Below are 57671 nucleotides of genomic sequence, written 5' to 3'. Positions count from 1 at the left end.
CCATGGACGCCGCGCTGATGCTGTCCGTGATGGCCGGACCCGACCCCAACGATCCCCGCACGCTGGGCCTGCCGGGCATCCCCGACCTGGTGAAGGCGGCCACCCCGGTCCGCTCCCGGCGCGGCACCGTCCAGCTCCGCCACGCCACCCGCATCGGCGTCCCCGCCAACTTCCTGAGCGGCACCGCCACCGCCGTGCGCTCCGCGCTGCTCGACACCCTCGACGCGATCCCCGGTGTCACCCTGGTCGACATCACCTACCCCGACGACTGGTCCCTCCTCACCACCACCTTCAACGCGGCCCGGCTCTCCGAGCGCACCGAGCCGTTCCGGCACTGGCTGCGCGAGGACCCCACCAAGTTCGGGGTGTCCCTGCTGAGCTGGCTCCAGGGGCTGATGATCTCCGGCGACGAGTGGATCACCGCCCAGCGCGCCAAGAACCATCTGCTGCGCGAGGTCCTCGACGGCATCCTCGACGACTGCGATGTCGTCCTCCAGACCGACGTGGTCCCCTTCGACCTGCTCGGACTGCCCCTGATCGGCTTCCCCGCCGGATTCGTCTCCGGCCTCCCCGCCGGGGTACTGCTGGGCGGCCAGCCCTACGAGGAGGACCGGCTGCTGGAGGTCGTCGCCGCGTACCAGGCCGTCACGGACTGGCACACCCGGCGTCCCGCCGACCCGGCGGCGGCCCCGACGGCCCTGCGCTCGGCGGGCGGGGCGGCGACGACGGCGACGGCGGCCGAGGCGCCCCGGCTCTCGGCGGAGGAGGCGGCGGAACTCTCCGCCTGACGTCTCCGCCTGACCTCGCCACCACCTCACGGTCCGGTTGGGTCACTCCGTCGCGGGCGCTCTCACGGTGCGTTCAGGTCACTCCCTCGTGGGCGCCTGCGCCGGGGATGTGCGCGGGGCGTCTCCGCCGGGGACGCCCCGCCGTCGTCGGCGTCTCCGCCGGGGATGCCTGCGTCATGGGCACCCTGCCGGGGGCGCTGCCGCCGATCCCGTAGCCGCCTGCACGGCCTTGCGCTCGGCGGGCGGGGCGGCGACGACGACGGCGGCGGCCGAGGCGCCCCGGCTCTCGGCGGAGGCGGCGGCGCAACGCTCCCCGTGATCCGCCGGGACCCCTCCGGTCCCGACCACCCCGTCCGGAGCGGCCAGCTCCGGGCACCTCACCCGCCGCCCCGCCCGAGACCCCCGGATCCCCCGCAACTGTGGCTGTCCACGACGCGGGGCGCCGGGCGCCGGGCCCCGGTGGACGGCCCGGAGACGGCGGCGACCGCCCGCACCCAGGACAGCCCCGGACCGCCTGCCGCCCCTCTAGCGCTTGCCGCCCCCTTAGCCCTTCCGCCCCTCCACCCCTTCCGCACCCTCAACCCCTCCACCCCCGACACCTCCCCCTCCCCCTACCCCTTCCGCCCCTCCACCCCCGAAACATCCCCCCACTCCACCACCCCATCGCACCACCGCTCCAGCAGCACCCGGTCATGGCCCACCGCCAAGAGGCCCGCCCCGGTGTCCGACCGGTAGTGCTCCACCGCGCCGACCAGCGCCGCCGTGGTGGACGCGTCCAGCATCGCGGTCATCTCGTCGCAGATCAGCCAGCGCGGCCGGAGGACCAGCGCGCGGGCCAGGCAGGCGCGCTGGAGCTGGCCGTCGCTGACCTCGTGCGGGCGGCGGCCCAGCAGATCGGGCGTGAGGCCCACCGCCGGGGCGAGTTCGGCGAGCCGGGCGCCGATCTCCTCCCGGCGTCCGGTGGCCCGCAGCGGCTCGGCGATCAGGTCGGTCAGCCGCAGCCGGGGATCGGCGGAGAGCCGGGGCTGCTGGAAGACGACCCCGATCGCGGTGCGCTGGGCGCGGGGCGCCCGGTGCCGCCAGCCGCCGACCGGCTCGCCGTCCAGGACGACCGTCCCGGCGTCGGGGCGGTGCAGCAGGGCCGCGACCCGGGCCAGCGTGGACTTGCCGCAGCCGCTGGGGCCGAGCAGACCGACCGCCCGCCCGGGGTGGACGGTGAGCGAGGCGTCCCGGACGACCGGGTCGCGGCGGCCGTATCCGGCGGTGATGGCGCGCAGCTCAAGCACGCTGGCCCTCCCGGAGGTGCGGATGGTGGCAGGCGGTGCCGTCGGTCACCGGGGGCGGGGCGGCGCAGACGGCGTCGGCCCGGGGGCAGCGCGGGGCGAAGGCGCAGCCGGGCGGCAGATCGCTCAGCTCGGGCGGCAGCCCGGGGATCGGGGTGAACCCCCGGTCGGGCAGGGCCCCGAGCAGACCGCGGCTGTAGGGATGGCGGGGACCGGGATCGCCGAAGAACGTCTTCGCGTCCGTGAGTTCCACGATCCGGCCCGCGTACATCACCGCCACCCGGTCCGCGATCCGCTCGGCGGCGGCGAGGTCATGGGTGATGACGAGCAGGGCCCGGCCGTCGCCGCTGTCGACGTGGCCGCGCAGTTCGTCGACGGTGTGGTCGACGAGGTCGCGGTCGAGGCCGGTGGTGGGTTCGTCGGCGAGCAGCAGGGGCGCGTCGCCGACCAGCGCGAGCGCGGTGGCGGCCCGCTGGGCGAGGCCGCCGGACAGTTCGTGCGGATGCCGGTCCAGATGACCGGCGGGGAACGCGGCCCGCCCGGCGGCCCGTTCGGCGGCGTCCCGTACGGCGGTCCGCCCGCGCACCCCGCTGAGCGCGGCGACCGTCTCCTCCAGCTGGGACCGCACCCGGCGCACCGGGGTGAGATGCGCGGCCGGGCTCTGCGGGATCAGCCCGACGAGCCGCCCCCGGACCCGCCGGGCGAGGGTGCGTTCACCGGCGGTGAGCAGGTCCAGGTCGCCGAGCAGGGCGGCGCCCGCGGTCTGGGCGTTGCCGGGTAGCAGCCCCAGCAGCGCGGAGGCGAGCACGGACTTGCCGCAGCCGCTCTCGCCGATCAGCGCGAGGCACTCCCCGGCGGCCACGTCGAAGGAGGCGTCGGTGACGGCGGCGACCCGGGCCCCGCCGGGCAGCAGAAACCGCACGGACAGCCCGCGCACCGACAGCACGGGGGCGCCGAATGTCCCCTGGTCACTCACAGCATCAGCTCCGATCGGCGCCGGGGATTGATCCGTTCCCGCCAGGCCCCGGCCAGTCCCGCGATGGCGAGGGTCGGCACGATGAGGAACAGTCCGGGGAAGAGGGTGGGCCACCAGTCCCCGGCGAGCAGGGAGCTGCGGGCCCCCTGGATGAGGGTGCCGAGGCTCGCGGTGTGGGTGGGCAGGCCGAGCCCCAGGAACGACAGCGCCGACTCGTGCCACATGGCGTGCGGCACCATCAGGACGGCCGCCAGCCCCGCCTGCGGCAGCACGGCCGGCAGCAGATGCCGTACGGTCACCCGCCACCGCGACGCGCCCCCGGACACGGCCGCGTCGATGTACGGCCGGGACCGCAGCGAGAGCACCTCGGCGCGCACGATCCGGGCGGTGGACAGCCAGTGGGTGAGCGCGACCGACACGACCACCGGCCACACCCCCGGCCGGAACATCGCCACGATGAACACACCCAGCAGCAGATGCGGTACGGAGGCGAGGGTGTCGACCACCCGCATCACCAGCCGGTCCACCCAGCCGCCGAGCGACCCCGCCAGCGCCCCCACGGCCGTCCCGATGACGGTGGCGGTGAGCGCGGCGGCGAGCCCGACGAGCAGCGACACCCGCAGCCCGTACACGCACCGCAGCAGCAGATCCCGCCCCACGTCATCGGTCCCGAACGGATGGGCCCAGCTCGGCGGCCGGAGCTTCAGCGCCAGATCGACGGCCTGCTGGTCGAGCCGGACCAGCGGCGGGACGAGGAGCACGGCGAGCACGGTCGCCCCGACCAGGACGGCCGACACCCGCACCCGGACGGTACGGGTGGAGCGGCGCTTGGTGCCGTGGGACCGCCAGTCGGTCCCCGTGACCGGAGCCGCCGGGGTGGCCGGGTTGGCCGGGCCTGCCGGGGTTTCACATGTCACGGAATGTCACCCTCGGATCGAAGAGGCCGTACAGCAGATCCGCGAGCAGATTGCCGAGCAGTACGGCGGCGGTGGCCAGCGTGGTGAGCGCGGCGAGCAGCGGGAAGTCCACGGCGGTGGCCGACTCCACGGTGGCCGCCGCGATCCCGGGCCAGCTGAAGACGGTCTCCACCAGCAGGGCGCCGGTGATGAGTTCGGGCACCCGGGAGCCGATCAGGGTGAGCACCGGCAGCAGCCCGGACCGCAGGGCGTGCCCGAGCAGCACGGTCCGCTCGCTCAGCCCGCGCGCCCGAGCGCCCCGCACCGGGTCCTCGGCGAGCGCGTCGCCGACGCCCTGGCGGACGTACAGCGTGAACCAGGGGAGCTGGGACAGCGCGAGCACCCCGGCGGGCAGAATGACATGGCCGGCGACCTGCCCCGGGGTGACGGTCTCGCTGGCGGTGTCGGTGAGACCGCCCGCCGGGAGCAGATCGAGCTGGAGCGCGAACAGCCAGACCGCGAGCAGGGCGATCCAGAAGACGGGGGCCGCCTCCAGGGTGTAGGCGAGGGAGGTGACGGCCCGGTCCAGCCATGACCCGGGGCGGCGGGCGGCGAGCACCCCGAGGACGGTGCCGGTGAGGACGGCCAGCGCGAACGCGAGGGTGCACAGCAGCGCCGACCACACCAGCCGTTCGCCGATGACCTCGGTGACGGGCTGGCGCAGCACGCTGGAGTAGCCGAGGTCGCCGCCGAGCGCGGAGGTCAGCCAGTTCCACCAGCGGGAGGTGAACGGCTGGTCCACGCCGAGGTTCTCGCGCAGCCGGGCCAGGGTCTCCGCGTCGGCGCCGAGCGCGGCGGTACCGGCGTACGCCTTGACCGGGTCGAACGGGGAGGCGGCGGCCACCGCGAACACCCCGAAGGTGACGACCAGCAGCACGGGCGCGGCGAACACCAGCCGCCGCGCCGCGAGCCGCCCCATGTCGGCCCAGGGAAGCCGGCGGATGCTGGGGATCACGCCGCGGGCTTCCAGCTCTCCAGGTTCCACCAGGGCCCGCTGGCGAACCCGTGCTCGTGCGGCTCGATCTGGGTGTTCAGCCCGTCCCACCGGTCGGCGAGCACATACACATGGTTGACATGCGTCAGGAAGGTGTAGCCGGGATTCTCCACCAGCTCCCGCTGCACGGTGTCGTAGGCGCCTTCCCGGACGGCCTGATCGGCACTGCGCCGCCCCTGGTCGAGAGCATCGTCCACGGCGGGGTTGGTGTACCCGGCCATATTGTTGAAGCCGTCTCCGGCGAGGGTGGAGTGGAGGAGGGTGTAGAGACCGAAGTCGGGATCGCCGACGCTGCCGAACCCGGCGAGCACGGCGTCGTCCTTCATCCGGGGCTCGATGACCTCCCAGGTGGCGCTCTCCACCTTCACCTCGATACCGGCCTTCTTGGCGTCGGAGGCGTAGGCGAGGGCGTGGTCCTGGCGGACCTTGTCGCCGGAGGGGTAGAGCAGGGTGAACGAGGCCCGCTGCCCACCCTTGGCCCGCACACCGCCCTCGGCGCTCCGCCACCCGGCCGCGTCGAGAATCCGCCCGGCCTCGGCGAGATCCTGCTCGCGCTCGATCCCATCGGCGAACCAGGTGTCCCCGACGGGCAGCGGCCCGTAGGCGGGCGTCCCGGCCCCGTCCAGGATGCTGTCGACCATGGCCTGCCGGTCCACGGCGAGATCGAGCGCCCGCCGGATGGCGGTGTCCCCGCTGACCTCTCCGGCCTGCGGCAGCGTCACGGCCCGAAAGTCATACGTCTTGGCCTCGTACGTCTTCTTCCCCTCCTCCCCCTCGAAGGTGGCGGCGAGGTTGGGCGGCAGCACGGCCCCGTCGAGATCCCCGGACCGCAACCGCGTGGCCCGCACGTCATCGTCCTCAATGATCGCCATGGTGACGGTCTTGACCGCGGGCTCCCCGTTCCAGTAGTTGGGGTTGGCCTTGAAGGTCAGCTTCTCGCCCTTGCTCCACGACGACAGCGTGTACGGCCCCGTCCCGACCGGCTCGGTGTTGAACTCCCCGGTGTTGGGGTCCTGCCCACCCGCGATGTGCTCGGGCACGATCGGCAGCACGGTACGCGCGGCGAACCCGGCGTAGGGGTACTTGAGGGTGAAGACGACCGAGCCGTCCCCCTCCGCGCGCACCTCCTCGATGGCGTCCAGCTCGCTGCGGGCCGTGTTGTTGGTCTTCTCGTCCAGGACGGTCTCGTAGGTGAACACCACGTCCGCGGCGGTCAGCGGCTCCCCGTCACTGAACTGCACGCCCTCGCGCAGCGCGTAGGTGTACGTCAGCCCGTCCCCGGAGACCTCGGGGAGGTGCTTGGCCAGCGCCGGGCGCAGCGAGAGATCGGCCTCGCGGGCGAGGAGCCCGTCGAAGATCTTGGAGTTCCCGTCCTTGCCGTACCCGAGGAGCGGGCTGAGCGTGTCGGGCTCGGAGGCGACGCCGACGACGACGGAATCGGCGGCCCCACTCTCGCCGTCACTCCCGCCCCCGGGCGCCGAACAGGCGCCGACGCCCGTGAGTATCGCGCCCGCGAACGCGGCCGTCCGTATCCCTCGTCGCTTCGACATGCTCTCCCACCCTTAATGCCCTGCTGATGCTGTTGCATATTAAGTGCAGTTAAGAGGAGATCAAGCCCCTGTCCCGGCCCGTGGTACGCCGCGACGGAGATCTTCACCACGTGGCGCGGGCACCGGTGCCCCCGTACGATCCGCCGTTGTGCGACACGCCTTGTGGACCATCGGTACGGCGGCAGCGCTGAGCGGCTGCACGCTCTTCGGCCAGACCGCGCCCTGCACGCTGATGGGCGCCGACTCATCGGTCGCCGCGGTGTGGCGTCCGGCGGACTTCGGCGCCTCGGACGCGGTGACGATCCGGCTGTGCGCGGCGGAGCGGTGCGCGGAGCGGCTGTCGGGGGACGCGGCCGACCCCTACGCCCGCCTGGACGTACGGCTAGCGGACGACATCGGCGCGGTCACCGTGCCGGTGCGGCTGACGGTGACGGCGGCGGCCGGAGGGCGGGTGGTGGTGACGGACACGCGGGACACCCGGCTGACGGAGGAACGGCCGAACGGCTCGGGCTGTGCGCCGACGGTCTGGACGGCGACGTATCGGGCTACGCCGGAGGGGTTGGGGGCGGCGGAGGGGGTGTCGTTGCGGTGACCGGGCTGTCACTGTGGGTCGGTGGCGGGCGTCGTATCTGCCCCGCCAGGGCACTGTTTTCGAGGTGGCCGTTCAGTCAGTCCGAAGCCGCAGGCTTCAGGCGCCGCAGCATCACGGCGAACACGGGGGAGTCGTCGTAGGGCTTTGACTCGTCCACCTTCGCGTAGCCCCAGGACTCGTAGAGTGCGACGACCTTGGGATGCGCGAGGTCGACGAACAGGGTCACCGCCTCTTCGCTCCTGCTGGCGAGGAGGGCCTCGTGGAGTGTCACCGAGGCGCCCGTCTTTCGCCATCGCGGCAACACCATCAGCTCTGACAACGCGAAGGCCCGCTCTGTGACGGCCAATGACTCGGGCCGCTCGGACCCTCGCCACCAGCCGCCGGGGCTGAATGGGGCGCCGTACAGATAGCCCACCGGCTCATCCCCGTCGAATCCGATCAGGCAGACCCAGCCGTCCCGTTTGCTCCATCCGTCCACGAACTCCGCGAAGCGCTCCCGGGAATCGAAGGAAGCCGTCGAGCCTTCATAGGCCGCGTCGTGAATATCCAGGAGCATCGTGCGGATGGTCTTCGCGTCCTGCTGCCCATAACGCTTCACTTCCATGGCTGCGACCTTTCGATCCAAGAAGTCACCTCCGGTGCCGTCGATCCGGTGGCGGCAACTGTGTGCCGCACGACCCAGATCAGCCATTGCTGACATCGTGCCTTTCAGGGCGTTGTTCCTCGTCGGGTGAGAGGCGAAGGAGCAGGAGATCGAATTCGGGGCCGTCGGGTGAGTTCCGGTACGGACCCGCGTACCGGTATCCGAGCCGGGTGTAGAGATTGCGGCCCTGGTGGTTGGAGGGCAGGGCGAGGAGCGACGACCACCGTGGCGCGACGGCCCTGAGGAGTTCGGCGTGCAGTCGGGTGCCGATGCCCCGGGACTGCCAGGGCGGGCGGACGGCCAGCTCGCACAGCCCCATCAGCCGCTGGGTGCGTGCGCCTTCCGGCACCTGGTCCATGAGGCCGGGGCCGAACCAGTACTCGGCGGAACAAGGGAAGCTGTAACCGAAGCCGACCGGGGTGCCTTCGGCGTAGGCCACGGCCAGGACGAAGCCGGAGTGTCTGAGGTGTCCGGTGATCTGGCGATGGAGTGCGGGCACGGACAGTCCGGCGGTGTCGGCGCCCGGGTTGTCGACCAGCTCCGGGTGGGCGTCGGCCCAGATGTCAGCGAGCAGGTCGAGCAGTGGCGCGACTTCGCCGGGCCCGTAGTTCCTGATCACCATATCTGCGGGGGTGCTTGAGGCCACCGTTCCCTCTCCTCCTCAGCTGTTGCCGATCGCCGTGCGGTAATGCTCAAGCCAGTCGGCGACCGCTGGGACGGTCGCGTGGCGTTGCATTGCGCTTTCCACATTGTGGAGTTGTTGAAGCAGCCGATCCGACCGAACCTCAGGGAGGTACGTCAGGACGGATCTCGCGGCTTCGGCCGCCGCTTCTGGCTCGGCTCGATCCCTCAAGGCATGCTGAATGGCCACATCGGCCTGGTAGAGGGAGCGGTTTCGCGTAAATTGATCGCCGTGGAGCAGCACGGCCTGTTCAGCTCCGGCTGCCGCGCGATCGTGCTGCCCGAGATTCGCGCGCGCCAGCGCTTCCAGGCCCGCCAGTTCGGCGGGCGTGTAGAACTCCAACCAGTCCGGGTCTGCCTCGGCAGGACCCTTCGCATAGAGCCGGTGGGCACGGACGACGGCATCGTCAGCAGCGCTGCGGTCGCCGAGCAACGCCCATCCCCCTGCTTCGCGCATTGCGAAAAGACTGAGCATTCGCGCGGACCCAGTGGTGCGTGCTGCACTCTGGGCGCCCTGCGCGGAGGCAATTGCCTCCCGGGGTCTACCACTGGCTTTGGCGAGCAGCGAAAGACACCCGAATGCATGGGCCTCCAGACCGCGATCATCAGCGATGCGAGCGGCGGCCAAGGCTTCCCCGTAGAGGCTTCGGGCATCCGCTGCACGGCCTGAGTCGTACGACAGCCAACCGGCGGCGATGCTCAGATGACCCGTTGCCGAGCGGAGGCGCTGGCCTGTTCCGTCGGTGTAGGTTCCGCCTTGGAGCCACTGATAGGCGATCAGCAGAGCAGTGGATGCCTCATGGCGAAGAGACGCGGACCCGTGGTCGTGGTCGTGCCCGTAGATCGCTGCGACCGCTTGATCGACCACTCGAACATCGCTCTCGCCAATTCTTCCATTCTCACCCCGCAGTGGGGCGAGAGAGAATGCAGTGGTAGCCGCAGTGCCTTCCAGGAGAAATTCGCGGCGGTCAGGTATAGGCGAGGGTTGGCGCAGCTGAGCCTCAGAGACGACCCGGAAGCCGAGCTGCTCCATTGTTCTGCCGGTAAGTCGAGTGAGCACCCTTCTGTACGCCCAGCGAGGGCAGGAGACGTCCCCGTCTTCCCAGGCCGCGACCAGCCGGGCAGTGCATCCGACCGGCTCCCCCAGCTCAGCACCGGTCTTGACGATGATCGCTGCGAACTCGTGTCGACTCATCTGAAATTCAGAGACTCGTACACCGCGAAGCATCGCGTTGGGCTTGCGGCCATCAGCCATGAGGGCTCCGTACGGTTGCGGGACGGAGGGGTGCGGCGACCGTAGCGCTCCCGGACCCGGTCATGCCCTGGAACCCGACTCGGATCACCCGGTGGGCCGGAATTGCATCGTTCTTGCATCGGCCTGGCGTCGATCCTGCCTGCTCTCCACTGGTTCATTGGCATCAGGCAGCCACCAGAACAGAGGGAGCGGTTTGTGCCGTGACGACAACACCCATCAGCAGGGGCGCCAACCCCCACAAGGAAGAGGAATCGGAACCCCCACTCCTCAGCGACCGCCTCACCACCTGGGCCCGCACCCGCCACCGCGGTGAACTGGCCGCCGTGACCGCCCTCCTCCAGGAAGGCGACCTCATCGCCCGCGACGACCTCCGCGCCCTCAGCCTAGGCGACCACATGACCGGCATCTTCCCCCACAGCCCACGCGACGCCGTCGAACTGCTCCCCCTCCCACCCATCGACACCCTCACCGCCGACCAGATCCGCGGCGCGGTCTGCCTCTGGGACCCCACCGAAGACCCCCTGACACCGGACACGGCCGTCGATCTCCATGCCCGGCAGGCCCGCATCCGCTGGTTCCCGCGCGCATGCTCCCGGCACACCGGTCGGCAGGCGTACCGTCTGCTCCTCGATCACGCACCCCGGTGCGACCGCTGCATCCGCGACGCCGGGATCTGCGGCACCGGCATCGCCCGCCGTCGGCTCATCCGCGAGGGCCGCCGCCCCGACGGCGGATCGGAGCCCCCGGCATGACCACCCCCGGCCACCCCCACCCCCTCGACCTGGCCACCATGCGCGAAGCCGTCCGGCGTCTCCTCGGCGACAACACCCCGGCACCCGGCGAGGAGGAACTCGACGCGCTGCTACTGAGGCTGCGCGGACACCTCATGCTCACCATCCCCGAGATCCAGCAGACGGCAGCCGGCTTCCCCGAGGACGACATCCCCCGGGCCTGCGCCCTCACCGCCGTGGCCGAGGCCCGCGCACGGCTCGGTGTCAGGCCGCGTCCGTCACTCCCCGCCCGCCTCGCACACGCCCGCCTGCTCGCCCGGTCCGTCGGCGCCCTCTGCGACCACTACGAGAATCTCAGCTCACCTCAGCCGAGCCCGAGCCTCCTCACGGGGACCCACCCCCGAACACCCCCAAAATCCGCTCCGCCGCCACCGTAGCCGTCACCTCCCCCTCCCGCACCGCCCGCTCCAACCCCGGCGCCACCTCCCGCACCCCCGGATCCGCGTGCAACCGGCCCAGCAACTCGTCCCGCACCATGCTCCACACCCAATCCACCTGCTGCTCCCGCCGCTTCGCGGCCAACCGCCCCGTGCCGTCCAGCAGCGTCCGGTGCTGTTCCAGCCGCTCCCACACCACATCGAGCCCCAGCGACTCCCGCGCGCTACAGCTCAGCACCGGCGGCGTCCAGGCCGCGTCCTTGCCGTGCATCAGCCGCAGCGCGCCCGCCAGCTCCCGCGCCGCCGCCTTCGCGTCCCGCTCGTGCGGGCCGTCCGCCTTGTTCACGGCGATGACGTCCGCCAGCTCCAGGACGCCCTTCTTGATGCCCTGGAGCTGGTCCCCGGTCCGGGCGAGGGTAAGCAGCAGAAAAGAATCGACCATGTTGGCGACCGCCGTCTCCGACTGGCCCACCCCCACCGTCTCCACCAGCACCACGTCGTACCCCGCCGCCTCCATCACCACGATCGACTCCCGCGTCGCCTTGGCGACCCCGCCCAGCGTCCCGGCCGTGGGGGAGGGGCGGACGAACGCCGCCGGATCCACCGCCAGCCGCTCCATCCGCGTCTTGTCGCCGAGGATCGAGCCGCCGGTGCGGCTGGAGGAGGGGTCCACGGCGAGGACGGCGACCCGATGCCCCAGCTCCGTCAGCATCGTGCCGAACGCGTCGATGAACGTCGACTTCCCCACCCCCGGCACCCCGCTCACCCCGATCCGCCGCGCCCGCCCGCTGTGCGGCAGCAACTCCGTGAGTAGGCGCTGCGCCAGCACCCGGTGCTGCGGGCGGGTGGACTCGACCAGGGTGATCGCACGGGCGACCAGCGCGCGCTTCCCGTCCAGCACGCCCTTCACATACGTATCGATGTCGATCACACGGGCCATGGCCGCCTCAGAGGTCGTGGCCGAGGTCGGACGCCAGCCGCCGCACCAGGTCGTGCGCCGCGTCCGGGATCACCGTCCCCGGCGGGAAGACCGCCGCCGCGCCCATCTCCAGCAGCGTCGGCACGTCCTGCGGGGGGATCACCCCGCCGACCACGATCATGATGTCCTCCCGGCCCTCCGCCGCCAGCTCCTCCTTCAGCGCCGGTACGAGGGTGAGATGACCGGCGGCCAGGGAGGAGACGCCGACGATATGGACGTCCGCCTCCACCGCCTGCCGCGCCACCTCCCCCGGCGTCTGGAAGAGCGGGCCGACATCGACATCGAAGCCCAGGTCGGCGAAGGCCGTCGCGATCACCTTCTGGCCCCGGTCATGGCCGTCCTGCCCCATCTTGGCGACCAGGATCCGCGGCCGACGCCCCTCGGCCTCCTCGAACGCGTCCACCAGCACCCGCGTACGGTCCACGGACGGGGACTCACCTGCCTCGTTGCGGTACACCCCGGAAATCGTACGGATCTGGCTCGCGTGCCGCCCGTACACCTTCTCCAGCGCGTCCGAGATCTCGCCGACCGTCGCCTTCGCGCGCGCCGCGTTCACCGCCAGCTCCAGCAGATTGCCCTCGCCCCCGGCCGCCCGCGTCAGCGCGTCGAGCGCGTCCCGGCACACCGTCTCGTCCCGCTCCTCCCTCAGCCGCCGCAGCTTCTCGATCTGCTGGGTGCGGACCGAGGAGTTGTCGACCTTGAGGACGTCGATCTGCTCGTCGCTGTCCACCCGGTACTTGTTCACCCCGATCACCGGCTGACGGCCCGAGTCGATCCGCGCCTGGGTCCGCGCCGCCGCCTCCTCCACCCGCAGCTTGGGGATCCCGGCGTCGATGGCCTGCGCCATACCGCCCGCCTGCTCCACCTCCTGGATGTGCTGCCAGGCCCGCCGCGCCAGGTCGTACGTCAGCTTCTCCACATACGCGCTGCCGCCCCACGGGTCGATGACCCGGGTCGTGCCCGACTCCTGCTGGATGAGGAGCTGGGTGTTGCGGGCGATACGGGCCGAGAAGTCGGTGGGCAGGGCGAGGGCCTCGTCCAGCGCGTTGGTGTGCAGGGACTGGGTGTGGCCCTGGGTCGCCGCCATCGCCTCGACACAGGTCCGCGTCACGTTGTTGAAGACATCCTGCGCGGTCAGCGACCAGCCCGAGGTCTGGGAGTGGGTGCGCAGGGAGAGCGACTTGGTGTTCTGCGGGTCGAACTGCTTCACCAGTTTCGCCCACAGCAGCCGCGCCGCCCGCAGCTTGGCGACCTCCATGAAGAAGTTCATGCCGATCGCCCAGAAGAAGGAGAGCCGGGGCGCGAACGCGTCCACGTCCAGACCCGCCTCCCGGCCCGCCCGGATGTACTCCACCCCGTCCGCGAGGGTGTACGCCAGCTCCAGATCGGCCGTCGCCCCGGCCTCCTGGATGTGATACCCGGAGATGGAGATGGAGTTGTAGCGCGGCATCCGCTGGGAGGTGAAGGCGAAGATGTCGGAGATGATCCGCATCGAGGGTTTGGGCGGGTAGATGTATGTGTTGCGGACCATGAACTCCTTGAGGATGTCGTTCTGGATGGTCCCGGCCAGCTTCTCCGGCGGCACCCCCTGCTCCTCCGCCGCCACGATGTACAGCGCCAGGACCGGCAGCACCGCCCCGTTCATCGTCATCGAGACGGTCATCCTGTCCAGCGGGATGCCGTCGAAGAGCTGGCGCATGTCGTAGATCGAGTCGATCGCCACGCCCGCCATACCGACATCGCCGGTCACTCGGGGATGGTCGCTGTCGTAGCCCCGGTGCGTCGGCAGGTCGAAGGCGACGGACAGGCCCTTCTGACCGGCCGCCAGATTCCGCCGGTAGAAGGCGTTGGACTCCTCGGCCGTGGAGAAACCCGCGTACTGGCGGATCGTCCAGGGCTGATTGACGTACATCGTGGGGTACGGGCCGCGCAGATACGGGGCGATGCCCGGGTAGGTGCCCAGGAAGTCCAGGCCCTCCAGATCCTGCCCGGTGTAGAGCGGCTCGACGGTGATGCCCTCCGGGGTCTCCCAGAGCAGATCGTCACCGTCACCGGCCTTCTTCACCGCCGTACGCCACTCGTCGGGACCGCCCTCCACGGTGGGGGTGCCCAGGTCGATCCCGGTGAAGTCGGGGACGGACGGCGACGACGGCGACGACATCAGGACACTCCCATGCGGTCGAGGGTGGCGGAGAGGACGGCGACGGCGTCGCAGCCGGCGAAGACATAGGTGTCCACACCCGGGTACTGCCCCGGGCGGCCCGCGAGGAACACCTGGGTGGCCCCGGCGGCCCGCAGCCCGGCGGCCTCCGCCCCGGCCCGCTCCTCGTAGAGCGCGTCACTGGAGCACAGGCAGACCTCGCGCGCCCCGCTGTCCGCGAAGGCGCCCTCGGTGACCGGCTCGATGCCGCCCGCCTGGAAGAGGTTGGCGGCGAAGGTCAGCCGGGCGGTGTGCGCGGCGGCCGGGCCCAGCGCGGCCAGGAACACCCGGGGGCGGGCCCCGGTCGCGGCGAGATGGGCGTCGGAGCGGGCCCGCAGCGCCTCGTAGTCCTCGTCGCGCCGCACGCGGGGCAGCCGTCCGCCGGACGGCGGCTCGGGTGCCGGTTCGGGTGCCGGCTCGGGTGCCGGTCCGGGCGCCGGTTCGCGCACCACCGGCTTCTCCGCGAGGAACGGGAACTCGCTCACCCCGGTGATCGGCTCCCGCCGCTTCGCCAGCTTCGCCTTGCGCACCGACCAGGTCGCCGCGATCCGGTCCCGTACGAACCCCGACCGCAGCGCGGTGGCCTGACCGCCCGCCCGCTCGATCTCCTGGAAGAACTCCCAGCCCGCGTGGGCGAGTTCATCGGTGAGCCGCTCGACGTACCAGGAGCCGCCGGCCGGGTCGATCACCCGGGCGAGATGCGACTCCTCGATCAGGATGGTGGAGGTGTTGCGGGCGATCCGCCGGGCGAACGCGTCCGGGCGGCCCAGCGCGTGATCGAACGGCAGGACGCTCACCGCGTCCGCGCCGCCCACCCCGGCGGCCAGCGTGGCGACCGTGGCGCGCAGCATGTTCACCCAGGGGTCGCGGGACGTGGTCATCACCGAGGACGTCACCGCGTGCTGCCGCTGCGGGCTGGGCGCCCCGCACACCTCGGTGACCCGCGCCCACAGCCGGCGCGCGGCGCGCAGCTTGGCGATGGTCAGGAACTGGTCGGCGGTCGCCGCGTACCGGAAGTCGAGGCGGGCCGCCGCCTCGGCCGCGCCGAGCCCGGCCCCGGTCAGCTCGCGCAGATAGGCCACCCCGGTCGCCAGGGAGGCGCCCAGCTCCTGCCCGGCCGACCCCCCGGCCTCGTGGTACGGCAGGGCGTCGACGGTCACCGGCCGCAGCCCGCTCCCGTCGGTCAGCGGGAGGAGGGCGGCGATCTCCGCGAGGTCGCCCGGCTCACCGGTGCGCGCCTGGTGGCCCAGCGGGTCGGCGCCGAGGTTGCCGCGCAGCGCCGCCGGGAGGACCTGCCGCTCGGCCGCGATTCGCAGCAACTCCCGTGCGGCGGGGACGACTTCGGGTCCGGCGTCCAGCGCGACCGGCGCCAGATCCAGATACACACCCTCCAGCACACCGGCCAGCGCGGAGACCGGGATCCCAAGGTCACCGGCCACCAGCCACAGCGAGGTGACCCCGTTCTCCAGATCGGCGAGCACGGCCGCGTTGTCCGCCGCCGCGTGCCGCTGCCGTACGTCCCACCCGCCGGATGTGCCACCGGCGGGCGTACCGCCCCGTATGAACGGGGCGAAACCGGGCAGCCCGGGGTCGGGCGCGCTGTCGCGCGCGGTGTAGAGGGGACGAGTGCAGAGCCCGTCCTCCAGCAGCGTGGACAGGGCGTCCTCCGCCGCGGCTCCCGAGACTTCCTTGCCCGACTTGCGCAGGACACCCGCCACCAGGCGCTGCCACTGCTCATGCGTCGCTTCCGGGAACTCGGCGGCCAGGGAGAGCCCGTCGTCAGGCAGGACCGTCATGGCTCGGATGCTAGGCCAGAACGCCGAACGAGCAGCAGTGGGCGCGGCTGTGACCTTCTTCTCCTAGGGGGTGTGACGAGGCGCTCTAGGGGTGCGACGGGGTGTTTCAAGGGGTGCGGCGGGGGTGTTCTGAGGGGCGCGGCGGGGGTGTTCCAAGGGGTGCGGCGGGGTGTTCTGAGGGGTGCGGCGAGGCGCTCCAAGAGGTGCGGCGAGGCGCGCTTCAGGGGGTGCGATGAGGCGTTCCGGGGGTGGCACGACTGACTGTCTTCGGGTGGCGTCACGGCCGCCGGTCCCTCCGCCGTCCCGGCCGCCGGTTCCTCTGCCTTCACCGTCGCCAGTTACTGCGCCGCCACCGCCGCTGGTCCCTCTGCCGTCGCCCCCGCCGGTCCCTCTGCCGTCAGCCCCGCCGGTTCCTCTGCTGGTCGCCCCGGCCGGGCCGGGCGGGGTGCGGCCCGGCCGGGGCACGGCGACCGCCGTCACCTCCGCCAGTCCCTCCGCCGCCCCCCGCCAGTCCCTCCGCCATCACCCCCGCCAATTACTCCGCCCCCACCCCCGCCACCGCCGCCAGCTCCTCCGCCGTCAGTGGCCCCCGTTCCCCCTCGCCCAGCAGGCCCCTGGCCCGCAGCAGCCGGGTCGCCGCCACTCCCCAGGGCAGGCGCAGTCCGGCCGCCGTCAGCAGGTCCGTCCGGGTGAGGGCGGTCGCCGCCGGGCCGGTGTGGACCCCGTCGGGGGTGAGGAGCGCCGCGTCGTCCGCCCAGCGCAGGGCGAGATCGACATCGTGCGTCGCCATGACCACCGTCGTGCCTCCGCCCCGCAGCCCGGCCAGGGTCTCCAGCAGGCGTTCCTGCCCGTCCGGGTCGAGCCCGGCGGTCGGCTCGTCCAGGATCAGCACCCGGGGCCGCATCGCGACCGCGCCCGCGATGGCGGTCCGTTTGCGCTGGCCGTAGGAGAGCAGATGGGTCGGCCGGTCGGCCAGCGCGGCGATGTCCAGCGCCGCCAGCGCCTCCGCGACCCGGGCCCGCACCTCCCCGTCCGGCAGCCCGAGGTTCAGCGGCCCGAACGACACGTCCTGCCCGACCGACGCCGCGAACAGCTGGTCGTCCGGATCCTGCACCACCAGTTGCACGGTGGTCCGCAGCCGGGTCAGCCCCGCCCGGTCGTACGACACCGCCCGCCCCTCGACCGTGAGCGTCCCGGACGCCGGTCGCAGCCCGCCGCTCAGCAGCCGCATCAGCGTGGTCTTGCCGCTGCCGTTGCGCCCGAGCAGCGCCAGCGCCCGTCCCTCGGCGACGGCGAAGTCCAACCCGCTGAGCACCGGGGGCCCGTCCTCGTAGGCGAAACCGGCCCCCCGCAGGGCGACCAAAGGCACGGAAGGCGAAGGTGCCGGGGAGTCCGTGGGCTCCGGCCGGTCCGGCGGGGGTGGGGGCACGTTCATCTCAGGGCCCTTTCGAGAACGAGGGTCAGCGCGGCCAGCGCCACCAGCAGCGCCGCGCTCACCGCGGTGAAACGGACGGACACCCGGGTCTCTGGGACCAGGACCCGCAGGGTGCCGTCGTAGCCGCGCCCGGCCAGCCCGGCCTGGAGACGGGCCGCCCGGTCGAAGGCCCGGACGAACGCGGTCGCCCCCAGCCCGGCCAGCGACCGCCACCGCGCCGCCCGGGTGGTGTGCCCGAGCCGCGCGCCCTGCGCGTCCCGGATCCGCCGCACCGAGTCCAGCAGCAGAAAACTCATCCGGTACGTCACCAGCGCCACATCCACCACCGGCGCCGGTACCCCGGCCCGCACCAGCCGGGGCAGCAGATCCGACATCGGCGTGGTGAACGCGAACAGCAGCACCCCCAGCGAGGCCGCCGAGGTCCGCAGCAGCAGTTCGGCGGCGCGCACCGGCCCGCCCTCGGCGAGCCCGACGAACCCGCCGGTTCCTTCGGACCCGCCCACCCGCACCAGCAGCGGCAGCGCGCCCGTGACGCAGAACCCCAGCGGCACCCGGTAGGCCCGCCACAGCCGGCGCCCCGGCACCCCGGCCGGGCCCAGCAGCACCACCAGCGCGGTGAGCAGCACCAGCACGGCACCGGGCCACGGCGGCAGCGAGATCGCCAGCGCGGTCAGCCCGAAACCGAGCACGGCCTTGTCGACGGGATGACGGCGGCGCCAGCGACTGCCGTGCGCCGCCGCGTCGATCGGCAGCACCCGCCCTCAGCCCCGCGCGGCGGGATCACCCGAAGGGGCGGCCGGCGTCGGCGCCGCCGCCCGCTCCTCCCCCTGCCGCCGTCCGCGCCGCAGCCCGAAGTAGTACGCGAGCACCCCCGCGCCGATCGCGGCCTGCACCGCGAACAGCGCCGACTCGATCTCCCCGGACGGCGGTTCGTACAGCGGCGAGAACCAGGGCTCGTAGTCCGGCTCGATCTCGGTGATCGCCGTCTCGGCCTCGGCGTCCGCCCCGGCGAACGGCTCCTCCTTGTGGTCGCCGAGCCCGAGCGCCAGCGGCAGCACGGCGAGCGCGGCCACCGCGAGCAGCAACAGCAGATTGATCCTCGTGTTCCGCTTCACCGCGCCACCGCCTGTGCCTTGGAGGTACGGGCGACCAGCACACCCAGCCGGGTCAGCTCACCGCTGCTGGACTGCACCAGCAGCCGCATCACCAGCACCGTGAGCAGTCCCTCGCTCACCGCGAGGGGGATCTGGGTGACGGCGAAGATGGACCCGAACGTGCCGAGCGCGCCCAGGAATCCGCTGCCCGGGTCGGGGAAGGCCAGCGCGAGCTGCACGCTGGTCACGCAGTAGGTGGACAGATCGGCGACGAACGCGCCGCAGAACACCGCGGCCATCAGCGGTGCCCCGGAGCGGCGGAGCAGCCGGTAGACGGCGTATCCGGCCCAGGGTCCGACGATCGCCATGGAGAAGACGTTGGCGCCCAGCGTGGTGAGCCCGCCATGGGCCAGCAGCAGCGCCTGGAACAGCAGGGTGATGGTGCCCAGCACCGCCATGACCGGCGGCCGGAACAGGATGGCGCCGAGACCGGTGCCGGTCGGATGGGAGCAGCTCCCGGTGACCGACGGCAGTTTCAGCGCGGACAGGACGAAGGTGAAGGCCCCGGACGCCCCGAGCAGCAGGGTGCTCTCGGGATGCTCCTTGACCTCACGGGTGAGTGATCTCACTCCGTGGATGACGAACGGCGCCGACGCGACACTCCAGGCGATCGCGTGCGCCGGGGGCAGAAAACCCTCGGCTATGTGCATGGCTCAGCAGACCCTCTCCAGCACCTCGTGGATGGACGACGCGCCTTGGCCGGTCTCCTGGCTGACGGGTACCACCGCCCGTGCTCCGCCTTCCCGGGTCCCGAGGGACCCAGTGGCTGCCCGTGAGGGCCGGAGCAGGACTTCCCGATCACAGTGGCGAGGGCCGCACCGGTTCCGCACCGGATTTCCCGTTCACCAAGGCGAGGTGACAGTAGTGCGCGGACCCGACCATGACAAGCGGGTCCGGAACGGGTCGTGAGCGGGCCCGGAGCGAGGGTTTGGGGGCCCGGAACGCGGGGTTCGCGGGTCAGCCCACCTGGCCGCCCCCCGTCGCCGCCGAAGGACTGGGTGCCGGGTTCGCGGTGTTGATCCCGAGATCGGGGCGCGGTGTGAGAACCACCACGGGCGCCCCGGGCTGCGGGGGCGGCGGGGTCAGCTGGTCCTTGGGCAGCTTGGGCGGGACGGTCTGCTGGAAGTTGACCTGGTCGTGGTTGACCAGCCCGGTCTTCTCCAGCACGGTGATGTGGTCCAGGACGGTGTCGTTGGCGAGGTCGGCGAGCTGGCGGACCAGGGTGTTGCGGGTGTTGGCCCGGGTCTTGGCGACGACGGGGAAGATCTGGCCATGGGTGACCCGCATGATCTGCACGGCCGTGGAGTCGAAGGACCTGCCCTGCTCGGCGGCGACTGTCGCCACGAACTGCTGCTGCTGCGGGCTCGCCTGGTTGGGCAGGGTGATGTTCAGCTCGGGGGCGATCCGGCGGCACAGCTCGTCCAGCCCCGCGTGCCCCACGATCAGATGCTTGCCCGCCTCCTTCATCTCCGCCGTCGTCCCCCGCTCCATGGCCAGTTCGCCCAGCGGGTACTCCCACAGCCCGGCCGCCCTGACCTTCACCACGAAGTCCCGGTCCGCCTCGGTGAGCGGCCCCCACCGGGTGTTGGCGATGATCCGGTTCTGGTCCTCGGCGGTGGTCTCCACCCCCAGCATGGCCGGATAGGCGAGCGCGGTGAGGGTCAGACCCATGGCACCGACGACGAAGACGCTTCCCACCTTGGAGCGGGAGAAGGGCATGCGGCCTCCTGACACGAACGAACTCGTACGACTGCGTACCGACGGGCACGACCGCGTACCGACGGGCACGGCGGTGTACGACGCGCACGGCTGCCGCGTACCGACGAGAACGGCTGCGTACGACGCGTACGACAGGAGATACGGACGCGTGCCCGGAAAGCGTCACCGCGCCCGGAGATTTCCCGCCCGGACCCTATGCGGTACGTCACACCTTTGTACGAGTCGGTCGCACACCGTGTCGTTGGTGGGCCGAACGGGTGACTTGGCGTAAGAATGGCTGGTGCAGGCCATGACGAAGCACGACACGGCACGACGAGACGGATCGGGGGAGCCGGTGAACGGACGCGATGTCACCGATGAACAGTGGGAGGGGCTCGCCCAGGTCGTCCCGCTCCGCGGCCGGGACGCCTGGCCGTCCGCCGTGGGGCACCGGGCGCTGCCGGGCGCGGAGACCGAGGCCCGCCGCCGTTTCGTGGTGCTGCGGGTCAATGTCTTCGCCGACGCCCGCGAGGTCGCCGAGACCCTGATGTCCGGCATCCCGGTGCTGCTCGATCTCACCGGCGCCGAACCCGATGTCGCCAAACGCGTCCTGGACTTCAGCACCGGCGTGGTCTTCGGTCTGGGCAGCGGGATGCACCGGGTGGACCGCAATGTGTTCCTGCTCACCCCGCCGGGCACGGAAGTGCAGGGCCTGATGGCGGGCATGGGCGCCCCGGGCCACTGACGGCCCCGGGCACGCCCCCGTCCTCCCCCGTCCCTCGTTCGTAGGAAGCCCGGCCCGGAGCAACGTTTCGCCGGAATATGACGGTCCTACCTTCACCCGCATGGCCAGGACCGTCGCACCACCCCACCCCGGCACCCCCGCTCCCGCCCCCGCCCGCCCCCACCTCACCGAACTGCGCCTGTCCGCCTTCGCCGCCCTGCGCCGCGCCACCGTCCCGCTCACCCCCGTCACCCTGCTCACCGGCCCCAGCGGCAGCGGCAAGACCACCGCCCTGACGGCGTACGAGGCCCTCGCCCGCCTCGCCGCCGGAGCCGCCCTGCGCGAGGTGTTCCCCGACCCCGCCGCCTGCGTCCCCGACCGCGCCCGCCCCGACGCCCAGCACCGCCGCGGCTTCCGTATCGGCTGCACGGCCGACGGACCGGACGGAGCGGTCCGGCTGGACCTCGCCGTCCAGGCCGAGCCCGACCTCCGGATCGTCGGCGAACGCCTCTCCGCCGACGGCCGGGTCCTGCTGGAGACCGCCCTGCGCGACCCCGGCCGCCGTACCGTCCAGGCCGCCTGGCACACCGCCGGCTCCGCCCGGGTCACCCGCGCCCCGCTCCCCGACGACCGGCTCGGCACCGCGCTGCTGCCGCTGCGGGTGGCCGGCCGGACCGACGGCCAGCGCCAGGTGCTGGCCGCCGCCGCGCAGATGGTGGTGGCCCTGCGCTCGGTCTTCCCGGTCGACCCGTGCCCCGCCCGGATGCGCGACCCGGTGCCCGCGGGCTCCGCCCGGCTGCTCGGCGGCTGCGACAACCTCGCCGGGGTGCTGTGGCGCACCCGCGCCGAGTGCGCCCACCGCCACACCCGCTTCGTCGACGCCGTCCGGGCCGGCTGCCGGGGCCCGGTCGAGGATGTGTACGCCGAGCCCTGCGCCCCGGCGACCGTCCGCGCCCTGGTCGACCGGGGCGCCGGTCCGCGCACCGACTTCGCCCGGCTCGGCGACGGCGAACTGCGCTACGCCGCCCTCGCCCTCGTCCTGCTCACCGGCCCCGGGGTCCTGGCGACCGACCCGCCCGGCGAGGTGCCCGCGGCCCTGCGCTCGCTCACCGTGCTCGCCGACGGCTTCGACCGCGCCCTCGATCCGGTCCAGCGCGGCGCACTGCTGAGGCTGGCCACCGCCGCCGCCGGGGACGGCCACCTCCGGTGCCTGGCCGCGGTGAGCGACGCGTCCTGGGCCGCCGGGGTGTCCGGGGTGACGGTGGTACACCTTGATCCGTGAGTTCCGTGAGCGACAGTTCCATGAGTGACAGTTCCATGAGCGACGGTGACAGCGACATCCCTGAGGACCGGACGGGAGACCGTGGACGCCCCGGACAGCCCGACCTGGCCGCGCTCCAGCGCCGCCTCGCCGATTTCGCGGCGGCCCGCGCCTGGCAGCGGTTCCACACGCCCAAGAACCTGGTCGCCGCGCTCAGTGTGGAGGCGTCCGAACTGGTCGAGATCTTCCAGTGGCTGACACCGGAGGAGTCGGCGCGGGTGATGGACGATCCGGACACCGCGCACCGGGTGCGGGACGAGGTCGCCGATGTGCTGGCGTATCTCCTCCAGTTGTGCGAGGTGCTCGGGGTGGATCCGCTCGCCGCGCTGGACGCGAAGATCGACCGCAACGAGCAACGCTTCCCGGCGCCCTGAGAACCACCGCCTCGCGCGGGCCGCTGTGCCGTGAGTGACGGGCGCGGCGGCCCGCGTAAAGCCAGACGAGTCCGGACAACTCGGGGACTCGATCACTCCGTTACTACGCTCCGTAGTCAATTTGTGGGGCGAATCTGAATTAGTGTCCGCAGATTTCCGTCTTCCTCTGGCTTTTCGTCTCACTCACCCTCACTCTGGGTAGTGGACAGCGGAGTTCGGGCGGACAGACGGGGCAGCCCATGGACGCGGTGCGGCTCATCGTGACGAGCAGGCGGGCGCTGGCGGTGGACGGCGGCATATCGGAGACGTTGGCAGAGGTGTGGCAGGCGCAGTGTCTGGCACAGGCGATCGGCAGCAGACTCGCGGTGTTCGGACCACCCGAGCTGCGGGGTGAGGCCCTCGGTCTCACGGAACTGGCGGGCCGGGGCTGCGGGGTGCTGGACGAGCCGAAGCTCGCCCCGGGCGAACTGCGCGCGGCCCAGCTCACGGAGCTGGGCGACGCCCGGCAGGCCCTGATGTACCTCGGCGGACTGCTCGGCGAGGTGGGGATCGCCCTGGTCGGCGTCGCCAGCTCGGCGGCCGACGAGGGGACGTACTGGCAGTGCATGGAGGCGATCGACGCGGCGGACGAGTCCCGGGACCGGATCCGGGACATGCTCCGCAAACTGGCGGACCGCGAGGCAGCGGCCCTCGCCCAACGCGAGGCGGGCTAGACGGGGAGGGAGGGGGCGAGGGCGGTCGGTCGGTCGGCCGGTCGCCTGGTCAGTCGGCCGGTCAGTCGGTCAGCCAGCCGGTCAGCCGGTCGGCGGGTAGGCCAGTCAGCTGATCGGCCGGTCGGTCCTTTGGCCAGCCCACGAGCCCACGAGCCCACCTGCTCATCAGCCCGTCGGGCAGCCGACGGTCGGTAGGTCAGCCGGTCAGCGGTTTGACCGTCGGCCACTCGGCCACTCGGCCACTCGGCCGGTCAGCTGGACATGCGACCCGCCCGACGCTCGCCGGGACTCACCCGCCCGCTGCTGACCGCGCCCACTCGCCCGCCCCTGACCGCGCTCACCCCACCGACGCCGGCCGAGGCTCACCCACCCGGCACGGCCCGCCGCTCACCCACCCCCCGCGCCGACCCCCCGCTCCCCCCGCCCGTTGTCCCCGGCCCGCCCGTACTCCCCGGCCCCTCCGCCCTCCGTGGCCGTCGCCTGGAGGTCCGCGTCCAGGGCGTTGAGATCCGCGCTCAGCGCCGCCATCAGTTCCTCCATCTGCTGCAACAGGCCCTTCGGCTCAGCCGGTCCGCCCTGGTGCGGCACGGGTTTCCCGGATTCCTCGGACATGACGGCCTCCTCGGCCCATGGCCCCGACAGGGGCCGCTGCGAAAAGTCGCCCCGGCGCCTGGCGGCCGGGTGCGGGTGCCGGTCGCTCCGGCTCCGCCCGAGCCAACGATCACCGCGGGACCGGGTCACTGAACCCCGCATCGCCCGCCCCGGGGCACGGAAGAAGTTCACCCGACCGAGGACCGGCCCTCCGGGGTGGGCCCGCGCGGTCCGCCGGGGGGCCAGGAGGCAGGATGGACGCCATGGATCTGCGCATCTTCACCGAGCCCCAGCAGGGGGCCACGTACGACACGCTGCTCACGGTCGCCAAGGCCACCGAGGAACTCGGCTTCGACGCCTTCTTCCGCTCGGACCACTACGTCAAGATGGGCTCGGTCGACGGCCTGCCCGGCCCCACCGACGCCTGGATCACCCTGGCCGGCCTCGCCCGCGAGACCCAGCGGATCCGGCTCGGCACCCTGATGACCGCCGGGACGTTCCGGCTGCCCGGCGTCCTCGCCATCCAGGTCGCCCAGGTGGACCAGATGTCCGGCGGCCGGATCGAACTCGGCCTGGGCGCGGGCTGGTTCGCCGAGGAGCACGCGGCGTACGGCATCCCCTTCCCGAAGGAGAAGTTCGGCCGGCTGGAGGAGCAGCTCGCCATCGTCACCGGACTGTGGGAGACCCCCGTCGGCGACACCTTCGACTTCGACGGCACCTACTACCAGCTCAAGGACTCGCCCGCGCTGCCCAAGCCCGCCCAGTCCCGGGTCCCGGTGCTGATCGGCGGCCACGGCGCCACCCGCACCCCGCGGCTGGCCGCCCGCTACGCCGATGAGTTCAATATGCCGTTCGCCTCGATCGAGGACAGCGAGCGCCAGTTCGGCCGGGTGCGCGCCGCCGCCGAGGAGGCGGGCCGCAAGGGCGACGACCTCGTCTACTCCAACGCCCTCGTGGTCTGCGTGGGCAAGGACGACCAGGAGGTCGCCCGCCGCGCCGCCGTCATCGGCCGTGAGGTGGCGGAGCTGAAGACCAATGGCCTGGCCGGTTCCCCGGCCGAGGTGGTCGAGAAGATCGGCCGCTACGCCGAGGCCGGCGCGAGCCGGGTCTACCTCCAGATCCTCGACCTGGACGACCTGGACCATCTGGAGCTGATCTCGGCGCAGGTGCAGTCCCAGCTCTCCTCCTAGCATCCCCCCGCGATAACCGAAGGCGGCCGTCCGCCCGCGCGTGCGAGAGTAGGACCGTCGTCCTGCCGAGCCCCCAGGATCACCCTCCTGGGGGCTTTCGCGCGCACGGCGTCACCCCGACCACCCACCCAGCCGGAGAGGCCCTCCGCATGTTCCTGACCATCACCACCACCGGCGTACCCGGACGTCCCGCCACCGACCTCGGTTTCCTGCTGCACAAGCATCCCGACCGGGCGCAGACGTTCTCCACCTCCTACGGCACCGCGCACGTCCTCTACCCCGAGGCCGATCCCGCGCGCTGCACGGCGGCACTGCTGCTGGAGGTCGACGCCCTGGCGCTGGTACGGCGGAACAAGGCCGACAAGGGCAAGGGCCGCGGCGCCCCGGACGCGGCGCTCGCCCAGTACGTCAACGACCGCCCCTACGCCGCCTCCTCGCTGCTCGCGGTGGCGCTCAGCGCCGTCTTCTCCAGCGCCCTGCGCGGGGTGTGCCAGGCGCGGCCCGAGCGCGCCGCCGAGCCGCTGCCGCTGCGGATCGAGGTGCCCGCGCTGCCCGCCCGCGGCGGCCCCGGCCTGGTCCGCGCCCTGTTCGAGCCGCTCGGCTGGACGGTCACCGCCGACCCGGTGGCCCTGGACGAGGGGTTCCCGGAGTGGGGCGACTCGCGCTATGTCCGGCTGGTCCTGGAGTCCGAGGCACTGACCCTGTCCGCCGCGCTGCGCCATCTGTACGTCCTGCTGCCGGTGCTGGACGACGCCAAGCACTACTGGGTCGCCCCCGACGAGGTCGACAAACTGCTGCGGGCCGGTGAGGGCTGGCTGCACCAGCACCCGGAGCAGCAGCTGATCACCAGCCGCTACCTCGCCCGCCGCTGGTCCCTGACCCGCGAGGCCCGCGAGCGGCTGGAGCTGGTCCGGCTGGCCGAGACCGACGACAGCGAGGTCGAGGAGATCGACAACGCGGTCCCGGAGGAGACCGGGGAGCCCGAGGACACCGGGGAGACCGAGGAGACGGAGACGCAGGTCCCGCTGGCCGTGCGGCGCCGCGAGGCCCTGCTCGCCGCGCTCCGCGCCTCCGGTGCCGCGCGCGTCCTGGACCTGGGCTGCGGACAGGGCCAGCTGGTGCAGGCGCTGCTGAAGGACGTCCGGTTCACCGAGATCGTCGGTGTGGATGTGTCGATGCGGGCGCTGACCGTCGCCGCCCGGCGGCTCAAGCTGGACCGCATGGGCGAACGGCAGGCGTCCCGCGTGCGGCTCCTCCAGGGCTCGCTGTCCTACACGGACCGGCGGCTGACGGGCTATGACGCGGCCGTGCTCAGCGAGGTGATCGAGCATCTGGACCTGCCGAGGCTCCCCGCCCTGGAGTACGCGGTCTTCGGCGCCGCGCGCCCCCGCACGGTCCTGGTGACCACGCCCAACGTCGAGTACAACGTCCGCTGGGAGTCCCTCCCGGCCGGGCATGTCCGGCACGGCGACCACCGCTTCGAATGGACCCGCGCCGAGTTCCGCGCCTGGGCCGAGCGGGTCGCCGCCCGCCATGGCTACACCGTGGAGCTGACCCCCGTCGGCCCGGACGACCCCGAGGTCGGCCCACCCACCCAGCTGGCGGCCTTCACCCGGATCGACACCACCCCCACCGACTCCACCCAGGCCACTTCCACTTCCACCCCGACCGACCGAACGGAGGCGACGGCAGCATGAACGAGTCCCCGATCACCCCCACTCAGAACCCCACTCAGCACCCCACTCAGACCCCCGGCCGCACCCTCCCCGTCACCGATCTCTCCCTCGTCGTGCTCGTCGGCGCCTCCGGCTCCGGCAAGTCCACCTTCGCGCGCCGCCACTTCAAGCCCACCGAGGTGATCTCCTCCGACTTCTGCCGGGGCCTGGTCTCCGACGACGAGAACGACCAGAGCGCCACCCGCGACGCCTTCGACGTGCTCCACTACATCGCCGGCAAGCGCCTGGCCGCAGGCCGCCGTACCGTCGTCGACGCCACCAGCGTGCAGCCCGACGCCCGGCGGCAGCTCATCGCGCTCGCCCGGGAGCACGACGTGCTGCCCATCGCGATCGTGCTGGACGTGCCCGAGTCGGTCTGTGCCGAGCGCAACGCAGGCCGCACCGACCGGGCCGACATGCCCCGCCGGGTGATCCAGCGGCACATCCGCGAACTGCGCCGCTCCTTGCGCGGACTGGAGCGCGAGGGCTTCCGCAAGGTGCACATCCTGCGCGGGGTGGAGGAGATCGAGGCGGCCACGATCCGCACCGAGAAGCGGTTCAACGACCTCACCCACCTCACCGGCCCCTTCGACATCATCGGCGACATCCACGGCTGCGCCGCCGAGCTGGAGTCCCTGCTGACCGAGCTGGGCTACCGCGACGGCGTCCACCCCGACGGCCGGACCGCGGTCTTCGTCGGCGACCTGGTCGACCGGGGCCCCGACAGCCCGGCCGTGCTGCGCCGGGTGATGGGGATGGTGAAGGGCGGCAGCGCGCTGTGCGTGCCCGGCAACCACGAGAACAAGTTCGGGCGGTATCTGCACGGCCGGAAGGTCCAGCACACCCACGGCCTCGCCGAGACCGTCGCCCAGCTGGCGGACGAGAGCGAGGAGTTCCGCCGCGAGGTCGGCACCTTCATCGACGGCCTGGTCAGCCACTACGTCCTGGACGGCGGCCGGCTGGTGGTCTGCCACGCGGGGCTGCCGGAGAAGTACCACGGCCGCACCTCCGGCCGGGTCCGCTCGCACGCCCTGTACGGGGAGACCACCGGGGAGACCGACGAGTTCGGGCTGCCGGTGCGCTACCCGTGGGCCGAGGACTACCGGGGCCGCGCCGCCGTGGTCTACGGCCACACCCCGGTCCCGGAGGCCACCTGGCTGAACAACACCATCTGCCTGGACACCGGCGCCGTCTTCGGCGGCAAGCTGACCGCGCTGCGCTGGCCGGAGCGCGAACTGGTCGACGTACCCGCCGAGCGGGTCTGGTACGAGCCGGTCCGGCCGTTGAAGGCCGAGGCGCCGGGCGGGCAGGACGGACGGCCGCTGGACCTGGCGGACGTCCAGGGGCGGCGGACCGTGGAGACCCGGCACGCCGGGCGGATCACGGTCCGCGAGGAGAACGCGGCGGCGGCGCTGGAGGTCATGAGCCGCTTCGCGATCGACCCGCGCCTGCTGCCGTACCTCCCGCCGACCATGGCACCCGGCCCGACGAGCAGCGCCGAAGGGTTCCTGGAGCACCCGGCGGAGGCGTTCGCGCAGTACCGGGACGACGGGGTCGAGCGGGTCGTGTGCGAGGAGAAGCACATGGGGTCGCGGGCCGTCGCCCTGGTCTGCCGGGACGCCGCCGCCGCGAGCCGCCACTTCGGCACGGACGGCCCCACCGGCTCCCTCTACACCCGCACCGGCCGCCCCTTCTTCACCGACGCCGCGATGACCGAACGCGTCCTGGACCGGCTGCGCACGGCGATCGGCGCGGCCGGGCTGTGGGACGAACTGGAGACGGACTGGCTGCTGCTGGACGCCGAGCTGATGCCCTGGTCGCTGAAGGCGTCCGGCCTGCTGCGCACCCAGTACGCGGCGGTCGGCGCCGCCGCCGGGGCGGTCTTCCCGGACGCGCTCGCCGCCCTGGAGCGGGCCGCCGCCCGGGGCGCCGATGTCACCGCCCTGCTGGACCGCCAGCGCGAGCGCGCCGGACAGGCCGCCGCGTTCACCGACGTCTACCGGCGTTACTGCTGGCCCACCGACGGTCTGGACGGCGTCCGCCTGGCCCCGTTCCAGCTGCTCGCCGTCCAGGGCCGCAGCCTCGCCGCCCTGCCCCACGACGAGCAGCTGACCCTGCTGGACCGGCTGGTCGAGCACGACACCACCGGCCTCCTGGCCACCACCCGCCGCCTCTATGTCGACCCCGCCGACCCCGCTTCGGTGGCGGCCGGGGTCGACTGGTGGCGGGAGATGACCGGCCGGGGCGGCGAGGGCATGGTCGTCAAACCGCTCGGCGCCCTGGTGCGCGACCCGAAGGGACGGCTCGTGCAGCCCGGTCTGAAGGTCCGCGGCGCGGAGTACCTGCGGCTGATCTACGGCCCCGAGTACACCCGCCCGGACCATCTGGACCGGCTGCGCCGCCGCTTCCTGAACCACAAGCGCTCCCTGGCGCTGCGCGAGTACGCCCTCGGACTGGAGGCCCTGGACCGGCTGGCCACCGGTGAGCCGCTGTGGCGGGTGCACGAGGCGGTGTTCGCGGTGCTGGCGCTGGAGTCGGAGCCGGTGGACCCCCGGCTGTGACCGCGCCGGACAGGCGTTCGACGCGAGTCCCGCACATCCTTCAGGGGAACGGCACATGAGCCCCGTATGAGCCACGCACAACGGGGAAATGACGGACCGTGAGGATTTCCCGAGAGATCACCGGACGACGGATTCCGGTCAAGTCGCCGCCCGAAGGGGCGAACTTGGCCGGAGGCCGCGGCTCCTCCCCCAGAGGCCCCTGGTTAACCGCTGGTTGCCGTGCTAACTTCGCTGGCCGGTCAGGCAGGGAGTACCGGCTTCGGGGGGACAGTCGGTGACGATGGGCGCGGGGGTCGACGGACCCGAGGGCGACGCCGTACGCGCGCGCGGGACGCGGCTCCTGCTGCGGCTGACCAATGTGCTGTGCGACCTCGGCTGTATGGAGGACGCGCAGGGCCGCCTCCACTTCGGTGTCGTCCTCGGCGATCTGCTGGGCCGCCAGGTCGACTTACGCGGCATCAAGCTCCGCGAGGACGTGGTGGTGCTGGTCCGCACCGCGCTGGGCACGGCGGGCGGCGAACGCGTCCTGGTCGAGGTGGTCCGCATCCTCGAAGGGGATCTCGCGGGCGACGACCTCGACCGGCTGCTGGACGATGTGCTCGCCCCCGCCACCGCCGGGCGGCCGACCGGTCCGCTGGCCCCCGACGATCTGACCGCCGCCCGCGCGGTGCTCGCCCAGGGCGAGGTGCCCGCCGTCCGTCTCCGCGACGACCTGGTCGAGGAGCTGAACGGCGTCGACCTGCCCACCGGCCTCCAGCCCGACCAGCTCTTCCTGCATCTGCTCGACTGGAACACCCAGCCCGACGGACTGCCCCCCGCCGCCCTGCTGATCGACCTCGCCGCCCGGATCGCCGTCGCCCCCGCCCACCGCGCCGCGCTCACCGAGTGGGCCGACGACTGGGCCGCCCGCACCGGACTCACCGCCCCCCTGGGCCGCCGCCGCACCGCCCGGGTCGAGGCCGTGCCCGACCCCGACATCCCGCGCGCCCTGGTGGTCGCCGTGGAACCGGCCCGCGACGGCAGCGACGAGATCGTCGTCCGCCCCTGGCTCAACTCCGTGCCCGGCTACTGGGATCCGCAGCCCGGCGAGCCCGTCACCACCACCCTGGACGGCCTCGGCACCGCCGTCGAGCGGGCGCTGCGCCAGGGCGCACGGCTCTGGTCGGTGCCCCCCGAGCCCGGACCGGGCGGACGCCGCCCCCCACCGCCGTATGTCGAATTCGTCCTTCCGTACGACCTGCTCAATCATGATGTGGCCGGTCTGACCCATCGGATCGGGGACGGACAGCCGCTGCCGCTGAGCCTGAAGTACGGCGTCCACCTGCGCAGTCTTGAGCGGATGCGGACGGACGACGCCCTGGTGCGGGATCAGTGGCGGGAGCGCTGGAGGGTGCTGCGCGAGCATGGAGTGGCGGTCCACGGCTGGCGTGAACCGGACGGCCGCTCGCCCGGCGCGTGGCAAGCCGCCCTCGCCGGGGAAGCAAGACATACGGCGGTGGTGCTCGACGCACCCACCGGCGCCATGGCACAGGCGGCCCTCAGAGCCGCCATCGCGGAAGGGATAGGGCTCGCGATCTGGGACCGCAGAGGGGTGTTCCGGGAGGAGCGCCGGGAGGTGATCACCGCGTTGTTCGCCGCCGCTCCGTTCCCCGAGCGCATCCCGCTCGCCGTCCATCTCCTGCGCCGCAACGCCGAGACCGACGGCCACGGGCCGGGGGAGCTGCTGGGCCGCCATATCGGCTTCTTCTGGGATGATCCGACGCGAACCGTGGATTTCCACCCCGTGGATCCGATAGATGCGGTAGACCCCTCGAACCCCTCGAACCCCTTGGATCCCGTGGACCCCCTGGATCCTATAGACCCTATAAATCCCATAAACGAAACTGATGGCATCGGCGACATCGACCCCGTTCCGCCCGGCGGTCTCGCCAGCGAGGAGGCATCGGCATGAGCGCACCGGAGCAGACGTCACCCGACGGCTGGCGGATGTTCCACGGCACGGGACGGACCCCGGCCGTCCCGCCCCAGGTGCCGCCGCCCCCGCCCTGGCGCCGGTTCCGCGGCGGCCCGCCCCTGGACGTGCCCACCGCCGACCCCGAGGCCGCCCTGCGCAGGCTCGGCCCCGGGGACATCGCCCCGCAGCTCGGCGCCGAGGAGATCGACGTCGTGAACGCGGCCCTGCTGCTGCGCCGGCCGCTGCTGATCACCGGGCCGCCCGGGGTGGGCAAATCCACCCTCGCCCATCTGATCGCCCGTGAACTGGGCCTCGGCCGGGTCCTGGAGTGGAACATCGTCAGCCGCACCGGCCTGCGCGACGGGCTCTACGCCTATGACGCCATGGGCCGCGCCCAGGCCATCGCCGCCTGGCGGGCCGGACTGGGCGACCCCGGCGCCGCGCGGACCGGGGACGACAGCACCCCGCCGGACGCCGACGGCCCGGCCTCGGACTTCTCACACTCCGGTCAACTGCCGTCGGCGCTCGGCGACTTCATTACGCTCGGGCCCCTCGGCACCGCCCTGCTGCCCTACGATCGACCCCGGGTGCTGCTCGTGGACGAGCTGGACAAGAGCGACATCGACCTGCCCAACGACCTGCTGCACGTCCTGGAGAACGGAAGCTATGACATCCCGGAACTGGTACGGGACACCGCGGACCTCGCGCGTGTCCACACCAGCGACCCCGGCGGCCACGCCGGGATCCGGGACGGCCGCGTCGAGTGCCGGGAGTTCCCGGTCGTGGTGATCACCAGCAACGGGGAACGCGAATTCCCCGCCGCCTTCCGCCGCCGCTGCCTCCCGCTGGAGATGCGCACGCCCACCCGGGACCAGCTCCTGGCCATGGTGGAAGGGCACTTGGGGCTCCGTCCGGACGGCACCGAGGGCCTGGTCGATCTGTTCGTGCAGCGGGTCCAGGCGGGCGGCACCCACTCCCTGGACCAGTTGCTGAACGCCGTCCAGATGACTACTGCGGGTGGTTTCCAGGCCGATGGTGACGGGCGTAAGCTCGTGGAAATGCTCCTGCGCGACCTCGCGAAGGGCCGCTGAATGAAGGGCTATCCCAGGGAGCACGCATCCGGGCCGGGTGACGGCTTTCCCCTTTCGGGGTCGTCGCCCCCTTCGGCGTTCCCCGAGACCGCCGAACCGGTCGCCGTGCCCGTACCGGCTTCCGCCGTCGAGGACCCGCGCTGGCAGGAGATCGCCGACGCGGTCTGGCTCGCCGCCTACTGGGACCGCCACGGCGGCCCGTCCGGTACGCCCGCCGAACCGGACGGCCCGCCCCAGGCGCCCGGCGCCGACCGGCCCGCACCGGACCCGGCGGCCGACGAGCCGCGCCCGGACACCTCGCCCGAGGACGCCACCACCCCCGACGCCTCCGACCCCCCGGCCGGCACCACGCTCCCGCCCCTCGCCCGCCCCACCGTCACCGGCCTGCTCGCCCCCGTCACCGCGGCCCGCCCCGCCGACCCCTCCGGCCCGCCGTCACCCCCCGGCGCCCGGTCCGGCGAACCCCCGCGCCCGCCCGGTCTGTCACCCGCCGCCGAGGGCCCCTTCACCCTGCACGTCTCCCGCCCGCTGCTGCCCGCCGACGACCGCCCCGCCCCCCGGCCCGGCCGCGCCACCGCGCTGTTCGCCCGCGCCCTGCACCAGCTCGCCCGGCGGCTGCCCTCGCGCGCCACCTTCGAGCTGGACGAGGAGACCACCGCCGAACAGGGGGTCGCCGACGGGCTGTGGATGCCGTTCCTGCGGCCCACCCGCTCCGCCGCCTTCGACCTGGTGCTGCTGGTGGACGACGCGCCGACGCTGCGGATCTGGCAGGAGGCCACCACCCGGCTCGCCGAGGCCGCCGAGCAGAGCGGCGCCTTCCGCGCCGTCCACACCGTCACCGTCCAGGTGCCCCGCACCGGGGCCGCCACCCTGCGCCGCACCCCCACCGGCCCCGCCGCCGACCCCGGCGAACTCCTCGACGGACGCGGCGGCCGGATCTTCCTGGTCGTCACCGACGGACTCGCCCACGGCTGGGCCGCACCCGCCGCCGACGACCTCCTCGGCCGCCTCGCCCACGCCGGCCCCACCGCGCTGGTCCATCTGCTGCCCCCGCACATGCGCCGCCGCGCCACCCTCTACCCCTACGACGCCGTCCTCGAAGCCGGGGGCTTCGGCGCCGCCAATCACGCGCTGGCGCACTGGCCGCCGCCCGGCGGGCCCGACCCGCTGCGCCCGCTGCCGCGCGGCGACGACGGCACGGTGCCGGTGCCGGTGCTGTCCCTCAAGCCGGCCTCGCTGGCTGCCTGGGCCGATCTGGTCACCGGTGAGCGCGGGGTGCGCCGGGCGCTGCCCGTGGTGCTGGCCGGGACGCTCACCAAGGGCTCGCCCGCGCCCGGACTGCGCGCCCCGCGCTTCCCGCGCGCCGCCAAGGCCGCCGTCCGCCGCTTCTCCACCCTCGCCACCCCCGCCGCCCGTCGGCTCGCCACCCAACTGGCGGCCGTTCCCTTCGAGTTCGACCTGGTCGAGCAGTTGCGGCGGCGGATCATGCCCGAGACCGGGCCGGACCATCTCGCCGAGATCCTGATGGGCGGCCTGATCGACTGGGACGGCGGTGACGGACGCCCCGAGTTCGCCGACGGCGTCCGTGAGGAACTCCTCGCCACCACCACCCGCAGCCAGCTCGCCCACACCGTCAGCGTGATCGGCGAGCTGCCCGCCGCCGGAGCGCGCGGCGTGGCCCTGCGCGCCGCCCTGCACGACCCGGCGGGCACCGTGCTCCCCGACCCGGGCGAACGCGCCTGGGTGCGCAGCGAGCTGGCCGTGATGCGGGCGCTGTCCGGTCCGTACGCGGAGCGGGCGCGGCGCATCGAGCCGCGGCTGTTCCGCACGGGCACCGCCTCCGCCGTGCCCGGCGACGGCACCGACGATGTCCCACCCGGCAGATCCACCCCCGGCGCCGCCGAACGGGTGAACGCCGGAATGGGTGGAGTGTCCCCTTCCGGGGGGAACGGCCAAGGTGATGGAGGAATGTCCGACGGAGGGGGAAGCCTGCCTCCGTCGAACGCCCCCGACGACCGTGGAGATCCCCCCGTGCTGGTATCCGACCCCACCCCACAAGTAGCCCCGGAGGCTGAGCAGCTCATGCAGAGCACCACGACCGCAACGCCCGCCCTTCTGGTGAACGTTCCGCTCCGGAACACCTCGTTCGTCGGCCGGCAGGCGCTTCTGAGGGCCGTGGAGGAGCAGCTCGACGCCCAGGACACGGCCGCCGTGCTCCCCAACGCGCTGCACGGCCTCGGTGGTGTCGGCAAGTCCCAGCTGGCCCTGGAGTACATCTACTCCCACCAGCACGAGTACCGGGTGATCTGCTGGATCCCGGCGGAGCGGGAGAGCCTGATCCTGGCGGCGCTGACGCAGCTCGCCGGACAGCTCGGCGTCGCCCCCGCCCAGGAGGGTCCGGGCTCGCCCACCGCCAACACCGCCGTACCGGCCGTGCTGGAGGCCCTGCGCTCCGGAGTCCCGTACGACAAGTGGCTGCTGGTCTTCGACAACGCCGAGGATGTCGAGGCCGTACGCGCCTACTTCCCGACCAACGGGCCCGGAAAGGTCATCGTCACCTCCCGGAACCGGGCCTGGGAGCGGGTCGCCACCTCGCTGCCGGTGAACGTCTTCGAGCGCGCGGAGTCCATCGAACTGCTCCAGAAGCGCTCGCCCGACCTCAGCGACGAGGACGCCGACCGGCTCGCCGACGTCCTCGGCGATCTGCCGCTCGCGGTCGAGCAGGCCGGCGCCTGGCGGGCGGTGACCGGGATGCAGGTCGACGAGTACGTTCAGCTCCTCGACGCGCGCAGCCCGGAGATCCTGGAACTCGACCCCTCGCCCGAGTACCCGGTCTCCGTCGCCGCCGCCTGGGACATCTCGCTGGAGCGGATCCGCGAGCGCAACCCCGGTGCCCGGCAACTCCTCGACATCTGCGCCAGCATGGCCCCCGAGCCCATCCCGCGGTCGGTGCTGCGCGGCAGCCGGGGCGTCAACCTCACGCCCGAGGTGGATCCGCTGCTGCGGGAGTCGATCAAGCTCAACCGGGCGGTGCGGGATCTGAGCCAGTTCTCGCTGATCAAGGTCGACCCCAGGACCGACACCCTCCAGATGCACCGGCTGCTCCAGACGGTGCTGCTGGCCAAGCTGAGCCGGGCCGAGCGCGAGCGGATGCGCGACGCCGCCCACCAGTTGCTGTCGGCGGCCAAGCCCGGTCCGTTCGCCTCGTCCCTGGAGTGGCGGGCCTACCAGGCGCTGCTGCCGCACGTCCACGCCTCGGGGGCCGTCCTCAGCACCGACACCTATGTCCGCGACCTGGTCTTCGACACCGTCTGGTTCCTGTTCTACTGGGGCGACCACGAGGGCGCCACGGATCTGGCCCGGCAGTGCTGGAACGCCTGGATCGCCGCCTCCGGCGAGGAGGACGTCCATGTCATCAAGATCGCCAAGAGCCTGGGCTTCCTGCTCCGCCAGATCGGCCAGGTCCCCGAGTCGATCCCGCTCACCGAGAAGGCGCTGGAGGTCAGCCGCCGGATCGACGCCGAGCCCGAGGACCTGATCGACTCGCTGTGCGAGCTGGCCGACGCGCGCAGCTACCAGGGGCGCTTCGAGGAAGCCCGCGACCTGGCCCGCGAGGCCACCGAACTGGCCCGCTCGCTGTACGGGGCGGACGACCCGATCACCCTGCGCGCCGTCCACGCCCTGGGCGTGGAGCTGCGGTTCTGCGGGGAGTTCGCGGAGGCGCTGGAGCTGGACCAGGAGAACGCCCGCCAGCGCGAGCAGTTGTTCGGCTCGGCCAGTTTCCTCACCCTCAACTCGCTGAACGCGCTGGCCATCGACCAGCGGGAGAACGGCGACTATCCCGGCGCGCGCGACCTTCAGGAGGACGCCTACCGGCAGGTCCTGGCGCTGGTCGGTGAGCAGCACCCGGCCGCCCTGCGCACCGCCCGCAATCTGGCGGTGTCCCGCCGCCGGGACGGCGCGTTCGGCGAGGCGGTGAAGATGTCCGAGGAGACCCTGCGCCGGTTCGTCGCCCGCTACGGCCCCGATCACTTCGACTCCCTGTCCACGGCCATGAACCTCGCGGTGGACCAGCGTCTGGACGGCGACCTCGAAGCCGCCCGCGGCCTCGCCGAGGTCACCATCCGGCGGGTGGAGCTGCGCCTGGGACGCGAGCACGCCCACGCCCTGATGGCCAAGGCGATCCTGGCCGCCACGCTCCGGGCGCTGGCCGCGCTCGACGAGGCCCAGGAACTGGAGGACGAAGCGGCCGACCGGCTCGCCGAGACACTCGGCTCCCGGCACATCACCACCCTCACGGTCGCCATCGGCCAGGCCAACACGGCCTACGCCCGGCTCGACTTCGACCGGGCCCGGCAGATCGACGAGACCAACCTGCCGCAGCTCGTGGAGGTCGCGGGCGAGGAGCATCCGCTGACCCTCGCCGTCCTCGCCAACCTCTCCCTGGACCTGCGCGGTCTGGGCCGGGGCCCCGAGGCGGACGACTTGCAGCGCCGGGCCGTCGAGGGGTTCTCCCGGGTGCTCCGCGCCGAGCACCCGTGGCTGGTCGCGGCCCGCCAGCGGCGCCGCATCGAGTGCGACATGGCACCGATGCCGCTGTAGGAGACCGGTGTCGGCGACCGCTTGCCCCGCCCCAACCGGCCCCGGATACTGTTACGTTGACGCTACATCGAACATCGATCGAGTGTTGAGCGAACGTCGTACGCGGGACTGCACAGGTGTCACGGGGGGCACATGACGGCGGTTGTCTTCGTCCACGGGACCGGGGTGCGCGAGCCCGGCTTCTCGAAACTCGCCGGGCGGGTCGCGGCGGGACTGACCGCGCTGCGGCCCGGTCTGCGGGTGGTGCCCTACTACTGGGGCGAGCCGTACGGCGCCGCGCTGGCGGGTGGCGGGCTGAGCCTGCCGCCCGAGGGCGGCACCTCCCGGGGCCTCGCCGAGGGGACGCCCCCGGACGGCGGCCCCGGGACCGACACCGACGACTGGGCCGCGCTCTACACCGACCCGTACGCCGAACTCGCCCTCGCCGCCGCCCTGGCGGGCCCGGTGGGGGAGCGCCCGCCCGGTACGGCGGTGCCGGAACAGCTCCTCCAGGCGCGGCTCGCCGCCCTCGCCGCGCGGGGCGACGATCCCGCCGCCGCACTGGGCCCGGGGCTCGGCCGGGCCGCCGCCGAATTGGCCGCGCATCCGCTGCTCGGGGCCGCCGCCGAGGCCCTCGGCCCGGACGACCTCGCCGAACTCGCCGCGCGCAGCCTCACCGCCCATGTGATTGCCGAACTGCTCGCCGCGGACGACCCGCTGGTCCCGGCGGGCGACACCCGCGACACCGTCGTACGGCAGCTCGCCGGGGCGCTCGGGGGTGCGCCGCGGGGCGGTGAGCGGGGGCTGCGGTCCGTGCTGCTGCGGGCCGCCGGGTCGGCCGCGACCAGCGCGGTGGTACGGCGCCGCCGCGCCCTGACCGAGGCCGCGCACCCGGCCGCCGGGGACATCCTGCGCTACCTCGCCCGGGGCGCCGCCGTACGGGAGGGGCTGCGCACCCTGGTCGCCGGGCTGGAGGCACCGGTCACGCTGGTCTGCCACAGCCTGGGCGGGATCATCGCCCTGGACACCCTGGTCGGCGCCCCGCTGCCGCAGGTGCGCCTGCTGGTGACGGCCGGTTCGCAGGGGCCGTTCCTCTACGAGTCCGGCTCGCTGCCCTCGCTGGAGCACCCGGCCCCGCTGCCGCCCCACGTCCCGGACTGGCTCAACCTCTACGACCGCCGCGATCTGCTCTCCTACCTCGGCGGGCCGCTCTTCCCGGGCCGGGTCACCGATGTCGCCGTCGACAGCCGCCAGCCGTTCCCCGCCGCGCACAGCGCCTACTGGACCAACCCCGAGGTCTACCGCCACATCGCGGACCGGCTGCCGTGACCGCCCCGCGGGCCGCGCCCGTGGACCCGGCGCGGGTCACCGCCCTGATCGTGGGCGTCGAGCGGTACGAGGCCGGGTCCGCCTGGGACCTGCCGGGACCGGCGCGGGACGCCGTCGCCTTCTGGCGGCTGCTGCGCGCGGCCGGGGTGCCCGAGGAGCGGCTGCGGCTGCATCTCGCGCCGCTGCCGCCGTACGTCCCGGGTGTGCCGTACGAGCGGGCCGACCATGCCACGCTGCGCCGGGTGCTGGTGCGGGATCTGCCGCAGGAGCGGGGCGAGGTGCTGTGGGTGTGGTGGGGCGGGCACGGGGTGCTGGACCGGGCCGGGCAGCTCCGGCTGTTCTGCGCGGACGCCGGGACGGACGACAAGCTCGCCATCGGGCTGGACTCGGCGCTGGAGCGCTACGCCGGGGACGCGGTGCCGGGGTTCGCCGAGCAGCTGTGGATCGTGGACGCCTGCGAGACGTTCGAGGAGGCGCTCGCCTTCCGGGAGCCGCTGCCGCCGGACGGGCTGCCGGTGGGGCGCCGCAATCTGGCACACCGCCAGAGCGTGCTGCGGGCCGCCGGGCGCGGCCGGGCCGCCGCGAACGATCCGGTGCGCGGTACGGGGCTGTTCTCCGAGATCGTCCTCGGTCTGCTCGCCGACCGCGCCGCCGCGCTGCCCGCCCCGCCGGATCCGGAGGAGCTGTTTCCGGCCGTGAAGACACGTATCGCGGCCCTCAGGGACGCGGGCGTTACCCTCCAGTATCCGGAGATCCGGCTGGACAGCCCCGACCGTACGGAGATTCTGGCCCCGGCGCCGCCCGTGCCGCCCGCTCCGGCCGTGCGCGGGCCCTCGCCGCTGCTGCGGGCGGTGTCCGTGCTGATGGCATACCCGCTGATGAACGACCCCGGTGAACGGCAGACCGTGGTCGCCGCGCTGGACCCGCGGGTCACCGCGACCCTGCCCCGCCACAGCAAGGCGCGGACGGATGTGACCGGCATCCTCACCCGGCTGGCCCGGGACCGCCCCGAGGCGCTGTGGGACCTGTACGACGCGGTGCTCTCGCTGGACGACCATCCGGAGCGGGCGGCGGAACTGGAGGTGGCGCTGCGGGAGTTCGGGGATGCCGCAGGACGCACACGTGATCAGAAATGATCGAGTGGCGGGATCGTATGGTTTTCGATTCGCGCATGAATGGTCATGATGGAAATGGACATGGGCAGAACAGGGACCGGCATGTGCACATGCCGCCATGTGCCGTGTGTGAGAAGGGGGAACATCTTGGAACAGCCGCCCGCTCTGCGCCACGCCGTGCACATCCAGGAGGTGCCGGCCGCCCCCACGGGTGCCGGCCTCTGGGAATCGGACCTGGCCGACCTCACGGGGCTGTCCCTGTCCGCCGTCGACGCACTTCCTCCGCTGGGTGACGAGGCCAGGCTGCTGCAAGAGGTACTGCGCGCCCGTCATGGGGTCCAGAAGGGCGGAGGCGGGGAAGGACCGGGCGGAACGGCGCGGGCCGAGTGACCGAGGACCCGCGCGCGAGAGCCGGCCGGTGACGACGGAGTGACCGGGCGAGGGCGTACCGGACCGGGTCCGCGCCCCGGCGCAGGCTGACCGACGGTCGGCCGGAGCGGCAGCCGGAGCCGGAGCCGGAGCCCGGGGCACGTCATGGATCGGCCCGCGCCGCCGACCCGAACGCGAATCCGAACCCGAACCATCCGACCGACCGAACGACCCCAGCGCACCCCGCACCGCGACCGGAGGTCCCCGCCCATGAGCAGCGCGTCCGTGCCCCCGCCTCGCCCCGCCCCGTTCCGGATGCCCGACCGGCTGTTCGCGGAGCTGGCCACCGGGGGCGGTTCGGACGAGGCGGTGGCCTTCCTGGTGCGCGGTGAGCGGGCCCGGCGGCTGCTCCTGCTGCGCACCCTGCTCGACCGGCTCGCCGCCCTGCCCACCCCGCTGACCCCGGCCGCCGAGACCTGGCAGACCGTCAAGGAGGCCGCCGAACGGGCGCCGGACGCGGTCGACGCGCTGCTCCTCGCCCCCGCCACCGGCGGCTGGCTCGCCCATCTGCTGCGCCGCGTCCACGGCACGTCCGGCGGCCCCCCGCTGTGGGCGGAGGCCGGGCACCTCACCGCCCTCGCCGTCGCCGCGTCCCTGCGGGCCGGTACGGAGGCGGATCTGCGGGTCGTACTGAGCGACGGCGGGCTGCATCTGCCGGGGCTGGGGCGGGCGGTGCTGTTCCGGGAGGGGGCGGGACCGGAGGGGGCGGGATCGGCGGGGGAGGGGCTGGGGGTGGACGGACCTGCGGCGGACGAACCTGCGGCGGACGGACCCGAGGCGGACGGCCCCGCGATCCACGCCCCCGCACTCGCCCGTGCCCGTACCTCCGCCGGGATCCTCACTCTCACCGGAGAGGACCGCCACGGCCGTACCCACACCCTGCGCTGCCGCCCGGCGACCGCGCCGATCGGCGCGCGCACCCCCGGGGACCGGGACTCTCCCGGCTGGCTCCCCCTGCGCACCCTCACCCACCGCTCCCTCTCCCACGGCTCCCTCTCCATCCCCCTCGACGATCTCGACCCGTACCGCGATCTCGACGACCCCGTTCCGCCCGCGCGGCTGGAGGAGGCCGAGGCGGGTGCCTGGCAGCGGATGTTCGAGGAGGCGGTGGGGCTGGTGGAGGGCGGGGGCGCCGGGACGCGGCCCGGTGGGCCCGGGGCGCCGGGGCGCCTCGACCCCGCGTGGATCCGGGCCGTCGTGCCCTGGGGGCGGACCGCGCTCACCCCGCCCGCCCCGGCGACCGTCGTGGTGTCCGCGTCCAGCGGGGACACCTTCGGGGCGATGGTGATAGCCCGGCCCGCCACCGCGCTGCCGCTCGCCGAGGCGCTGGTCCACGAGTTCCAGCACAGCAAGCTGGGCGCCCTGCTCCATCTCTTCCCTCTCCTCGACGACGACCGCGCCGAGCGCTTCTACGCCCCCTGGCGGGGCGACCCGCGCCATCTGACCGGGCTGCTGCACGGGGCGTACGCCTTCACCGCCGTCGCCGGGTTCTGGCGGGACCGGACGGCCGACCCGGATCACCCTGATCACCCGGATGACCCGGAACACGCCGACCGGGCCGCCTACTACTTCGCGCTCCGGCGGCTCCAGAGCCGGCTGGTGGTGCGGACCCTGCTGACCAGCGGGCGGCTCACCGCCGCGGGCCACCGCCTGGTGTCCGGGCTCGCCGCCACCCTGGACGGCTGGCTGCGCGAACCCGTCCCCCCGGCCGCCCTCGCCCGTGCCCGCACGGCCGCCGCCCTGCACCGCACCGAGTGGCGGCTGCGCAACGCGCTGCCCGGTCCGCCCGGCACCCTCAGGCTCCGCCCGGACCGGCGCACCTGGACCGATCTGCGCACCCACGCCTTCGCCACCGCCCCCACCGCCCCCCGTACGGCCGACGGGCATCTCGCCGCCGGTGACCCGGCCACCGCGCTGCGCCACTACGCCACCGACCTCGACCGCGACCCGGCTGACACCCGCACCCTGGCCGGCTGGATCGTCGCCCGCGCGGCCCTGACCCCGGGCCCCGCCGCGCGCCGCCTGCTGGCCCGCCCGGAACTCCGGCAGCCGCAGCCCCAGCCGTAGCCCTGGGTGTTGTGCTGTCGCCGTAGCCCCGGACGAGCCGCTGACGACGGCCTCTGGGGGAAACGTGGGTGAACACGTGCCCGATTGGTCAGGATGGGGGCATGGCATACCACGTCGACTCCGAGGCCGGGCGGCTGCGCCGCGTCATCCTGCACCGGCCCGATCTAGAGCTCAAAAGGCTCACCCCGAGCAACAAGGACGCGCTGCTCTTCGACGATGTGCTGTGGGTGCGCCGGGCGCGCGCCGAGCACGACGGCTTCGCCGACGTCCTGCGCGACCGCGGTGTCGAGGTCCATCTCTTCGGCGAACTGCTCACCGAGGCCCTGGGGATCCCGGCGGCCCGCACGCTCGTCCTGGACCGGGTCTTCGACGAGAAGGAGTACGGTCCGCTGGCCACCGGCCCGCTGCGGACCGCGTTCGCCGCGCTGCCCGCCGCCGAACTGGCCGAGGCGCTGGTCGGCGGGATGACCAAGCGGGAGTTCCTCCAGGGCCACGCCGAGCCGACCTCGGTCCGCTTCCACGCGATGGACCTGGACGACTTCCTGCTCGGTCCGCTGCCCAACCATCTGTTCACCCGGGACACCTCCGCCTGGATCTACGACGGCGTCTCCATCAACGCGATGCGCTGGCCCGCCCGGCAGCGCGAGACCGTGCACTTCGAGGCGATCTACCGGCACCATCCGCTGTTCACCGGGGACCCCTTCCCCGTCTGGTCCGAGGGCCAGGCCGACTATCCGTCCACCATCGAGGGCGGGGACGTCCTGGTCATCGGCAACGGCGCGGTCCTGATCGGGATGAGCGAGCGCACCACCCCGCAGGCCGTGGAGATGCTCGCGCACAAGCTGTTCGCGGCCGGTTCCGCGACCACGATCGTGGCGCTGGACATGCCCAAGCGACGCGCCTTCATGCATCTCGACACCGTGATGACGATGGTCGACGGCGACACCTTCACCCAGTACGCGGGTCTCGGCATGCTCCGCTCGTACACCATCGAGCCCGGGGCCGGGGAGCGGGAGCTGAAGGTCACCGACCATCCGCCGGAGCATATGCACCGGGCCATCGCCGCCGCGCTCGGGCTCAGTGAGATCCGGGTGCTGACCGCCGTCCAGGACGTGCACTCCGCCGAGCGCGAGCAGTGGGACGACGGCTGCAATGTGCTCGCCGTGGAGCCCGGGGTGGTCGTCGCCTACGAGCGCAACGCCACCACCAACACCCAGCTGCGCAAACAGGGCATCGAGGTGATCGAGATCCCGGGCAGCGAGCTGGGCCGGGGCCGGGGCGGGCCGCGCTGCATGAGCTGCCCGGTGGAGCGGGACCCGGTGTAGACCTCGGGGGGAGGAAGAGGACACCTGTGGACGGCTTCGTATAAGAATGCCGAAGGTCGTATAGACTTCCAATCTCACCCGTTGTTCTCCGCCGTCCGAATTTGGAGCCTCCATGGCGACCGTCCCGACCGCCCTCGCCGGCCGCAGCTTCCTCAAGGAGCTGGACTTCACCCGTGCGGAGTTCCTCGGGCTGATCGAGCTGGCCGCCGAGCTGAAGGCGGCCAAGCGGGCCGGGACGGAGCCCCGCCATCTGGTCGGCCGGAACATCGCGCTGATCTTCGAGAAGACCTCCACCCGCACCCGCTGCGCCTTCGAGGTCGCGGCGGCCGACCAGGGCGCCTCCACCACCTATCTCGACCCCTCCGGCTCCCAGCTCGGGCACAAGGAGTCCGTCAAGGACACCGCCCGGGTGCTCGGCCGGATGTACGACGGGATCGAGTACCGGGGGGACAGCCAGGACGCGGTGGAGGAGCTGGCCCGGTACGCCGGGGTGCCGGTCTTCAACGGTCTCACCGACGACTGGCACCCCACCCAGATGCTCGCCGACATCCTGACCATGACCGAGCACTGCGCCAAGCCCCTCACCGGCACCGCCTTCGCCTATCTCGGCGACGCCCGCTTCAACATGGGCAACTCCTATCTGATCACCGGCGCCCTGCTCGGCATGGACGTCCGGATCGTCGCCCCCGAGACCTACTGGCCCGCCGCGCCGGTGGTGGCGCGGGCGCGGGAGCTGGCCGCCGGGAGCGGCGCCCGGATCACCCTCACCGAGTCGGTGACCGAGGGCGTACGGGGCGCCGACTTCGTCGCCACCGATGTCTGGGTCTCCATGGGGGAGCCCAAGGAGGTCTGGGACGAGCGGATCACCGCGCTGGTGCCGTACGCGGTGACCATGGACGTGCTGCGCGCCACCGGCAATCCCGAGGTGCGGTTCCTGCACTGTCTGCCGGCCTTCCACGACCTCGGGACCAAGGTCGGCCGGGAGATCCACGAGCGGCACGGCCTGGACTCGCTGGAGGTGACCGACGAGGTGTTCGAGTCGGCCCACTCGGTCGTCTTCGACGAGGCGGAGAACCGGCTGCACACCATCAAGGCGGTGCTCGTCGCCACGCTCGGCTGAGCTCCGCCGGGCACGCCCTACGGTCCCCGCCGCTGCGGTGGCACGGCCGGGAGCGTGAACCACACCGCCTTGCCGGTCTCGGTGGCGCGGTGGCCGCAGGCCGAGCTGAGGGTGCGGATCAGCAGCAGCCCCCGTCCGTGCTCCTGCCAGGGGTCGGGCGCGTGCTCCGGCGGCCGGGTCAGATCGCCGGGCGGGTACGGGTCGGGGTCGTGCACCTCGACCTGGCAGCCCGTCGGCAGCAACTGGACGACCAGCTCGATCGGGGTGTCGCCGGAGGTGTGCTCGACGGCGTTCGCGACCAGCTCCGCGGTCAGCAGTTCGGCGGTGTCGCTGTCGGCGCCGTGCTCCAGTTCGGCCAGGGCCGTGCGCACCAGCGCCCGCGCGACCGGTACCGCGGCGGCGGAGTGGGGCAGTGCGATGCGCCAGGTGGCGGAGGCGGGGGAGCGATCGTGCACGGCGAGTCCGTTCATGGAGCAGGAGCCCTGAGTGACGCCGGGTGATACCGGGTGATACCGAGCGATGTCTCAGGCTGTCCTGCGTTCAACTTTAGGGATGGTACGACGCCCCCCGGCAGGGTCACTGGTCGGGCGTCGCCGGGACTTCAGGACCCCCCTCTCGGGCGACTTACCCGGGGGAACGCTGGGGGGCCTCCGGCTGATCCCGTTGTTACCGCGTTATTGACGTCTCAGGGAGAAGCGGTGACGCGAGAGCCGTGCGGTGAGCGGACGACCGCGCTCCGTGAGCGCCGGGCGGCCCCCTCGCTCTATCGCGTACATCTGACGACAGTCACGAATGAATGATAATTTCGAGGGGTAGAGCACGGGGAGAGCACGCGCAGCTTCGTGAGGCCGAGCCCGCCCGAGGAGGCCCGCCCGCCATGAGTCCGTTCACCGGCTCCGCCACCCGTACGCCCCGCTGGCGCCATTTGCGCGTCGAGGAGTCCGACGGTGTCGCCACGGTCACCCTCGCCCGCCCCGAGAAACTCAACGCCCTCACCTTCGGCGCCTACGCCGATCTGCGCGATCTGCTCGCCGAACTGTCCCGGGAGCGGGCCGTACGGGCCCTGGTGCTGGCCGGCGAGGGCCGCGGCTTCTGCTCCGGCGGGGATGTCGACGAGATCATCGGCGCCACCCTCGCCATGGACACCGCCCAGCTCCTCGACTTCAACCGGATGACCGGTCAGGTGGTCCGGGCGATCCGGGAGTGCCCGTTCCCGGTGATCGCGGCCGTGCACGGGGTCGCGGCGGGCGCCGGGGCGGTACTGGCCCTCGCCGCGGACTTCCGGGTCGCCGACCCCTCCGCGCGGTTCGCTTTCCTCTTCACCCGCGTCGGCCTCTCCGGCGGCGACATGGGCGCCGCGTATCTGCTCCCCAGGGTCGTCGGGCTCGGGCACGCCACCCGGCTGCTGATGCTGGGCGACCCGGTCCGCGCGCCCGAGGCCGAGCGCATCGGCCTGATCAGCGAACTCACCGAGGAGGGCGACACCGACAAGGCCGCACACGCCCTCGCCCGCCGCCTCGCCGACGGGCCCGCCCTGGCCCACGCCCAGACCAAGGCCCTCCTCACCGCGGAACTCGACATGCCGCTCGCCGCGTCGGTGGAACTGGACGCGTCGACCCAGGCCCTGCTGATGACGGGCGCGGACTACGCGGAGTTCCACGCCGCGTTCACCCAGAAACGCGCCCCGACATGGAAGAACCGCTAGCCGTGCCGCCCGGCCACCGGTCCTCCATCGCGGGCGCGCGGCTGCGCCGGTGTGCGGCTGTGTGGTGTGGGTGGGCCCAGGGGTGGGCGGGTGACCGGCTGTCCAGGTCAGGCGCGTGGCGGTCTCGGGGGGTGGCTGTGCGGTGTGGGTGGGCCCAGGGGTGGGCTGGCGACCGGCTCTCTAGCTCAGGCGCGCGGCACTGTCCCGAAATGCGGCTCCTCCGCGTGGGCGCGGCCGGTGCCGTGCCCAGTGACTTGGAGCCGACGGTGACCGCCCCCACCCCGGGGGCGCGGGGCTGTGTCGATGTGCGGCTCCGCCGCGTGGGCGCGGCCGGTGCCGTGCCGGTGACTTGGAGCCGACGATGACCCTCCCCACCCCAGGGGCGCGGGGAACTGCGCGACCAGCCCCCACCCACCCGCACCGGCCACCCGACCCGCACCGGCCACCCGACCCCCACCACCCCCACCACCCCCTCCACGTAGCCATAGCTGGCGGCGGCCCCGGTGGCCTCTACACCGCCGCCCTCCTCAAACGTCTCGACCCCACCCGCCACATCACTGTCTACGAACGCAACGCCCCCGACGACACCTTCGGCTTCGGCGTCGTCCTCTCCGACGAGACCCTCGGCGGCATCGAACACGCCGACCCCGTCGTCCACCAGGCCCTCCAACGGGACTTCATCCGCTGGGACGACATCGACATCGTCCACCGCGCCACCCACCGGACCACCCGCCACACCTCTTCCGGGCACGGCTTCGCCGCCCTCGGTCGCCACCGGCTCCTGGAGATCCTCCACGACCGCTGCCGCTCCCTCGGCGTCGACCTCCGCTTCCGCACCCCCGCCCCGCACCCCGACCACCTCGCCGCCACCCATGATCTGGTCGTCGCCGCCGACGGCGTCCACAGCACGATCCGCGAGATCCACGCCGACACCTTCCGCCCCCGCGTCACCCCGCACCGCTGCCGCTACCTCTGGCTCGCCGCCGACCTCGCCTTCGACGCCTTCCGCTTCGAGATCGCCGAGACCGAGCACGGCGTCATACAGCTCCACGGCTACCCGTACGCCCCCGACGCCTCCACCGTCATCGTCGAGATGCGCGAGGAGGTCTGGCGGGCCGCCGGGTTCGACGCTCTCGGCGTCGAGGAGTCCGCCGCCCGCTGCGCGGCGCTCTTCGCCGCCGCCCTCGACGGCCACCCCCTGCGCTCCCGCAACTCCGCCTGGACCACTTTCCGCACCGTCGTCAACGCCCACTGGTCGCACGGCAACACCGTGCTGCTCGGCGACGCCGCGCACACCGCCCACTTCTCCATCGGCTCCGGCACCAAACTCGCCGTCGAGGACGCCCTCGCGCTCGCCGCCGCCCTCGAAGAGCACCCCGCCCTCCCCGACGCCCTCGCCGCCTACGAGGCCGAGCGCCGACCCGTCGTCGCCTCCACCCAGCGGGCCGCGCGCGCCAGCCTGGAGTGGTTCGAGGACCTCGGCCGCCATCTCGGCCGCCCGCCCCGCCAGTTCGCCTTCGATCTGCTCACCCGCAGCCGCCGGGTCACCCATGACAATCTGCGGCTTCGCGACCCCGCCTTCACCGCCGCCGTCGAGGAGGAGTTCGGCTGCCCGCCCGGCACCCCGCCGATGTTCACCCCGTTCCGGCTGCGCGGACTCACCCTGCGCAACCGGGTCGTCGTCTCCCCCATGGACCTGTACTCCGCCACCGACGGCCTCCCCGGCGACCTCCACCTCGTCCACCTCGGCGCCCGCGCCCTCGGCGCCGCCGGGCTGGTGATGACCGAGATGGTGTGCGTCAGCCCCGAGGGCCGGATCACCCCCGGCTGCGCGGGCCTCTACACCGACCGGCAGGCCACGGCCTGGCGCCGGATCGCCGACTTCGTCCACACTCAGGCCCCCGGCACCGCCCTCGGCGTCCAGCTCGGGCACAGCGGTCGCAAGGGCTCCACCAAGCTGATGTGGGAGGGCATGGACGAACCCCTCGACACCGGCAACTGGCCCCTCGTCGCCCCCTCACCCCTGCCCTACCGCCCGGACAGCCAGACCCCGGCCGAGCTGACCGCGACCCAACTCGGCGCCATCCGGAGGCAGTTCACCGCCGCCGCCCGCCGCGCCGCCGACGCCGGGTTCGACCTCCTCGAACTGCACTGCGCCCACGGCTACCTCCTCTCCGGCTTCCTCTCCCCCCTCACCAACCACCGCACCGACGCCTACGGCGGCACCCTGGACAAGCGGCTCCGCTTCCCGCTGGAGGTCTTCGACGCCGTACGGGAGTGCTGGCCGGCCGAGCGGCCCATGACCGTACGGATCTCCGCCACCGACTGGGCCGACGGCGGCACCACCGGCGACGACGCGGTGGCCATGGCCCGCGCCTTCGCCGCGCACGGTGCCGACGCCGTCGATGTGTCGACCGGACAGGTCGTCAGCGACGAACGCCCCGAGTTCGGCCGCTCCTACCAGACACCGTTCGCCGACCGGATCCGCGCCGAGGCCGGGGTCCCGGTGATCGCGGTCGGCGCGATCTCCTCCTGGGACGACGTCAACTCCCTGATCCTCGCCGGACGCGCCGACCTCTGCGCCTTGGCCCGCCCCCACCTCTACGACCCGCACTGGACCCTGCACGCCGCCGCCGAGCAGGGCTACGACGGCCCCGGGGTGCGCTGGCCGGACCCGTACCGGGCGGGCAGCCGCCCCCCGAGAACGGGCCGCACGGACGCGCCGAAGCCCCGGCTGACGCTGGGCGACTGACCCTCAGCCGACCGGTACGCGGCTCGCCCGGAGAGCGCCTGCCTTACAAGCAGGATGTCTACGCCTCGCCCATCCCCGCCTTCAGTGTCGCCCCGTCCGCCGGGTCGATCAGCAGGAATGCGCCGGTGGGCCGGGACACCGCGTACGGGTCGAGCGGGAGCGGCTCGGCAGTGCGCAGCGCGATCCGGCCCCTCCTGGCCCCGGCTCGCGGCGACCCGTTCGACCGCCTCCAGCTGATCGGTGAGGACCGACTTGGAGTCGTGCAGCAGCCGTCCGACGAGTGTCGACTTGCCGTCGTCCACGGAACCGGCGGTGGCGAACCGCAGCAGGGTGAGGGAGAAAGGGACGGTGGCGGGGGCGAATGCCTTCAGGGCCAGGTGGAGCATGACGATGGAGTCCTTGCCGCCGGAGAAGAGGATCACCGGCCGTTCGAACTCGCCCGCCACCTCGCGGAAGATGTGCACCGCCCTCGGACTCCAGCGCGTCCAGATGGGAGAGGACGAAGCCCTCCGAACCGCCCGTCGTCCCGGTCATATGAGCCCTTGCTCCGGTCATCCGCAACAGCCCTCGTCTCTTTCCCGTCGTACGACCTCATGGACGCTGGGCAGGAAACTTGAGAGGAGGGGCAGAGGAGGCTGAGGGTTCTCCTAGCGCCTCAGGGTGTGGCTGGTGTCACAGGGCGGAGGGGGTGTCACAGCCCCGCGAACTCCGCCCCGGCGTCCCGCAGTCGGGCGTGCAGTGCGCGGAAGACCGCCGCCGAGCGGGCGCCGGGCCAGTCGCCGGGCAGCAGCCGGGCGGGGAGGCCAGGGTCGGTGTAGGGGAGGTGGCGCCAGGAGTCCAGGGCGAGGAGATAGTCGTGGTACGCCTCCTCGGGCGGGGTGCCGGTACGCCGCTGCCAGGTGCGCAGTACGGGTCCGTGGCGGTCGAGGAACGCCTCGTGCTCCTTGGCGATGGCGGTCAGGTCCCACCACCGGCCCACCGACTCCACGGTGGGCGCGAACCCGAGGTGCTCGCCGCGGAACAGGTCGACATAGCCGTCCAGGCGCAGCCGGTGCAGGGTGTGCCGGGTCTCCTCGTAGAGCCGGGCGGGGGCGATCCAGACGCCGGGGGCGGCCGTGCCGAAGCCGAGGCCGGAGAGGCGGGAGCGCAGGATGTGCCGCTTCTGCCGCTCCGACTCCGGCACCGAGAACACCGCGAGGACCCAGCCCTCGTCGCCGTCCGGCGGTGGCGCGTAGACCCGTCTGTCGCCGTCCTGGAGCAACTGCCGGGCGTCCGGCGAGAGTTCGTATCCGGCGGCGCCCTCGGCGGTGCGGGCGGGCAGCAGCAGGCCGCGCCGCTTCAGCCGGGACACCGAGGACCGTACGGAGGGCGCGTCGACGCCCACCGCGGCCAGCAGCCGGATCAGCTCGGCGACGGGCACGGGGCCGGGGAAGTCCCGGCCGTACGCGCCGTAGAGCGTGACGATGAGGGACCGTGGAGCATGCTGGTCGGACACGTTGATCATTTTAGGCACTCGGTATCGCCGCTGGTCATCCGCCTGGTCATCCGCCTGGTCATCCGGCTGGTCATCCGGCTGGTCATCCGAGGTCTCCGGGGAGGGGCAGGGCCGGGGTCAGGGCCGGGGCCGGTGGGTCTCGCGCAGCCGGAACCGCTGGAGCTTGCCGGTCGCGGTCCTCGGCAGCGCGTCCAGGAAGACGATCTCGCGCGGACACTTGTACGGTGCCAGCTCCGCCTTGACGAAGGCGCGCAGCGCGTCGGCGTCCCGTCCGGCGCCCTCCCTCACCACCACATGCGCCACCACGATCTGCCCCCGCCCGGCGTCCTCGCGCCCCACCACCGCCGCCTCCACCACCTCCGGATGGCGCAGCAGGGCGTCCTCCACCTCGGGTCCGGCGATGTTGTACCCGGCGGAGATGATCATGTCGTCGGCGCGGGCGACATAGCGGTAGTAGCCGTCGGAGTCGCGGACATAGGTGTCGCCGGTGATGTTCCAGCCGTCGCGGACGTACTCGCGCTGGCGCGGGTCGGCGAGATAGCGGCAGCCGATCGGGCCGCGTACGGCGAGCAGTCCGGGGCGGCCGTCGGGCAGCGGTCTGCCGTCGCCGTCCTGCACCCGCGCCTCCCAGCCCGGCACCGGCAGGCCGGTGGTGCCGGGGCGTATGGCGTCGTCGGCGGCGGAGATGAAGATGTGCAGCAGTTCGGTGGCGCCGATACCGTTGATGATCTTCAGCCCGGTGTGCTCGCGCCAGGCGTGCCAGGTGGCGGCGGGCAGATTCTCCCCGGCCGAGACACAGCGGCGCAGCGAGCCGACATCGTGCCCGGCCAGCTCGCCGAGCATCGCCCGGTATGCGGTCGGCGCGGTGAACAGCACCGACACCCGGTGCGCGGCGACGGCCGGCAGCAACTGGCGGGGCCCGGCCTGTTCGAGGAGCAGGGAGCTGGCGCCCGCCCGCATCGGGAACACCACCAGCCCGCCCAGCCCGAAGGTGAACCCGAGCGGCGGCGACCCGGTGAACACATCGTCGGCGCGGGGCTTGAGGACATGCCGGGAGAAGGTGTCCGCGACGGCCAGCACATCCCGGTGGACATGCAGACAGCCCTTGGGCCGCCCGGTGGTGCCGGAGGTGAACGCGATCAGCGCCACATCGTCCGCGGCGGTGTCGGCGGCCGGGAAGGGCGTGTCCGGCGCGGGGAGCCGCAGCAGATCACCGGGACCGTCACCGCCGTACGGGGTGACGCGCAGGCCGGGGACCTCGGCGCGGACGAGGTCGGTGAGCGACCGGCTGTCGCACAGGGCGTGCCGGACCTGGGCGATCTCGCAGAGGGTGGCCAGTTCGTGCGGGCGCTGCTGGGCCAGCACGGTGACCGCGACCGCGCCCGCCTTCAGCACCGCCAGCCAGCAGGCGACCAGCCAGGGGGTGGTGGGGCCGCGCAGCAGCACCCGGTTGCCGGGGACCACCCCCAGCTGTCCGGTGAGCAGATGCGCGATCCGGTCGACCCGCTCACCCAGTTCGGCGTACGTCCACGGGGCGGCGTCCGGGGTGCGCAGCACGGGGGCGTCCGGGGCGCCGCCCGCGAGGAGTTCGGTGGCGCAGTTCAGCCGTTCGGGGTAGCGCAGCTCCGGCAGTTCGAAGCGGAGCCGGGGCCACTGCTCGCGCGGTGGGAGGTGGTCGCGCGCGAAGGTGTCGACGTGGGCGGAGCGGGTCGGACCGTCCATGGATGGATCGCCCCCTTGCCGGGTGGGCCGGGTGGGCCGAGTGGGCCGGGTGGTGTTCCGTGCCTGCCTCGCGCCTCCGGCGGGTCCTGGGGGGTGCGACCGGGATGCGAGACGGGGTGCTACGGGGGTGCAACGGCGGTGCCCCGAGGCTCCCTGGTGGTGGCTTGCCGGTGGTTCCTGCGTGGTTCCTGGGTGGTTCCTGGCTGGTTGCTGGTTGCTGGTTGCTGGTTGCTGGTGGTTCCTGGTGGCTCCCTTGTTGCTCCCCGGTGGGTGTCCCGGTGGGTGTTCGGGGGCCGTTCGATGGCTGTCCGGTGGCTTTCCGGTGGCGAGGGGCGCGCGGTGTCGTGGGTCCCCGGTGGCGGACGCACCACAGGGAGCGTAACGCGTTGGTGACGACAGTCAATGGGGCGCGATAGCCTCGGGGGTGTCCGGCGTCCGGTGTCCCGGCGGCATCGCGCCGGGCGGTCCCGATGTCGGTGGGGGAGAGGAGTGTCCGGCCGTGCCCGCATTCTCGCTCGAACCGGAACAGCGCGCCTGGTGCGCCGAACTGCGCGAGCTGGCCGCCCGGCGGCTGCGCCCGCTCGCCGACCGGGGCACGCCCGGCCGGGTCAACCGGCCGCTCCTCGCCGAACTCGGCGCCCTGGGACTGACGGCCCGCCTCTTCACCTCCGGCGCGCTCGGGCTCTGTCTGCTGCGCGAGTCCCTCGCCCAGGAGTGCACCGAGGCCGAGACCGCCCTCGCCCTCCAGGGTCTCGGCGCCCACCCCGTGCACACCCATGGCAGCGCCGCGCAGCGCGACCGCTGGCTGCCCGGGGTCGAGGCGGGCCGGGTCGTCGCCGCGTTCGCGCTCAGCGAGCCCGGCGCGGGCTCCGACGCCGCTGCCCTGGCACTCGCCGCGTCGGCGGACGGCGCGCGGGGCTGGACCCTCACCGGCGAGAAGTGCTGGATCTCCAACGCCCCCGAGGCCGACTTCCACACCGTCTTCGCCCGGACGACGCCGGGTGCCGGGGCCCGTGGGATCACCGCGTTCCTGGTCCCCGCCGACCGGCCCGGCCTCACCGGCACCCCCCTCGACATGCTCTCCCCGCACCCGATCGGCGCCCTGGACTTCGACGGCGTACCGGTGAGCCGGGCGGATGTCCTCGGCGAGGTCGACGGCGGCTTCCGGGTCGCCATGGGCACCCTGAATCTCTTCCGGCCCAGCGTCGGTGCCTTCGCCGTCGGCATGGCCCAGGCCGCGCTGGACGCCACCCTCGCGCACACCGCCGCGCGGGACGCCTTCGACGGCAAGCTCGCCGACCTTCAGTCTGTCGCCCACCAGGTCGCCGAGATGTCCCTGCGCACCGAGGCGGCCCGGCTGATGGTGTACGCGGCGGCCTCGGCGTACGACATGGGCGACCCGGACGTACCCCGGCGCTCCGCTTCGGCGAAGCTGCTGGCCACCGAGACGGCGCAGTTCGTGGTCGACACGGCGGTGCAGCTGCACGGGGCGGCGGCCCTGCGGCGCGGGCATCCGCTGGAGCATCTGTACCGGGAGGTGCGGGCGCCGAGGATCTACGAGGGGGCGAGCGAGGTGCAGCGGTCGATCATCGCGAAGGAGCTGTACCGGGGGCGGCTGCGGGGGCGGTCCGAGGGGCGGTCCGAGGGGGCCGTCGGATGAGCGCCGAGCGGATCAACCCGGACGGGCTGGCGCCTGCGGCGGGGTTCTCGCACGCGGTGGTCGCGACCGGGTCGCGGCTGGTGTTCCTCGCCGGGCAGACGGCGCTGGACGGGGACGGGAGGGTGGTCGGCGGGGCCTCGCTGACCACGCAGTTCGAGCGGGCGCTGAGCAATCTGCTGGCCGCGCTGGCGGCGGCGGGCGGTGCGCCCTCCGATCTCGCCCGGGTCACCGTCTACGCGACGGATGTCGCCGCGTACCGGGAGCGGGCGCCGGAACTGGGCCGTATCTGGCGGCGGCTGGCGGGGCGGGACTATCCGGCGATGGCGGTGGTCCAGGTGGTACGGCTGTGGGACGAGGAGGCGCTGGTGGAGCTGGACGGGTTCGCGGTGCTCTAGCCCGCCGGGCGGGGGGTGGGTGGGGTGATCCGGTGCGGGGTGTCACTCACCGCGTTGGCGGGGTGCCGCCGCGACCCTCCCCCTGAGCGGAGCGACCGCGCTTCCGTCCGGGAGGAGTTCGCCCGAGTCGTCGAAGACGATCGTGCCGTCGCACAGCAGGTTCCAGCCCTGTTCGGGGTGGGCGCTCACCAGATGCGGTGCGGCGGTGACCGTCGTCGGGGCGGGGCACGAGGGCCGGTGGGAACACATGGCGTACCTCCTGTTGGTGGCCGGTGGTGGCCGGTGGTGGCCGGTGGTGGCCGGTGGTGGCCGGTGGTGGCCGGTGGTGGCCGGTCGTGCGGGCGTCTGGGTAGACCATGCGCCCGCCGCGCAACCACCGGAACGACCCTGCGGGAAACGTGACAACACGCGGACAACTCACAGACGGTTCCGCCACCGTGGCCGCCCGGCTCCGGCTCCGACCGTTGGAGTGACGTTCACGGGCGTCGGAGGGCCGTACGGCGGCCCCGGTGGGCCCCGCGCGGTACCTCAGGTACCTGAACGACACCCCCCACTGGAGGCCCCATGCCCGTCCGTCCCGTTCTCCTCGGTGCCGCCGCGGCCCTGCTCGCGCTGGCCCTGTCCGCCCCCACCGCCGCCACCGCCGGTCCCTTCGAGTCGGTGACCATCGATCCCACCGGACGGATCGCCGCCGACGGCACGATCACCCTGTCCGGGACGTATCGCTGCCTCGGCGCCACCGGACCCGTCTTCGTCAGCTCCTCCGTCGCCCAGGGTTCCGCCACCGACCAGTCGCGCGTGCGCTACGGCATCGGCGGCAGCCCCGCGCTGTGCGACGGTGCCGTGCACTCCTGGACCAACACCGGCCGCCCGTCGCCCGGCACCCTCGTGCCGGGCGCGGCGGATGTCGAGGCGACGGTGACCGAACTGAGTTCCCAGGGGCTGCCGTTGCCCATCTTCCACGCGGTGGGCGAGGCGGAGGTGACGCTGGTCGGCCCCTGAGGCGCGCGGACCGTTCGGGCCCGTGCCCGCGCCCGTGCCCGTGGTGAGGCCGCGGTACCGTCCGCCGACGCAGTGCCGGGGGACGACGGCCGCGCACGGGGACGCGCCCCGCTTCCGCGCCGAGACGGTGCTCGGCGCGCGGACGAAGCGGGGCGCGTCAAAGGGGTGGGCCGACGGCCTACGGAACGGTGGTCACTGGCGGTTGACGGTGAACGTCGACGTGGTGTTCCTGATGTCGACCGCGTTGTTGCTCAGCGTCAGGCCCACGAAGGTCGCCGAGCCCACCGCCGGGCCCTGGCCGGGCTCGGGCAGTTCATTGGCCCAGATCCCGAAGCCGGACTTGGCGTCGTAGGCGTCGCCGCTCTTCTGCGCGCCGCTGATCGAGACATCCGTCAGGACGGTGTCCTGGACGGAGTTCTGCGGCTGCCCGCCGACATAGTTCGTCTGGAACATGATCCCGCTGTAGGTGGGATCGACGATGTCCACATCGGTGACCCGGATCGCGGTGAACGTCTTCGACGCCGAGAACATCCAGATGGCACCGAAGGTCTGGCTGCCCCAGAAATGGCCGCCGGATCTGATCAGTGAGGCGTTCTCCACCTTGGTCTGGCCGGGACCGAAGCCGTTCATCGGATAGCCGAAGTCGAGCGAGCTGATGGTGATGCCGGAGTAGACCAGCGTGTCCGCGATGTAGAGATTGCGGAACACGTTGTTCTCGCCGCCGTAGACCGCGATACCGGCCGCCCGCCAGGTCAGGATCGAGGTCAGGTTCTCGTAGACATTGCCGGTGTTGTTGCCGCCGCCGTTGTCGGTGGCCGCGAACAGGGCGAAGCTGTCGTCGCCGGTGGAGCGGGCCTCGTTGTTCTGGATCAGGTTGTTCTGCGACCCGTTCGTCATGTTGATGGCGTCGGCGAACGTGTCCCGGATCCGGCTGTTCTTGATGGTGACGTTGTCGCTGTTGGCGGCCCAGTACAGGCACATCTGGTGTTCGACCCAGAGATTGTCGATGGTCAGATTGCTGACATTGGACAGATCGCCGAAGACCTTGCCGGGGCCGTCGTTGCGGGAGTCGTAGTTGCCGAAGTAGGAGAAGTGGGCGAAGGTCGAGCCGTTGGCCGACGACTCGATCCGGAAGCCGACATCCGTGTTCGACTGGGTCGTCGGGGCGACGAAGCGGCTGTACCAGGGCCCGGCGCCGACGACCCGCACGGCCTTGCCGTACACATTGAACTTGCTGGTCGTCTGGTAGTTGCCGGCCGGCAGATACACCCCGAGCAGATTGCCGGTGGTGTCCATCCGCACCCGGTCCAGGGCGGACTGCACATCCTGCTGGGTGAACCCGGCCGGGGTGGTGTAGCGCGCCGGGTCGGGGTTGGCGATCTGGGCGGCCTGCTCGGTGTTGATGAAGTCGATCGTGTACTGCGAGGTGTTCGCCGCGTCCTTCTGGAGCCGGATCCTGGCGCCCGCCGGGACCGTCGAGTCCAGCAGGACATTGGCCTCGTCGTAGATGTGCCGGGCGGGGCCCGACCCCGGAGAGTTGCCGGGGCTTGCCTCGGCGCCGTACAGCCAGGAGTACTTCGAGGTCAGGTTGATCGCCTTGTGGAAGGCGCCGTTGACATAGATGTTGAGGGTGGAGTCGATGCCGCCGCCGCCCGCCGAGTCCGGGATGGAGAACCGGGTGACGAGGGTGTTGGTGGGCTCCTTGGTGGTCCACTCGACGTAGTTGCCGGTGCTGTTGAGGGTGACGGCCCTGCGGCCGGACGCCTCGCCCGCCGGGTCGCCGACGGTCCGGTTCGGGCCGATCGTCTGGGCGCCGCCGCCGACGACCCCGTCCTCCGCCTCGTACATCGAGAACGGCAGATTGGCGCCGCGGCCGACGAAGAGCGGCTTGGTGCTGGTGTTGTTGGGGCGCTTGACCGGCAGTTCATTGGCGTCGTCGGCGATCACCGTGCGCACGCTGTACTTGCCGCCGACCGCGGTCCAGGAGCCCAGTGCGATCGGGCTGGTGGTGGCCCCGGCCGCGATGGCGCCGCTGTAGCTGCCGGTCAGGGTGCGGACCGTGCCGCCGGACTCGTTGAGCAGCGTCAGGGTGACATTGTGCGCGCCGGACGCGGAGGCGATGTTGCCCTGGTTCTTGATGGCGACGGTGAAGTTCACCGCGGCGCCCGCCGCCGGGTTGTCCGGGGACCAGCCGACCGGCGAGGCCACCAGGTCGGCGCTCTGCACCGGCCGCACCACCAGCGGGTTCGCGGCGGTGAAGGAGTTGTTGGTGTCGTTCTGCTCGACGACCGTGTTCGCCTCGTCGACTCTGGCGGTCAGCTGGTACGAGCCCGCGTCCCGGGTGCCGATGGAGGCGGTGACATCGCTGGACGCGCCCGCGGCGAGCGCGCCGACATTGGCGGTGCCCACCCGGGTGGTGCCCAGATAGAAGTTGACGTTGCTGGCCGGGGAGGCGGCGCTGCCGGTGTTGGCGACCCGCGCGGTCAGGCTCACGCTGTCCGTCTCCACCGGGGAGGCGGGGGAGGCCGTCAGACTGCTCACCGTCAGATCCGGGTTGGGCGCCGGATCACCGATGACCTGCAACTCGCCGAT

47 protein-coding genes, 1 pseudogene and 1 riboswitch (2 of these 49 cut by a window edge) are annotated in these 57671 nt (G+C 72.9%); of the genes and pseudogenes, 25 read left to right on the top strand and 23 right to left on the bottom strand.

Going from position 1 to position 57671, the window contains the following annotated elements:
- Positions 1-788 carry the final stretch of an amidase family protein gene (locus ABZX40_RS22720; protein WP_355741020.1) on the top strand. It extends 877 nt beyond the left edge of the window, so 788 of the gene's 1665 nt are visible here — the last part of the coding sequence; the start codon falls outside the window, past its left edge; it ends in the stop codon at positions 786-788.
- A 611-nt stretch (positions 789-1399) separates the two neighbouring features.
- Here ABZX40_RS22720 and ABZX40_RS22715 read toward each other — a convergent pair.
- Genes ABZX40_RS22715 through ABZX40_RS22695 form a run of 5 tightly spaced genes read right to left on the bottom strand, consistent with a single transcriptional unit; the run spans position 1400 to position 6547 of the window.
- A complete protein-coding gene (locus tag ABZX40_RS22715) occupies positions 1400-2074 on the bottom strand; it encodes an ATP-binding cassette domain-containing protein (RefSeq protein WP_355741022.1) in 675 nt (224 codons plus the stop codon).
- Positions 2067-3047, bottom strand: coding sequence for an ABC transporter ATP-binding protein (locus ABZX40_RS22710; RefSeq protein ID WP_355741024.1), 981 nt, complete (start codon positions 3045-3047; stop codon positions 2067-2069). The genes ABZX40_RS22715 and ABZX40_RS22710 overlap by 8 nt, the downstream gene beginning before the upstream one ends.
- Entirely contained in the window at positions 3044-3964 is a 921-nt protein-coding gene (locus ABZX40_RS22705; protein ID WP_355741026.1) for an ABC transporter permease, read from the bottom strand. Before ABZX40_RS22705 ends, ABZX40_RS22710 begins: the two co-directional genes overlap by 4 nt.
- Positions 3954-4922 carry an ABC transporter permease gene (locus tag ABZX40_RS22700; RefSeq protein WP_355741181.1) on the bottom strand — a complete coding sequence of 323 codons (969 nt, stop codon included), beginning with the start codon at positions 4920-4922 and terminating at the stop codon, positions 3954-3956. Before ABZX40_RS22700 ends, ABZX40_RS22705 begins: the two co-directional genes overlap by 11 nt.
- Before the next feature lie 32 nt (positions 4923-4954).
- Complete coding sequence (locus ABZX40_RS22695; RefSeq protein ID WP_355741028.1) at positions 4955-6547, bottom strand: ABC transporter substrate-binding protein; 1593 nt, start codon at positions 6545-6547, stop codon at positions 4955-4957.
- A 148-nt stretch (positions 6548-6695) separates the two neighbouring features.
- Between ABZX40_RS22695 and ABZX40_RS22690 the strand changes: the two genes are divergently transcribed.
- A complete protein-coding gene (locus ABZX40_RS22690) occupies positions 6696-7139 on the top strand; it encodes a hypothetical protein (RefSeq protein ID WP_355741029.1) in 444 nt (147 codons plus the stop codon).
- A gap of 76 nt (positions 7140-7215) precedes the next feature.
- Here the strand turns inward: ABZX40_RS22690 and ABZX40_RS22685 are convergent, their stop codons facing one another.
- From ABZX40_RS22685 to ABZX40_RS22675, 3 genes are read right to left on the bottom strand one after another with little or no spacing between them, the layout of a single operon-like run.
- Positions 7216-7830: a GNAT family N-acetyltransferase gene (locus ABZX40_RS22685; protein ID WP_355741031.1), complete on the bottom strand. Its 615-nt coding sequence runs from the start codon at positions 7828-7830 to the stop codon at positions 7216-7218.
- Positions 7823-8428 (bottom strand): GNAT family N-acetyltransferase, encoded by a 606-nt coding sequence (locus ABZX40_RS22680; protein ID WP_355741033.1) that lies wholly within the window; start codon positions 8426-8428, stop codon positions 7823-7825. Before ABZX40_RS22680 ends, ABZX40_RS22685 begins: the two co-directional genes overlap by 8 nt.
- A 15-nt stretch (positions 8429-8443) precedes the next feature.
- Positions 8444-9718, bottom strand: a complete 1275-nt coding sequence (locus tag ABZX40_RS22675; protein ID WP_355741035.1) for a hypothetical protein — start codon at positions 9716-9718, stop codon at positions 8444-8446.
- Positions 9719-9918: 200 nt separating this feature from the next.
- On the opposite strand from ABZX40_RS22675, the gene ABZX40_RS22670 reads away from it, so the two are divergent.
- Together ABZX40_RS22670 and ABZX40_RS22665 are read left to right on the top strand one after the other, a co-directional pair.
- Positions 9919-10470 carry a hypothetical protein gene (locus ABZX40_RS22670; RefSeq protein ID WP_355741037.1) on the top strand — a complete coding sequence of 184 codons (552 nt, stop codon included), beginning with the start codon at positions 9919-9921 and terminating at the stop codon, positions 10468-10470.
- Entirely contained in the window at positions 10467-10886 is a 420-nt protein-coding gene (locus ABZX40_RS22665; RefSeq protein ID WP_355741039.1) for a DUF6415 family natural product biosynthesis protein, read from the top strand. Before ABZX40_RS22670 ends, ABZX40_RS22665 begins: the two co-directional genes overlap by 4 nt.
- Here ABZX40_RS22665 and meaB read toward each other — a convergent pair.
- The 8 genes from meaB to ABZX40_RS22625 form a co-directional block, all read right to left on the bottom strand.
- A complete protein-coding gene (gene meaB / locus ABZX40_RS22660) occupies positions 10834-11817 on the bottom strand; it encodes a methylmalonyl Co-A mutase-associated GTPase MeaB (protein WP_355741041.1) in 984 nt (327 codons plus the stop codon). The genes ABZX40_RS22665 and meaB overlap by 53 nt on opposite strands.
- Positions 11818-11833: 16 nt before the next feature.
- A complete protein-coding gene (gene scpA, locus ABZX40_RS22655) occupies positions 11834-14026 on the bottom strand; it encodes a methylmalonyl-CoA mutase (RefSeq protein ID WP_355741043.1) in 2193 nt (730 codons plus the stop codon).
- Positions 14026-15861 carry a methylmalonyl-CoA mutase subunit beta gene (locus ABZX40_RS22650; protein ID WP_355741045.1) on the bottom strand — a complete coding sequence of 612 codons (1836 nt, stop codon included), beginning with the start codon at positions 15859-15861 and terminating at the stop codon, positions 14026-14028. The genes scpA and ABZX40_RS22650 overlap by 1 nt, the downstream gene beginning before the upstream one ends.
- Before the next feature lie 535 nt (positions 15862-16396).
- The gene (locus ABZX40_RS22645; protein ID WP_355741047.1) at positions 16397-17296 is read right to left on the bottom strand and encodes an ATP-binding cassette domain-containing protein; all 900 of its coding nucleotides are present in this window, start codon (positions 17294-17296) and stop codon (positions 16397-16399) included.
- The gene (cbiQ, locus tag ABZX40_RS22640) at positions 17293-18051 is read right to left on the bottom strand and encodes a cobalt ECF transporter T component CbiQ (RefSeq protein ID WP_355741049.1); all 759 of its coding nucleotides are present in this window, start codon (positions 18049-18051) and stop codon (positions 17293-17295) included. The genes ABZX40_RS22645 and cbiQ overlap by 4 nt, the downstream gene beginning before the upstream one ends.
- A gap of 6 nt (positions 18052-18057) precedes the next feature.
- The gene (locus ABZX40_RS22635) at positions 18058-18411 is read right to left on the bottom strand and encodes an energy-coupling factor ABC transporter substrate-binding protein (protein ID WP_355741051.1); all 354 of its coding nucleotides are present in this window, start codon (positions 18409-18411) and stop codon (positions 18058-18060) included.
- Positions 18408-19100 (bottom strand): energy-coupling factor ABC transporter permease, encoded by a 693-nt coding sequence (locus ABZX40_RS22630; RefSeq protein ID WP_355741053.1) that lies wholly within the window; start codon positions 19098-19100, stop codon positions 18408-18410. The genes ABZX40_RS22635 and ABZX40_RS22630 overlap by 4 nt, the downstream gene beginning before the upstream one ends.
- A gap of 29 nt (positions 19101-19129) precedes the next feature.
- Positions 19130-19315, bottom strand: a riboswitch (cobalamin riboswitch).
- A 92-nt stretch (positions 19316-19407) separates the two neighbouring features.
- Positions 19408-20169: a DUF4142 domain-containing protein gene (locus tag ABZX40_RS22625; protein WP_355741055.1), complete on the bottom strand. Its 762-nt coding sequence runs from the start codon at positions 20167-20169 to the stop codon at positions 19408-19410.
- Between the two features lie 289 nt (positions 20170-20458).
- Here ABZX40_RS22625 and ABZX40_RS22620 point away from each other — a divergent pair, with 289 nt between their 5' ends.
- The 4 genes from ABZX40_RS22620 (at position 20459) to ABZX40_RS22605 (ending at position 23280) form a co-directional block, all read left to right on the top strand.
- Positions 20459-20893, top strand: coding sequence for a cell division protein SepF (locus ABZX40_RS22620; RefSeq protein WP_355741057.1), 435 nt, complete (start codon positions 20459-20461; stop codon positions 20891-20893).
- Between the two features lie 100 nt (positions 20894-20993).
- Entirely contained in the window at positions 20994-22154 is a 1161-nt protein-coding gene (locus tag ABZX40_RS22615; protein WP_355741059.1) for an ATP-binding protein, read from the top strand.
- 35 nt (positions 22155-22189) lie between these two features.
- Positions 22190-22567 carry a nucleotide pyrophosphohydrolase gene (locus ABZX40_RS22610; protein WP_355741183.1) on the top strand — a complete coding sequence of 126 codons (378 nt, stop codon included), beginning with the start codon at positions 22190-22192 and terminating at the stop codon, positions 22565-22567.
- A 239-nt stretch (positions 22568-22806) separates the two neighbouring features.
- The gene (locus ABZX40_RS22605) at positions 22807-23280 is read left to right on the top strand and encodes a DUF6099 family protein (protein ID WP_355741061.1); all 474 of its coding nucleotides are present in this window, start codon (positions 22807-22809) and stop codon (positions 23278-23280) included.
- Positions 23281-23667: 387 nt separating this feature from the next.
- Here ABZX40_RS22605 and ABZX40_RS22600 read toward each other — a convergent pair whose 3' ends face one another.
- On the bottom strand, positions 23668-23892 hold the full coding sequence (locus ABZX40_RS22600) for a hypothetical protein (protein ID WP_355741063.1): 225 nt from the start codon (positions 23890-23892) through the stop codon (positions 23668-23670).
- A gap of 242 nt (positions 23893-24134) precedes the next feature.
- Between ABZX40_RS22600 and ABZX40_RS22595 the strand changes: the two genes are divergently transcribed.
- The 12 genes from ABZX40_RS22595 (at position 24135) to argF (ending at position 44348) form a co-directional block, all read left to right on the top strand.
- Positions 24135-25061, top strand: a complete 927-nt coding sequence (locus ABZX40_RS22595) for an LLM class F420-dependent oxidoreductase (protein ID WP_355741185.1) — start codon at positions 24135-24137, stop codon at positions 25059-25061.
- A gap of 149 nt (positions 25062-25210) precedes the next feature.
- Complete coding sequence (locus ABZX40_RS22590; RefSeq protein ID WP_355741065.1) at positions 25211-26758, top strand: 3' terminal RNA ribose 2'-O-methyltransferase Hen1; 1548 nt, start codon at positions 25211-25213, stop codon at positions 26756-26758.
- Positions 26755-29337: a polynucleotide kinase-phosphatase gene (locus tag ABZX40_RS22585; RefSeq protein WP_355741067.1), complete on the top strand. Its 2583-nt coding sequence runs from the start codon at positions 26755-26757 to the stop codon at positions 29335-29337. Before ABZX40_RS22590 ends, ABZX40_RS22585 begins: the two co-directional genes overlap by 4 nt.
- Positions 29338-29617: 280 nt before the next feature.
- Positions 29618-31288: a hypothetical protein gene (locus ABZX40_RS22580; protein WP_355741069.1), complete on the top strand. Its 1671-nt coding sequence runs from the start codon at positions 29618-29620 to the stop codon at positions 31286-31288.
- A complete protein-coding gene (locus ABZX40_RS22575; protein WP_355741071.1) occupies positions 31285-32382 on the top strand; it encodes an AAA family ATPase in 1098 nt (365 codons plus the stop codon). Before ABZX40_RS22580 ends, ABZX40_RS22575 begins: the two co-directional genes overlap by 4 nt.
- Positions 32383-36984, top strand: a complete 4602-nt coding sequence (gene fxsT, locus ABZX40_RS22570) for an FxSxx-COOH system tetratricopeptide repeat protein (RefSeq protein ID WP_355741073.1) — start codon at positions 32383-32385, stop codon at positions 36982-36984.
- A 132-nt stretch (positions 36985-37116) separates the two neighbouring features.
- A complete protein-coding gene (locus tag ABZX40_RS22565) occupies positions 37117-38292 on the top strand; it encodes a hypothetical protein (RefSeq protein WP_355741075.1) in 1176 nt (391 codons plus the stop codon).
- On the top strand, positions 38289-39428 hold the full coding sequence (locus tag ABZX40_RS22560) for a caspase family protein (protein WP_355741077.1): 1140 nt from the start codon (positions 38289-38291) through the stop codon (positions 39426-39428). The genes ABZX40_RS22565 and ABZX40_RS22560 overlap by 4 nt, the downstream gene beginning before the upstream one ends.
- A 126-nt stretch (positions 39429-39554) precedes the next feature.
- Entirely contained in the window at positions 39555-39797 is a 243-nt protein-coding gene (locus ABZX40_RS22555) for a hypothetical protein (RefSeq protein WP_355741079.1), read from the top strand.
- 249 nt (positions 39798-40046) lie between these two features.
- Positions 40047-41903, top strand: a complete 1857-nt coding sequence (locus tag ABZX40_RS22550) for an HEXXH motif-containing putative peptide modification protein (protein WP_355741081.1) — start codon at positions 40047-40049, stop codon at positions 41901-41903.
- A 101-nt stretch (positions 41904-42004) separates the two neighbouring features.
- Positions 42005-43228, top strand: coding sequence for an arginine deiminase (locus ABZX40_RS22545; RefSeq protein ID WP_355741083.1), 1224 nt, complete (start codon positions 42005-42007; stop codon positions 43226-43228).
- A gap of 112 nt (positions 43229-43340) precedes the next feature.
- Entirely contained in the window at positions 43341-44348 is a 1008-nt protein-coding gene (argF, locus tag ABZX40_RS22540) for an ornithine carbamoyltransferase (RefSeq protein ID WP_355741085.1), read from the top strand.
- A 17-nt stretch (positions 44349-44365) separates the two neighbouring features.
- On the opposite strand, the gene ABZX40_RS22535 is transcribed toward argF, so the two are convergent.
- Positions 44366-44818, bottom strand: coding sequence for an ATP-binding protein (locus ABZX40_RS22535; RefSeq protein ID WP_355741087.1), 453 nt, complete (start codon positions 44816-44818; stop codon positions 44366-44368).
- A 407-nt stretch (positions 44819-45225) separates the two neighbouring features.
- On the opposite strand from ABZX40_RS22535, the gene ABZX40_RS22530 reads away from it, so the two are divergent.
- Both ABZX40_RS22530 and ABZX40_RS22525 read left to right on the top strand, forming a co-directional pair.
- Positions 45226-46053: an enoyl-CoA hydratase family protein gene (locus ABZX40_RS22530; protein WP_355741089.1), complete on the top strand. Its 828-nt coding sequence runs from the start codon at positions 45226-45228 to the stop codon at positions 46051-46053.
- A 361-nt stretch (positions 46054-46414) separates the two neighbouring features.
- Positions 46415-48805, top strand: a complete 2391-nt coding sequence (locus ABZX40_RS22525) for a bifunctional salicylyl-CoA 5-hydroxylase/oxidoreductase (RefSeq protein ID WP_355741091.1) — start codon at positions 46415-46417, stop codon at positions 48803-48805.
- A 182-nt stretch (positions 48806-48987) separates the two neighbouring features.
- Here the strand turns inward: ABZX40_RS22525 and ABZX40_RS22520 are convergent.
- From ABZX40_RS22520 to ABZX40_RS22510, 3 genes and pseudogenes are all read right to left on the bottom strand, one after another.
- Positions 48988-49191 (bottom strand): annotated as a pseudogene (locus ABZX40_RS22520) (hypothetical protein); the annotation flags it as partial.
- 305 nt (positions 49192-49496) lie between these two features.
- A complete protein-coding gene (locus ABZX40_RS22515) occupies positions 49497-50309 on the bottom strand; it encodes a PaaX family transcriptional regulator C-terminal domain-containing protein (protein ID WP_355741093.1) in 813 nt (270 codons plus the stop codon).
- A 108-nt stretch (positions 50310-50417) separates the two neighbouring features.
- Positions 50418-52022, bottom strand: coding sequence for an AMP-binding protein (locus ABZX40_RS22510; protein ID WP_355741095.1), 1605 nt, complete (start codon positions 52020-52022; stop codon positions 50418-50420).
- A gap of 499 nt (positions 52023-52521) precedes the next feature.
- Here ABZX40_RS22510 and ABZX40_RS22505 point away from each other — a divergent pair, with 499 nt between their 5' ends.
- A complete protein-coding gene (locus ABZX40_RS22505) occupies positions 52522-53682 on the top strand; it encodes an acyl-CoA dehydrogenase family protein (RefSeq protein ID WP_355741097.1) in 1161 nt (386 codons plus the stop codon).
- Positions 53679-54077: a RidA family protein gene (locus ABZX40_RS22500; protein WP_355741099.1), complete on the top strand. Its 399-nt coding sequence runs from the start codon at positions 53679-53681 to the stop codon at positions 54075-54077. Before ABZX40_RS22505 ends, ABZX40_RS22500 begins: the two co-directional genes overlap by 4 nt.
- Positions 54078-54119: 42 nt before the next feature.
- On the opposite strand, the gene ABZX40_RS22495 is transcribed toward ABZX40_RS22500, so the two are convergent.
- The gene (locus ABZX40_RS22495; protein ID WP_355741101.1) at positions 54120-54326 is read right to left on the bottom strand and encodes a DUF5999 family protein; all 207 of its coding nucleotides are present in this window, start codon (positions 54324-54326) and stop codon (positions 54120-54122) included.
- A gap of 315 nt (positions 54327-54641) precedes the next feature.
- Here ABZX40_RS22495 and ABZX40_RS22490 point away from each other — a divergent pair, with 315 nt between their 5' ends.
- Positions 54642-55079, top strand: a complete 438-nt coding sequence (locus ABZX40_RS22490) for a DUF6299 family protein (RefSeq protein WP_355741103.1) — start codon at positions 54642-54644, stop codon at positions 55077-55079.
- A 192-nt stretch (positions 55080-55271) separates the two neighbouring features.
- Here ABZX40_RS22490 and ABZX40_RS22485 read toward each other — a convergent pair whose 3' ends face one another.
- On the bottom strand, positions 55272-57671 hold the 3' portion of the coding sequence (locus tag ABZX40_RS22485) for a discoidin domain-containing protein (protein WP_355741187.1). 1863 nt of this gene lie beyond the right edge of the window; only the last 2400 of its 4263 coding nucleotides appear in the window; the start codon falls outside the window, past its right edge — the gene reads right to left on this strand; its stop codon occupies positions 55272-55274.

The sequence above is a fragment of the Streptomyces sp. NPDC004610 genome (genome assembly GCF_040609715.1).
Taxonomy (GTDB): Bacteria; Actinomycetota; Actinomycetes; order Streptomycetales; family Streptomycetaceae; genus Streptomyces.
Note: the sequence above shows the minus strand (reverse complement) of the source record. Positions and strands in the feature narration are given on the sequence as shown.

Excerpts from the sequence above, each read along its gene's own strand:
- ABZX40_RS22610 (WP_355741183.1), top strand. The coding sequence starts at position 22,190 with ATGAGCGACGGTGACAGCGACATCCCTGAGGACCGGACGGGAGACCGT.
- ABZX40_RS22620 (WP_355741057.1), top strand. The coding sequence starts at position 20,459 with ATGACGAAGCACGACACGGCACGACGAGACGGATCGGGGGAGCCGGTG.
- ABZX40_RS22550 (WP_355741081.1), top strand. The coding sequence starts at position 40,047 with ATGAGCAGCGCGTCCGTGCCCCCGCCTCGCCCCGCCCCGTTCCGGATG.
- ABZX40_RS22565 (WP_355741075.1), top strand. The coding sequence starts at position 37,117 with ATGACGGCGGTTGTCTTCGTCCACGGGACCGGGGTGCGCGAGCCCGGC.
- argF (WP_355741085.1), top strand. The coding sequence starts at position 43,341 with ATGGCGACCGTCCCGACCGCCCTCGCCGGCCGCAGCTTCCTCAAGGAG.
- ABZX40_RS22665 (WP_355741039.1), top strand. The coding sequence starts at position 10,467 with ATGACCACCCCCGGCCACCCCCACCCCCTCGACCTGGCCACCATGCGC.
- ABZX40_RS22535 (WP_355741087.1), bottom strand. The coding sequence starts at position 44,818 with ATGAACGGACTCGCCGTGCACGATCGCTCCCCCGCCTCCGCCACCTGG.
- ABZX40_RS22510 (WP_355741095.1), bottom strand. The coding sequence starts at position 52,022 with ATGGACGGTCCGACCCGCTCCGCCCACGTCGACACCTTCGCGCGCGAC.
- ABZX40_RS22685 (WP_355741031.1), bottom strand. The coding sequence starts at position 7,830 with ATGGCTGATCTGGGTCGTGCGGCACACAGTTGCCGCCACCGGATCGAC.
- scpA (WP_355741043.1), bottom strand. The coding sequence starts at position 14,026 with ATGTCGTCGCCGTCGTCGCCGTCCGTCCCCGACTTCACCGGGATCGAC.
- ABZX40_RS22495 (WP_355741101.1), bottom strand. The coding sequence starts at position 54,326 with ATGTGTTCCCACCGGCCCTCGTGCCCCGCCCCGACGACGGTCACCGCC.
- ABZX40_RS22675 (WP_355741035.1), bottom strand. The coding sequence starts at position 9,718 with ATGGCTGATGGCCGCAAGCCCAACGCGATGCTTCGCGGTGTACGAGTC.
- ABZX40_RS22695 (WP_355741028.1), bottom strand. The coding sequence starts at position 6,547 with ATGTCGAAGCGACGAGGGATACGGACGGCCGCGTTCGCGGGCGCGATA.
- fxsT (WP_355741073.1), top strand. The coding sequence starts at position 32,383 with ATGAAGGGCTATCCCAGGGAGCACGCATCCGGGCCGGGTGACGGCTTT.
- ABZX40_RS22590 (WP_355741065.1), top strand. The coding sequence starts at position 25,211 with ATGTTCCTGACCATCACCACCACCGGCGTACCCGGACGTCCCGCCACC.
- ABZX40_RS22645 (WP_355741047.1), bottom strand. The coding sequence starts at position 17,296 with ATGAACGTGCCCCCACCCCCGCCGGACCGGCCGGAGCCCACGGACTCC.
- ABZX40_RS22500 (WP_355741099.1), top strand. The coding sequence starts at position 53,679 with ATGAGCGCCGAGCGGATCAACCCGGACGGGCTGGCGCCTGCGGCGGGG.
- ABZX40_RS22700 (WP_355741181.1), bottom strand. The coding sequence starts at position 4,922 with ATGGGGCGGCTCGCGGCGCGGCGGCTGGTGTTCGCCGCGCCCGTGCTG.
- ABZX40_RS22625 (WP_355741055.1), bottom strand. The coding sequence starts at position 20,169 with ATGCCCTTCTCCCGCTCCAAGGTGGGAAGCGTCTTCGTCGTCGGTGCC.
- ABZX40_RS22615 (WP_355741059.1), top strand. The coding sequence starts at position 20,994 with ATGGCCAGGACCGTCGCACCACCCCACCCCGGCACCCCCGCTCCCGCC.
- ABZX40_RS22575 (WP_355741071.1), top strand. The coding sequence starts at position 31,285 with ATGAGCGCACCGGAGCAGACGTCACCCGACGGCTGGCGGATGTTCCAC.
- ABZX40_RS22630 (WP_355741053.1), bottom strand. The coding sequence starts at position 19,100 with ATGCACATAGCCGAGGGTTTTCTGCCCCCGGCGCACGCGATCGCCTGG.
- ABZX40_RS22595 (WP_355741185.1), top strand. The coding sequence starts at position 24,135 with ATGGATCTGCGCATCTTCACCGAGCCCCAGCAGGGGGCCACGTACGAC.
- ABZX40_RS22650 (WP_355741045.1), bottom strand. The coding sequence starts at position 15,861 with ATGACGGTCCTGCCTGACGACGGGCTCTCCCTGGCCGCCGAGTTCCCG.
- ABZX40_RS22490 (WP_355741103.1), top strand. The coding sequence starts at position 54,642 with ATGCCCGTCCGTCCCGTTCTCCTCGGTGCCGCCGCGGCCCTGCTCGCG.
- ABZX40_RS22605 (WP_355741061.1), top strand. The coding sequence starts at position 22,807 with ATGGACGCGGTGCGGCTCATCGTGACGAGCAGGCGGGCGCTGGCGGTG.
- ABZX40_RS22580 (WP_355741069.1), top strand. The coding sequence starts at position 29,618 with ATGGGCGCGGGGGTCGACGGACCCGAGGGCGACGCCGTACGCGCGCGC.
- ABZX40_RS22585 (WP_355741067.1), top strand. The coding sequence starts at position 26,755 with ATGAACGAGTCCCCGATCACCCCCACTCAGAACCCCACTCAGCACCCC.
- ABZX40_RS22600 (WP_355741063.1), bottom strand. The coding sequence starts at position 23,892 with ATGTCCGAGGAATCCGGGAAACCCGTGCCGCACCAGGGCGGACCGGCT.
- ABZX40_RS22545 (WP_355741083.1), top strand. The coding sequence starts at position 42,005 with ATGGCATACCACGTCGACTCCGAGGCCGGGCGGCTGCGCCGCGTCATC.
- ABZX40_RS22530 (WP_355741089.1), top strand. The coding sequence starts at position 45,226 with ATGAGTCCGTTCACCGGCTCCGCCACCCGTACGCCCCGCTGGCGCCAT.
- ABZX40_RS22525 (WP_355741091.1), top strand. The coding sequence starts at position 46,415 with ATGACCCTCCCCACCCCAGGGGCGCGGGGAACTGCGCGACCAGCCCCC.
- ABZX40_RS22515 (WP_355741093.1), bottom strand. The coding sequence starts at position 50,309 with ATGATCAACGTGTCCGACCAGCATGCTCCACGGTCCCTCATCGTCACG.